Annotated in this window: 55 protein-coding genes (2 of these 55 only partly in view); 38 read left to right on the top strand and 17 right to left on the bottom strand. The window is 67.4% G+C overall.

The genetic code is table 11. From position 1 onward, the window contains the following. The 20 genes from G3T36_RS10145 to G3T36_RS10050 form a co-directional block, all read left to right on the top strand. Positions 1-387, top strand: partial view of a DUF4166 domain-containing protein gene (locus tag G3T36_RS10145; RefSeq protein ID WP_163289675.1) — the 3' portion only. It extends 267 nt beyond the left edge of the window; 387 of the gene's 654 nt are visible here — the last part of the coding sequence; its start codon lies beyond the left edge, outside the window; its stop codon occupies positions 385-387. Between the two features lie 3 nt (positions 388-390). Further along, positions 391-1374, top strand: a complete 984-nt coding sequence (locus G3T36_RS10140) for a DUF1731 domain-containing protein (RefSeq protein ID WP_163289674.1) — start codon at positions 391-393, stop codon at positions 1372-1374. A 109-nt stretch (positions 1375-1483) separates the two neighbouring features. After that, the gene (gene rpsA / locus G3T36_RS10135) at positions 1484-2938 is read left to right on the top strand and encodes a 30S ribosomal protein S1 (protein WP_163289673.1); all 1455 of its coding nucleotides are present in this window, start codon (positions 1484-1486) and stop codon (positions 2936-2938) included. Between the two features lie 85 nt (positions 2939-3023). Further along, positions 3024-3623 (top strand): dephospho-CoA kinase, encoded by a 600-nt coding sequence (gene coaE / locus G3T36_RS10130; protein ID WP_163289672.1) that lies wholly within the window; start codon positions 3024-3026, stop codon positions 3621-3623. Positions 3624-3702: 79 nt separating this feature from the next. Continuing rightward, positions 3703-5769 carry an excinuclease ABC subunit UvrB gene (uvrB, locus tag G3T36_RS10125; RefSeq protein WP_163289671.1) on the top strand — a complete coding sequence of 689 codons (2067 nt, stop codon included), beginning with the start codon at positions 3703-3705 and terminating at the stop codon, positions 5767-5769. An 88-nt stretch (positions 5770-5857) separates the two neighbouring features. Further along, a complete protein-coding gene (locus tag G3T36_RS10120) occupies positions 5858-6589 on the top strand; it encodes a DUF4129 domain-containing protein (protein ID WP_163289670.1) in 732 nt (243 codons plus the stop codon). Continuing rightward, positions 6586-7125 carry a hypothetical protein gene (locus G3T36_RS10115; RefSeq protein WP_163289669.1) on the top strand — a complete coding sequence of 180 codons (540 nt, stop codon included), beginning with the start codon at positions 6586-6588 and terminating at the stop codon, positions 7123-7125. The genes G3T36_RS10120 and G3T36_RS10115 overlap by 4 nt, the downstream gene beginning before the upstream one ends. Beyond that, entirely contained in the window at positions 7122-8141 is a 1020-nt protein-coding gene (locus G3T36_RS10110) for an AAA family ATPase (RefSeq protein ID WP_163289668.1), read from the top strand. The genes G3T36_RS10115 and G3T36_RS10110 overlap by 4 nt, the downstream gene beginning before the upstream one ends. An 89-nt stretch (positions 8142-8230) precedes the next feature. Further along, positions 8231-9499 (top strand): DUF58 domain-containing protein, encoded by a 1269-nt coding sequence (locus G3T36_RS10105; protein WP_240148428.1) that lies wholly within the window; start codon positions 8231-8233, stop codon positions 9497-9499. Continuing rightward, entirely contained in the window at positions 9496-10062 is a 567-nt protein-coding gene (locus G3T36_RS10100) for a hypothetical protein (RefSeq protein WP_163289666.1), read from the top strand. Before G3T36_RS10105 ends, G3T36_RS10100 begins: the two co-directional genes overlap by 4 nt. Before the next feature lie 198 nt (positions 10063-10260). Next, positions 10261-13146, top strand: a complete 2886-nt coding sequence (uvrA, locus tag G3T36_RS10095) for an excinuclease ABC subunit UvrA (protein WP_163289665.1) — start codon at positions 10261-10263, stop codon at positions 13144-13146. A 9-nt stretch (positions 13147-13155) separates the two neighbouring features. Further along, on the top strand, positions 13156-15165 hold the full coding sequence (gene uvrC, locus G3T36_RS10090) for an excinuclease ABC subunit UvrC (RefSeq protein WP_163289664.1): 2010 nt from the start codon (positions 13156-13158) through the stop codon (positions 15163-15165). Positions 15166-15202: 37 nt separating this feature from the next. Beyond that, entirely contained in the window at positions 15203-16078 is an 876-nt protein-coding gene (gene rapZ / locus G3T36_RS10085) for an RNase adapter RapZ (RefSeq protein WP_163289663.1), read from the top strand. A gap of 85 nt (positions 16079-16163) precedes the next feature. Beyond that, positions 16164-17144, top strand: a complete 981-nt coding sequence (gene whiA / locus G3T36_RS10080) for a DNA-binding protein WhiA (protein ID WP_163289662.1) — start codon at positions 16164-16166, stop codon at positions 17142-17144. A gap of 136 nt (positions 17145-17280) precedes the next feature. After that, positions 17281-17907, top strand: coding sequence for a superoxide dismutase (locus tag G3T36_RS10075; protein ID WP_163289661.1), 627 nt, complete (start codon positions 17281-17283; stop codon positions 17905-17907). 101 nt (positions 17908-18008) lie between these two features. Continuing rightward, the gene (gene gap, locus G3T36_RS10070) at positions 18009-19016 is read left to right on the top strand and encodes a type I glyceraldehyde-3-phosphate dehydrogenase (RefSeq protein ID WP_163289660.1); all 1008 of its coding nucleotides are present in this window, start codon (positions 18009-18011) and stop codon (positions 19014-19016) included. A gap of 15 nt (positions 19017-19031) precedes the next feature. Next, positions 19032-20249 (top strand): phosphoglycerate kinase, encoded by a 1218-nt coding sequence (locus G3T36_RS10065; RefSeq protein ID WP_163289659.1) that lies wholly within the window; start codon positions 19032-19034, stop codon positions 20247-20249. Further along, positions 20237-21040 (top strand): triose-phosphate isomerase, encoded by an 804-nt coding sequence (gene tpiA, locus G3T36_RS10060; protein ID WP_163289658.1) that lies wholly within the window; start codon positions 20237-20239, stop codon positions 21038-21040. The genes G3T36_RS10065 and tpiA overlap by 13 nt, the downstream gene beginning before the upstream one ends. A gap of 68 nt (positions 21041-21108) precedes the next feature. Further along, positions 21109-21360 carry a preprotein translocase subunit SecG gene (gene secG, locus G3T36_RS10055; RefSeq protein WP_163289657.1) on the top strand — a complete coding sequence of 84 codons (252 nt, stop codon included), beginning with the start codon at positions 21109-21111 and terminating at the stop codon, positions 21358-21360. Positions 21361-21396: 36 nt separating this feature from the next. Further along, positions 21397-21765, top strand: coding sequence for an RNA polymerase-binding protein RbpA (locus G3T36_RS10050; protein ID WP_163289656.1), 369 nt, complete (start codon positions 21397-21399; stop codon positions 21763-21765). A 152-nt stretch (positions 21766-21917) separates the two neighbouring features. Here the strand turns inward: G3T36_RS10050 and pgl are convergent, their stop codons facing one another. Genes pgl through tkt form a run of 6 tightly spaced genes read right to left on the bottom strand, consistent with a single transcriptional unit; the run spans position 21918 to position 30073 of the window. Beyond that, a complete protein-coding gene (gene pgl / locus G3T36_RS10045) occupies positions 21918-22688 on the bottom strand; it encodes a 6-phosphogluconolactonase (protein WP_163289655.1) in 771 nt (256 codons plus the stop codon). Further along, positions 22685-23656 carry a glucose-6-phosphate dehydrogenase assembly protein OpcA gene (locus G3T36_RS10040; protein ID WP_163289654.1) on the bottom strand — a complete coding sequence of 324 codons (972 nt, stop codon included), beginning with the start codon at positions 23654-23656 and terminating at the stop codon, positions 22685-22687. Before G3T36_RS10040 ends, pgl begins: the two co-directional genes overlap by 4 nt. Continuing rightward, positions 23653-25194 carry a glucose-6-phosphate dehydrogenase gene (gene zwf, locus G3T36_RS10035; protein ID WP_163289653.1) on the bottom strand — a complete coding sequence of 514 codons (1542 nt, stop codon included), beginning with the start codon at positions 25192-25194 and terminating at the stop codon, positions 23653-23655. The genes G3T36_RS10040 and zwf overlap by 4 nt, the downstream gene beginning before the upstream one ends. Positions 25195-25220: 26 nt before the next feature. Next, on the bottom strand, positions 25221-26831 hold the full coding sequence (locus G3T36_RS10030; RefSeq protein WP_163289652.1) for a glucose-6-phosphate isomerase: 1611 nt from the start codon (positions 26829-26831) through the stop codon (positions 25221-25223). Next, complete coding sequence (tal, locus tag G3T36_RS10025) at positions 26828-27940, bottom strand: transaldolase (RefSeq protein ID WP_163289651.1); 1113 nt, start codon at positions 27938-27940, stop codon at positions 26828-26830. Before tal ends, G3T36_RS10030 begins: the two co-directional genes overlap by 4 nt. Positions 27941-27979: 39 nt before the next feature. Next, positions 27980-30073 carry a transketolase gene (gene tkt / locus G3T36_RS10020; protein ID WP_163289650.1) on the bottom strand — a complete coding sequence of 698 codons (2094 nt, stop codon included), beginning with the start codon at positions 30071-30073 and terminating at the stop codon, positions 27980-27982. Positions 30074-30350: 277 nt separating this feature from the next. On the opposite strand from tkt, the gene G3T36_RS10015 reads away from it, so the two are divergent. From G3T36_RS10015 to G3T36_RS09975, 9 genes are all read left to right on the top strand, one after another. Continuing rightward, positions 30351-31271: a heme o synthase gene (locus G3T36_RS10015; protein ID WP_163289649.1), complete on the top strand. Its 921-nt coding sequence runs from the start codon at positions 30351-30353 to the stop codon at positions 31269-31271. A 4-nt stretch (positions 31272-31275) separates the two neighbouring features. Then, positions 31276-31827, top strand: coding sequence for a GNAT family N-acetyltransferase (locus G3T36_RS10010; protein WP_163289648.1), 552 nt, complete (start codon positions 31276-31278; stop codon positions 31825-31827). Between the two features lie 49 nt (positions 31828-31876). Beyond that, positions 31877-32836, top strand: coding sequence for a COX15/CtaA family protein (locus tag G3T36_RS10005; protein WP_163289647.1), 960 nt, complete (start codon positions 31877-31879; stop codon positions 32834-32836). Between the two features lie 213 nt (positions 32837-33049). Then, complete coding sequence (sufB, locus tag G3T36_RS10000) at positions 33050-34468, top strand: Fe-S cluster assembly protein SufB (protein ID WP_163289646.1); 1419 nt, start codon at positions 33050-33052, stop codon at positions 34466-34468. 46 nt (positions 34469-34514) lie between these two features. Then, the gene (gene sufD / locus G3T36_RS09995; RefSeq protein ID WP_420811047.1) at positions 34515-35759 is read left to right on the top strand and encodes a Fe-S cluster assembly protein SufD; all 1245 of its coding nucleotides are present in this window, start codon (positions 34515-34517) and stop codon (positions 35757-35759) included. After that, positions 35760-36083, top strand: a complete 324-nt coding sequence (locus G3T36_RS09990) for a Rieske 2Fe-2S domain-containing protein (protein ID WP_163289644.1) — start codon at positions 35760-35762, stop codon at positions 36081-36083. Between the two features lie 6 nt (positions 36084-36089). Beyond that, entirely contained in the window at positions 36090-36887 is a 798-nt protein-coding gene (sufC, locus tag G3T36_RS09985) for a Fe-S cluster assembly ATPase SufC (RefSeq protein WP_163289643.1), read from the top strand. 9 nt (positions 36888-36896) lie between these two features. Then, a complete protein-coding gene (locus G3T36_RS09980) occupies positions 36897-37226 on the top strand; it encodes a metal-sulfur cluster assembly factor (RefSeq protein WP_163289642.1) in 330 nt (109 codons plus the stop codon). Positions 37227-37311: 85 nt separating this feature from the next. Beyond that, the gene (locus G3T36_RS09975; RefSeq protein ID WP_163290283.1) at positions 37312-38910 is read left to right on the top strand and encodes an ATP-binding cassette domain-containing protein; all 1599 of its coding nucleotides are present in this window, start codon (positions 37312-37314) and stop codon (positions 38908-38910) included. A gap of 9 nt (positions 38911-38919) precedes the next feature. Here the strand turns inward: G3T36_RS09975 and G3T36_RS09970 are convergent, their stop codons facing one another. The 3 genes from G3T36_RS09970 to G3T36_RS09960 are packed head-to-tail and all read right to left on the bottom strand — an operon-like array spanning position 38920 to position 40390. Continuing rightward, entirely contained in the window at positions 38920-39768 is an 849-nt protein-coding gene (locus tag G3T36_RS09970; protein WP_163289641.1) for an SURF1 family cytochrome oxidase biogenesis protein, read from the bottom strand. Then, entirely contained in the window at positions 39765-40010 is a 246-nt protein-coding gene (locus tag G3T36_RS09965) for a hypothetical protein (protein WP_163289640.1), read from the bottom strand. The genes G3T36_RS09970 and G3T36_RS09965 overlap by 4 nt, the downstream gene beginning before the upstream one ends. Beyond that, positions 40007-40390, bottom strand: a complete 384-nt coding sequence (locus G3T36_RS09960; RefSeq protein WP_163289639.1) for a DUF3099 domain-containing protein — start codon at positions 40388-40390, stop codon at positions 40007-40009. Before G3T36_RS09960 ends, G3T36_RS09965 begins: the two co-directional genes overlap by 4 nt. Positions 40391-40513: 123 nt before the next feature. Between G3T36_RS09960 and G3T36_RS09955 the strand changes: the two genes are divergently transcribed. Beyond that, positions 40514-41224 carry a beta-ketoacyl-ACP reductase gene (locus tag G3T36_RS09955; RefSeq protein WP_163289638.1) on the top strand — a complete coding sequence of 237 codons (711 nt, stop codon included), beginning with the start codon at positions 40514-40516 and terminating at the stop codon, positions 41222-41224. Between the two features lie 72 nt (positions 41225-41296). On the opposite strand, the gene serB is transcribed toward G3T36_RS09955, so the two are convergent. Both serB and G3T36_RS09945 read right to left on the bottom strand, forming a co-directional pair. Continuing rightward, on the bottom strand, positions 41297-42022 hold the full coding sequence (gene serB, locus G3T36_RS09950) for a phosphoserine phosphatase SerB (RefSeq protein ID WP_163289637.1): 726 nt from the start codon (positions 42020-42022) through the stop codon (positions 41297-41299). Further along, entirely contained in the window at positions 42019-43260 is a 1242-nt protein-coding gene (locus G3T36_RS09945) for a glucose-1-phosphate adenylyltransferase (RefSeq protein WP_163289636.1), read from the bottom strand. The genes serB and G3T36_RS09945 overlap by 4 nt, the downstream gene beginning before the upstream one ends. Positions 43261-43306: 46 nt before the next feature. On the opposite strand from G3T36_RS09945, the gene glgA reads away from it, so the two are divergent. From glgA to G3T36_RS09930, 3 genes are all read left to right on the top strand, one after another. Further along, positions 43307-44491 (top strand): glycogen synthase, encoded by a 1185-nt coding sequence (gene glgA, locus G3T36_RS09940; RefSeq protein WP_163289635.1) that lies wholly within the window; start codon positions 43307-43309, stop codon positions 44489-44491. Between the two features lie 22 nt (positions 44492-44513). After that, positions 44514-45311, top strand: a complete 798-nt coding sequence (locus tag G3T36_RS09935) for an ABC transporter ATP-binding protein (RefSeq protein WP_163289634.1) — start codon at positions 44514-44516, stop codon at positions 45309-45311. Between the two features lie 115 nt (positions 45312-45426). Then, a complete protein-coding gene (locus G3T36_RS09930) occupies positions 45427-45678 on the top strand; it encodes a type B 50S ribosomal protein L31 (protein ID WP_163289633.1) in 252 nt (83 codons plus the stop codon). Positions 45679-45757: 79 nt separating this feature from the next. On the opposite strand, the gene G3T36_RS09925 is transcribed toward G3T36_RS09930, so the two are convergent. Together G3T36_RS09925 and treS are read right to left on the bottom strand one after the other, a co-directional pair. Continuing rightward, positions 45758-46444, bottom strand: a complete 687-nt coding sequence (locus G3T36_RS09925; protein WP_163289632.1) for an exonuclease domain-containing protein — start codon at positions 46442-46444, stop codon at positions 45758-45760. Between the two features lie 64 nt (positions 46445-46508). Next, positions 46509-48218 (bottom strand): maltose alpha-D-glucosyltransferase, encoded by a 1710-nt coding sequence (gene treS, locus G3T36_RS09920; RefSeq protein ID WP_163289631.1) that lies wholly within the window; start codon positions 48216-48218, stop codon positions 46509-46511. A 147-nt stretch (positions 48219-48365) separates the two neighbouring features. Here treS and G3T36_RS09915 point away from each other — a divergent pair, with 147 nt between their 5' ends. Together G3T36_RS09915 and G3T36_RS09910 are read left to right on the top strand one after the other, a co-directional pair. Next, the gene (locus G3T36_RS09915) at positions 48366-49295 is read left to right on the top strand and encodes an alpha/beta fold hydrolase (RefSeq protein ID WP_163289630.1); all 930 of its coding nucleotides are present in this window, start codon (positions 48366-48368) and stop codon (positions 49293-49295) included. Then, complete coding sequence (locus G3T36_RS09910) at positions 49292-50386, top strand: glycosyltransferase family 4 protein (RefSeq protein WP_163289629.1); 1095 nt, start codon at positions 49292-49294, stop codon at positions 50384-50386. Before G3T36_RS09915 ends, G3T36_RS09910 begins: the two co-directional genes overlap by 4 nt. Before the next feature lie 45 nt (positions 50387-50431). Here the strand turns inward: G3T36_RS09910 and G3T36_RS09905 are convergent, their stop codons facing one another. Both G3T36_RS09905 and G3T36_RS09900 read right to left on the bottom strand, forming a co-directional pair. Then, the gene (locus G3T36_RS09905; protein ID WP_163289628.1) at positions 50432-51031 is read right to left on the bottom strand and encodes a histidine phosphatase family protein; all 600 of its coding nucleotides are present in this window, start codon (positions 51029-51031) and stop codon (positions 50432-50434) included. 55 nt (positions 51032-51086) lie between these two features. Then, positions 51087-51935 (bottom strand): Sir2 family NAD-dependent protein deacetylase, encoded by an 849-nt coding sequence (locus tag G3T36_RS09900; protein ID WP_163289627.1) that lies wholly within the window; start codon positions 51933-51935, stop codon positions 51087-51089. Between the two features lie 145 nt (positions 51936-52080). Between G3T36_RS09900 and G3T36_RS09895 the strand changes: the two genes are divergently transcribed. Both G3T36_RS09895 and G3T36_RS09890 read left to right on the top strand, forming a co-directional pair. Continuing rightward, positions 52081-52887, top strand: a complete 807-nt coding sequence (locus G3T36_RS09895) for a TrmH family RNA methyltransferase (protein ID WP_163289626.1) — start codon at positions 52081-52083, stop codon at positions 52885-52887. Positions 52888-52980: 93 nt separating this feature from the next. Continuing rightward, positions 52981-54237: a D-alanyl-D-alanine carboxypeptidase family protein gene (locus G3T36_RS09890; protein WP_338031538.1), complete on the top strand. Its 1257-nt coding sequence runs from the start codon at positions 52981-52983 to the stop codon at positions 54235-54237. 45 nt (positions 54238-54282) lie between these two features. Here G3T36_RS09890 and G3T36_RS09885 read toward each other — a convergent pair whose 3' ends face one another. Both G3T36_RS09885 and G3T36_RS09880 read right to left on the bottom strand, forming a co-directional pair. Further along, positions 54283-55080: an SGNH/GDSL hydrolase family protein gene (locus G3T36_RS09885; protein ID WP_163289625.1), complete on the bottom strand. Its 798-nt coding sequence runs from the start codon at positions 55078-55080 to the stop codon at positions 54283-54285. A 68-nt stretch (positions 55081-55148) separates the two neighbouring features. Further along, a complete protein-coding gene (locus G3T36_RS09880) occupies positions 55149-56855 on the bottom strand; it encodes a SulP family inorganic anion transporter (protein WP_338031537.1) in 1707 nt (568 codons plus the stop codon). 109 nt (positions 56856-56964) lie between these two features. On the opposite strand from G3T36_RS09880, the gene G3T36_RS09875 reads away from it, so the two are divergent. Continuing rightward, positions 56965-57671: the 5' portion of a mechanosensitive ion channel family protein gene (locus tag G3T36_RS09875; protein ID WP_163289624.1), read on the top strand. Its footprint extends 112 nt past the window's final position; the window shows 707 of its 819 coding nt (coding positions 1-707); the start codon lies at positions 56965-56967; the stop codon falls past the right edge of the window.

Below are 57671 nucleotides of genomic sequence, written 5' to 3'. Positions count from 1 at the left end.
GCAGGCCCAGCGATCAACGCCGACCGCTTCTTCGCCCTCACCGGGGGCGGCCGGCACATGCGCGACCGTATTGCTGCTGACGGTTCCGGGCTGCACGATCGCCTGGGCTTTCCGGCACGACTCGACACGAGGCTCGAGGCGTCCGTCGTCGGGGGCGCATTGCGGCTCCGGTCGACGCGGGTGACGTTCCTCGCCGGCGCCCTCCGCCTCACGTTCCCACGCCGCCTCGCACCGGTCGTCGAACTGACCGAGAGCTTCGACGACACACTCGGCGCCCAGCGGGTCACCCTCACCGTCAGGGCGCCGCTCCTCGGTACGATCTACCAGTACGCCGGAGCCTTCGACTATGAGATCCGGCCGGGGGAGCCTGCGGGCGAAGGGAAGTGACGCGTGGCCGAACGCATCGTCATCGCCGGTGCATCCGGTTTCATCGGCCGGTATCTGGCGGATGCGTTCCGCGCCGACGGTGCGGACGTCGCCCTGATCGGCCGCGCAGGCCCTGACGCCTCCTGGGGGAACACGGGAGCGATCACCGACCTCCTCGAGGGTGCCGACCTGTTGGTGAACCTCGCCGGAAAGAGCGTCAACTGCCGGTACGGCCCGGCGAACCGCGCAGAGATCCTGCGGTCGCGCGTGGCGACCACACGCGAGCTGGCGGATGCGGTGGCCGGGTGCGAGAATCCGCCCGCCCTCTGGGTGAACGCCTCGACCGCCACGATCTACCGCCACGCGGAGGACCGCCCGATGACAGAGTCGACCGGTGAGTTCGGCACCGGCTTCTCGGTGGGCATCGCGACCGAGTGGGAGCGCACATTCTTCGCCGCCGACCTGCCGGCGACGCGCCGGGTCGCGCTTCGGATGGCGATCGTGCTGGGCGACGGCAGCGCCCTCCTTCCGCTCATCCGGCTCGCGCGGTTCGGTCTGGGCGGCCCGCAGCTCGACGGGCGCTGGTTCTCCACCCGTGCACGCCGTGACGCGGGCACCTTCCACGAGTTCCGCGCCCGGGGCGGTCGCCAGAGGTTCAGCTGGATCCACATCCGCGACGTGTACGGCATCATCCGTTTCCTGCAGGCGCGCACAGGCCTCGACGGCGTCGTGAATGCTGCGTCACCGCATCCGACGGACAACCGGACCTTCATGGCCACGCTGCGCCGCGTGCTGGGAATTCGGGTGGGCCTTCCGGCGTTCAGGTGGATGCTGGAGCTCGGCTCCGCCGCGATCCGCACGGAGACCGAACTGGTGCTGAAGAGCCGCTGGGTGGTCCCCGAACGGTTGACGGATGCGGGCTACGAATTCGCGTTCCCCGACCTCGAGCCCGCGCTGCGGGACATCGTCGGGGCGCGCAGCTTGCCGGAGACCGTCGCCGCCAGCTAAGCTAGACCGTCACCTTTGTGACGTCCTATCCGCCTGCCTTTCGCGGAAATCAAATACTGCAGTACCCCGCGAACGGCCTGAACTATGTCCATACTGGAGCACTTACTACATGACAATCGCAACGACCGACAAGGCGCCGAAGCAGGTCGCCGTCAATGACATCGGATCTGCTGAAGACTTTCTCGCCGCGGTCGAAAAGACGCTGAAGTTCTTCAACGACGGAGACCTCATCGAGGGTACCGTCGTCAAGATCGACCGCGACGAGGTTCTCCTCGACGTCGGCTACAAGACCGAGGGTGTCATCCCCTCCCGCGAACTTTCCATCAAGCACGACGTGGACCCGAGCGAGGTCGTCCAGGTCGGCGACACCGTCGAGGCACTCGTTCTCCAGAAGGAGGACAAGGAAGGCCGCCTCATCCTGTCGAAGAAGCGCGCTCAGTACGAGCGTGCGTGGGGCGACGTCGAGAAGATCAAGGATGCCGACGGAGTCGTCACCGGAACGGTCATCGAGGTCGTCAAGGGCGGTCTCATCGTCGACATCGGCCTCCGCGGCTTCCTCCCGGCTTCGCTCATCGAGCTCCGCCGCGTGCGCGACCTCACGCCGTACCTCGGCCAGGAGATCGAGGCGAAGATCCTCGAGCTCGACAAGAACCGCAACAACGTGGTCCTGTCGCGCCGCGCGCTGCTCGAGCAGACGCAGTCCGAGAGCCGCACGACGTTCCTCAACAACCTCCAGAAGGGCCAGGTCCGCAAGGGCGTCGTCTCGTCGATCGTCAACTTCGGTGCGTTCGTCGACCTCGGCGGCGTCGACGGTCTCGTGCACGTCTCGGAGCTGTCGTGGAAGCACATCGAGCACGCCTCCGAGGTCGTCGAGGTGGGCCAGGAAGTCACCGTCGAGATCCTCGAGGTCGACCTGGACCGCGAGCGCGTCTCGCTGTCGCTCAAGGCGACCCAGGAGGACCCGTGGCAGGTCTTCGCCCGCACCCACGCCATCGGCCAGGTCGCACCGGGCAAGGTCACGAAGCTCGTTCCGTTCGGCGCGTTCGTGCGCGTCGCAGACGGCATCGAGGGCCTCGTCCACATCTCGGAGCTGTCTGGCAAGCACGTCGAGCTCGCCGAGCAGGTCGTGTCGGTCGGCGACGAGGTCTTCGTCAAGGTCATCGACATCGACCTGGAGCGTCGCCGCATCTCGCTTTCGCTGAAGCAGGCGAACGAGGGCGTCGACCCCGAGGGCACCGAGTTCGACCCGGCGCTGTACGGCATGCTCACGGAGTACGACGAGCAGGGCAACTACAAGTACCCGGAGGGCTTCGACCCCGAGACGAACGAGTGGCGCGAAGGCTTCGAGGCCCAGCGCGAGAAGTGGGAGCAGGAGTACGCTGCAGCCCAGGCTCGCTGGGAGGCCCACAAGAAGCAGGTCGCCAAGGGTCTCGAAGAGGCCGCTGCCGAAGGCACTGCCGCGTCGGGTGGTTCGACGTTCACGAGCGAGCCCGCTTCGGCCGGCACCCTCGCCGACGACGAGTCGCTTGCGGCTCTGCGTGAGAAGCTCTCGAGCAACTCCTAAGCAGTCGATCACCGGAACGGCCGGGTCCTTCGGGGCCCGGCCGTTCCGGCATTAAGCGGCAGGCGGGTGGCCCTAGCATGGAGGGGTGCAGCTGATTGGTCTCACGGGCGGGATCGCGTCCGGCAAGTCGACGGTGGCCAGGCGCCTTGCGGAACGCGGAGCAGTGGCGGTGGATGCGGACCAGATCGCGCGCGAGGTGGTCGAACCGGGCACCCCGGCGCTTGCGGAGATCGCACAGACCTTCGGCGATGGTGTTCTGAACGCAGACGGCAGCCTCAATCGAGCCGCGCTTGGCGCGATCGTGTTCAGCGACGAGTCGTCCCGTCTCCGGCTCAACGCGATCACGCATCCGGCCGTTCTCCGACGGTCGACCGAGCGTTTCGAGGAGGCACGGCGTGCGAATCCGGACGCCGTGATCGTCTACGACGTGCCGCTGCTCGTCGAGACCGCCAACGCCTATCCGTTCGATCTCATCGTCGTAGCGCACGCGGACGCCGAGACGCGCATCCGGCGTCTCGTCGAGCTGCGCGGGATGGCGGCGGACGAGGCGACGCGGCGCATCCGTTCGCAGGCGTCCGACGAGGAGCGGCTCGCCGTGGCCGACGTCGTCATCGACACGGACGGAAGTCTGGAGCACACGCTCGAGCAGGCGGATGCGCTCTGGGAGCGGCTGACCACCGCCTGACCCGGCGGCACCGGTAACCCTCTTTCGCCGAGAGCGCACACCTGACCCGATGTCGGCGGCGTTCCTTAGACTTGGGGCTATGGAAACGACTCGCGCTGTCCGCCCGTTCGAGGTCATCAGCGAGTACAAGCCGAGCGGTGATCAGCCGCAGGCCATCGCCGAACTCACCGCCAGAATCAACGCCGGCGAGACCGATGTGGTGCTGCTCGGCGCCACGGGCACCGGCAAGTCCGCGACGACGGCCTGGCTCATCGAGGCCGTACAGCGGCCGACGCTCGTCCTCGCGCACAACAAGACCCTCGCCGCCCAGCTCGCCACGGAATTCCGCGAGCTGCTCCCGAACAATGCGATCGAGTACTTCGTCTCGTATTACGACTACTACCAGCCCGAGGCGTACGTACCGCAGACCGACACGTTCATCGAGAAGGACTCGTCGATCAACGCGGAGGTCGAGCGACTGCGACACTCGACGACCAACTCGCTCCTCAGCCGGCGCGATGTCGTCGTCGTCTCGACGGTCTCGTGCATCTACGGTCTCGGCGCGGCCGAAGAGTACCTCGGCGCGATGGCGGCCCTGCAGGTCGGCGACAACGTCGGGCGTGACGCGCTCATCCGCAAGTTCGTCGGCATGCAGTACGAGCGCAACGACGTCGACTTCTCGCGCGGCAAGTTCCGCGTGCGCGGCGACACGATCGAGATCATCCCGGTCTACGAGGAGCACGCCGTGCGCATCGAGCTGTTCGGCGACGAGATCGAGGCGCTCTACGCCCTGCATCCGCTGACCGGCGAGATCATCAACCGCATGGATGCGGTGTCGGTCTTCCCGGCGACCCACTATGCCGCCAGCCCCGCGACCATGCAGCGGGCGATCGGCACCATCCAGACCGAACTCCACGATCGGCTCGTCGAGCTGGAGCGCGAGGGCAAACTGCTCGAGGCGCAGCGGCTGAGGATGCGCACGAGCTTCGACATCGAGATGATGGAGCAGATCGGCTTCTGCTCGGGCATCGAGAACTATTCGCGGCACATCGACGGCCGGCAGCCCGGCGAGGCGCCGAACTGCCTGCTCGACTACTTCCCCGACGACTTCCTCGTCGTGATCGACGAGTCCCACGTGACGGTTCCGCAGATCGGGGCGATGTACGAAGGGGACTCGTCGCGCAAGCGCACGCTCGTCGAGCACGGATTCCGCCTGCCGAGCGCTCTGGACAACCGACCACTCAAGTGGAACGAGTTCAAGGAGCGCGTCGGCCAGACGGTCTACCTCTCTGCCACGCCGGGCCGGTACGAGATGGGCATCGCCGACGGTGTGGTCGAGCAGATCATCCGGCCGACGGGCCTGATCGACCCTGAGATCGTCGTCAAGCCGACCAAGGGGCAGATCGACGACCTGCTCGAGGAGATCCGCGTGAGGGCGGAACGGGACGAGCGCGTGCTCGTGACCACGCTGACCAAGAAGATGGCGGAAGAGCTCACCGACTTCCTCGCCGAGGCGGGCGTGCGGGTTCGCTACCTGCACTCCGACGTGGACACGCTGCGGCGCGTCGAGCTCCTGACCGAGTTGCGCGCCGGCGTCTACGACGTTCTCGTGGGCATCAACCTGCTCCGAGAAGGCCTGGACCTGCCTGAGGTCTCGCTCGTCGCGATCCTCGACGCAGACAAGGAGGGCTTCCTGCGGTCGTCCACGTCGCTCATCCAGACGATCGGCCGCGCGGCGCGCAACGTGTCCGGTCAGGTGCACATGTACGCCGACGTGCTCACGGATTCGATGAAGCAGGCCATCGAGGAGACGACGCGTCGCCGTGAGAAGCAGGTCGAATACAACACGGTCAATGGCATCGACCCCACGCCCCTCCGCAAGCGCATCGCCGATATCACCGACATTCTGGCGCGCGAAGAGGCTGACACCGCGGCAATCCTGGCCGGACGCGAACAGCGCCGGAAGAGCCCCGTCCCCAACCTGCGGCGCGAAGGCATCGCCGCAGCCGGTGCCAACGAGCTGGAGTCGCTGATCGCCGACCTCAACGAGCAGATGCTCCAGGCGGCCGGCGAACTGAAGTTCGAACTCGCGGCGAGGCTGCGAGACGAACTCTCCGACCTCAAGCACGATCTCCGCCAGATGGAGAAAGCCGGACATCTGGGCTGATTCAGGCACCGGCGGTACGGTGAACGAGTGAGCGTCGCCGTCGCGTCGGCGAGCACGACCGGCAATCGAGGCGGGTGAGGCGAGGCGGATGAAGCAGCGGACCGTCCTCGTCGTGTGCGTGGTGCTCGGGATCACGCTCCTGGCAGGCATCCTTCTCCAGGGGCCGGCCACGTTCTCGGGCATCCGGTGGGTTCCGGACTGGACGCAGCCGACGGTGTCACCGCATCCTGAACCGGCCCCCACTGCCGAATCGGGTACGCGCAGTTCGCATCCTGGGCTGCCGTTCGTCATCGACGGCACGCCTCTGCTATGGATTGCCATCGCCGCCTTGATCGTCCTCGCCGGGCTCCTGCTCGGAAGAATGCTCCGGAGGCGGCAGGCGTCCGGCCGGCCGCTCGACAGCGCCCGACTGCTCGACGCGGGCCCCGCAAGCGAACCGGAACCGCCATCCGCTCCCGACGCCCCCGCTCTCCAGCGCGGATTCGACCGCGCGCTGACGACGCTCTCGGAGGATCGTCTGCCCCGCGATGCGATCGAGCGGGCCTGGCTCGGCCTGCAGGAGGCCGCCGAAGAGTCCGGGGTCCAGCGACGTGCGGCGGAGACGCCGGCGGAGTTCACGCAGCGCGTGCTGGCCCGGGTGCACGCAGACGACGATGCCGCACGCACGCTGCTCGACCTCTACCTGCGGGTCCGGTTCGGGGACACACCCGTGACCGAACTCGACGTGTCCGTCGCCCGCCGCTCGCTCGAGCGGCTCGCAGCGTCATGGGAAGGCGTGCCCGGCGCGACCCGACCGCTCGGGGAGGGGAGTGCATCATGACCGAACAGTCGCCCCGCCGCCTGCTCCTCCGGCCTCCGCTCCGCGGACGGCTGATCGTCTGCGTCCTGCTCGGCGGGGGTACAGGGCTCGTCGCCTGGTATTTCGGAATGGATGTCGCGCACGCTGTTGCGCTCGGGCTGGTCGTCGCGGTGGTTGCAGGCGTACTCGGCGCCGTCCCCGAGCATCGCCCGGCCGACTGGATGCGCGAGCGGACTCCCATCGAGAGCGGCATCCGGCGTGACGTGAACCACTTGTCCTGGTCGCTCCACTCGCGGTCAGGAGCGGTAGCGGCATCCGCCTTCCGGCGCGTGCGCGACCTGGCGAGGAGTATTCTCGCCCGGCACGAACTCGACCTCGAGGAGCCCGCCGACGCAGCCGCGATCGAACACCTCCTGGGCAGCGAAGCCTGGAACACGATCCGCCCCGGTGAGCGGCCCCTGCCCCAGCTCACGGCAGTCGAGGCGACACTCGACGCTCTGCGCGGCCTCGACGTCCGCACCCCTGAGACCGCAAGCCGTACCGAGGAGCCCCGATGATCGTCGACCCCGCAACGACCGACCGGCCGCGCCCCCTGCCCGTGCGGGAGGTGGCGACACTGGCCGAGGCGATCCTCGACCGGGTGTCGACGGTGGTCGTCGGCATGCGAGAGCCGCTCGAACTGGCCCTGGCGACCATCCTCGCCGGCGGCCACGTCCTCTTCGAGGACGTCCCGGGCCTCGGGAAGACGCTCGCGGCCCGGAGCCTGGCGACCGCGATCGGACTCGAGTTCCGTCGGCTGCAGTGCACGCCGGATCTCCTGCCGGCCGACATCACCGGGTCATTCGTGTATGCGCCGGCCGAAGCCGATTTCGTGTTCCGACCCGGACCGGTGTTCACCGGTCTCTTCCTCGCCGACGAGATCAACCGCACCTCGCCGAAGACGCAGTCGGCGCTGCTCGAGGCGATGGCCGAAGGGCAGGTGACCGTGGAGGGCCGGAGCTTTCCGCTGCCCGTACCCTTCCACGTGATCGCCACCTCGAACCCGATCGAGTACGAAGGGACCTACGCACTGCCTGAGGCCCAGCTCGACCGGTTCATGGTGCGCCTCGCTGTCGGCTATCCCGATACGGCGGGCGAGAGCCGGGTGCTGCTCGCGCGCATCGCGCGGCACCAGGAGCGCGCGGTGATCGAGCCCGTCGTCACCGCGGAGACGCTGCGCGCGATGCAGACCGGTGTCGAACATGTGGACGTCGATCCGGATATCGCCGCCTACTGCGTCGCCCTCGCGGCCGCGACGCGACATCATCGGTCCGTGCAGGTGGGCGCATCCCCGCGCGGCTCGCAGAGCCTTCTCCTGGTGGCCCGCGCGAAGGCCGTGATGGCTGGGCGCGACTTCGTCATCCCCGACGACGTGAAGGCCGTCGCCGTCCCCGTGCTCGCCCACCGCCTCTCGCTGACCGTCCAGGCCTGGACCGGAGGAGTACAGCCCACCCAGATCGTGACCGAGCTCGTCAACACGGTCGCGGGGCCGCCGGTCGTCGGAACCAGGGCCCCGGGGCGGACCGCGAGCTGACCATGGACGAGACCGGCGCCGCGCGGACTCCCGAGCAGGGACCTGCGCCACCTGCACCCCCCACGAGCGTGTCCAGCCACGGATGGTCGATGAGCGCGGCGGTGTCCGGCGGCATCGTCGTCGCCCTGATCTGCCTCGGGATGGCCCTGGCCGTCGCGAACGTCGAACTCGCCCTGGTCGGCCTTCCGCTCGCCGTTGCGGCAGCGCTCGCCTGGGACAGGCGACCGCCGTCCCGGACACCATCGAGGTTCACCTCCGCGACGAAGCGCGGCCGCGAACGCACGTCCCTCGACTACACGATCGGGATCACGGCGGGAAACGGCCTGGACGCCGTACATGTGCGGCTGAGAACCCTCGGTGCGCGCGAGCGGGACTACCTCGTCGCGCCGGCGACGGCCGCCGCGCTCCGGGGCACCATCCCGGTCCTGCACTCCGGTCCGCAGCGGTTCGTGGAGACGCGGTACCGGCTGATCGGAGCGGATGCGGCCTTCCTGTCGGACCCGACGCTGCCGCTCTTCACCGAACGGGTCGTCGAACCGCCGTACACGGCGCCGCGGAGTCTTCCGCTGCCTGAGCGGCTGACCGGACTGACCGGACCTCATGATTCGTCCCGTCCGGGCGCGGGCGGCGAATTCCGCGACATCGACCGTTTCACGAGTGGCGACCGCCTGCGGCGCATCGACTGGCGGGCTACGGCGCGGCGTGCGCAGGCGCCGGGGGAGCTGTACGTGCGTCGCACGACGGCGACCTCGGATGCGGCCATCCTGATCGTCCTCGACAGCAGGGACGACGTGACCGACGGAGTGTCGGAATGGAGCAGCGGCGCACCGCGCAACAGGGGGGTCAGCTCCCTGGATCTCGCCCGTGAGGGGGCGAGCTCTCTTGCCGCCGGCTACATCCGGTCGGGCGACCGCGTCGGCTTCCACGACCTCGCGACCCAGACCCGCGCGCTCCGGCCCGGAGGAGGAGCGCGGCACCTCTACCGGCTCCTGGACGCCATCGCGCGCACGCGTCCGTCGGGCTACGCATCTGACCGGGTGCGCGCGCCGCAGGTCGTCCCCGGTGCGGAGATCATCGTCTTCTCGACGTTCCTCGATGACGAGGCCGCGCATCTCGCACTGCTCTGGCGGGCATCCGGGCACCGCGTCATCGGTGTCGACGCGCTTCCGAACCCGGTGACCACCGGACTGGTCAGACGCGAACTCGTCGCCTTCCGGATCGTGACGATGGAGCGCGACGAGCGGCTTCATCGTCTGCGAGCGGCGGGGATCGACGTGGTCCGCTGGGAGCGCTCCGCCGACCATCCGGATCGCGAAGCGGTGCTGCGGATCCTGAGCCGGCCGCGAGGTGTCCGATGACCTCGGAACCGACCACGCTCGAACCGGGTGCGGCCCACCTTGCAACCGGAGCCCCGGTCATCGGCGCGCACCTCCCCGGCTGGGCGCTGCGGGCCGTCTTCCTCCTCGTGGCGGTGAGCCTGGGGGTCGCCGAGGGGACGTCGGCGTTCTGGAGCGGTGTCGTCATCCTGCTCGCCGCCGCAGCCGTCGCCGTGCCGCGCTGGATGACGGCCTGGGTGATGCTCGTGGTGCTCGCCGGAACCGTGCTCACGCGCCAGCCCGAGCCGCTCGACTGGCACCCGTACGTCCTGGTGGCGGGCGTGCACGCAGAGCACGTGCTCGCCTCGTGGATGCTCGTGGCGCCACCGCTGTCGAGGGTCCAGTTCCGTGCACTCGCGCCGTCCGCCGTCCGCTATGCCGCGATCCAGGTGCCCACTCAGCTGCTCATCGCGGCGACACTCTGGCTGGCCTCCGCGACAGCGCCGAGCGCTGCGCTCCCGGCCATCGCTGTCGTCGCGGCGGGCGCACTCGCGGCGCTGGCGTTCATCCTCCTCGGACCGCTTCTGCGGGAGCGGCGACCCTGATCGCTCCGATGTCGGAGGGGTGGCTTAGACTCGCCGCGTAGGGGCGCACAGCGCGACAGGGGAGCGCTACAATCGAAGATATGTTCGACTGCGGTGTACTCGGACAACCGGGGTGGGGGCGCACCGCGCGGTCGGGGCGACTGTCGCCGAGAGCGAACGTGGATCGCCACGTCGCACGAATAGCGGAGAATTGATCGAGTGAGTATCAACCAGGTGACCGGATCGCACCTCAGTGTGCGGGGTGCACGAGTGCACAACCTGCACAATGTCGACCTCGAGATCCCGAGGGATTCGCTCGTCGTCTTCACCGGGTTGTCCGGCTCAGGCAAGTCGTCACTGGCCTTCGACACGATCTTCGCCGAGGGCCAGCGACGCTATGTCGAGTCGCTGTCGGCCTATGCGCGTCAGTTCCTCGGGCAGGTCGATCGGCCCGATGTCGACTTCATCGAGGGGCTCAGCCCCGCGGTCTCCATCGACCAGAAGTCCACCAACCGCAACCCGCGGTCGACGGTCGGAACGATCACCGAGATCTACGACTACATGAGGCTGCTGTGGGCGCGCATCGGCGTCCCGCACTGTCCCGTGTGCGGTGAGCCGATCCAGCGGCAGACCGTGCAGCAGATCGCCGACCAGCTCATGGAGCTCGAACCCGGTACGCGGTACCAGATCCTCAGCCCCGTCGTCTCGCAGAAGAAGGGCGAGTTCGTCGACCTGTTCAAAGAGCTGGCCGCCGGCGGCTATTCACGTGCACTGGTCGACGGCGAGCAGATCCAGCTGAGCGATCCGCCCACTCTGAAGAAGCAGTACAAGCACGACATCTCGGTCGTCGTCGACCGACTTGTCGCCGGCCCCGACATCCTCAGCCGGCTGACGGACTCGCTCGAGACGGCACTCCGGCTCACCGACGGGCTCGTCCAGGTCAACTTCGTCGACCTCGAAGGGCCTGGGGCGTGGCGATCGTTCAGCGAGAAGCTGTCGTGCCCGAACGGGCACCCCATCCAGCTCACCGAGATCGAACCACGTACGTTCTCGTTCAACGCTCCGTTCGGTGCATGCCCCGAGTGCTCCGGACTCGGAACCCGCATGTCCGTCGACGAGGCCCTGCTCCTGGCCGACGACGACCTGAGCATCTCCGAGGGCGTCATCGTCCCGTGGACCACGCAGGGCAAAGGGCTCTTCAACTACTACGAGAAACTGCTCGACGGTCTGGCCCGTGACCTCGGGTTCTCCCTCACAACGCCGTGGCGCGACCTGAGCGAAGAGGTCCGCAACGCTGTCATGCGCGGAGACAACTTCGAGGTCAAAGTCCGGTGGAAGAACCGGTACGGCCGCGAGATGAGCTACACCTCGGGTTTCGAGGGCGTCGTCCCCTACATCGAACGGCAGTACATCCAGGCCGACACCGACACGCAGCGCGCACGGTGGGCGGAGTACCTGCGCGAGGTGCCGTGCCCGGTATGCGACGGCAAGCGGCTCAAGCCGGAGGTCCTGGCCGTCCTCATCCACGGAGCGAGCATCGCGGACGCGTCCGAGCTGAGCCTCACCGACGCTCGCGCGTTCATGGACAAGCTGCACCTCACCGATCGGGAGACCAAGATCGCAGCCCAGGTGCTGCGCGAGATCCAGGTCCGGCTCGACTTCCTCATCCAGGTGGGCCTCAACTACCTGAACCTGTCGCGGGCGGCGGCGACGCTCTCGGGCGGCGAGGCGCAGCGCATCCGCCTCGCGACGCAGATCGGGTCGGGCCTCACCGGTGTGCTCTACGTGCTCGACGAGCCGAGCATCGGCCTGCACCAGCGGGACAACCGCCGACTCATCGAGACTCTGGTGGCACTCCGCGACCTCGGCAACACGCTGATCGTCGTCGAGCACGACGAGGACACCATCCGCACGGCGGACTGGATCGTCGACATCGGGCCGGGCGCCGGCGTCAACGGCGGCCATGTGGTCCACTCCGGGTCGTACGACGAACTCCTCGCGAACACGCGATCGCTGACCGGCGACTACCTGGCCGGTCGTCGGGAGATCGAGACACCGGCGATCCGTCGCCCCGTCGACCCCGACCGAATGATCACCGTCGTCGGCGCCGAGGCGAACAACCTCAAGAAGGTCACGGTCGAGTTCCCGCTCGGCACCTTCATCGCGGTCACCGGCGTGAGCGGGTCGGGCAAGTCATCGCTCGTGAACGACATCCTGTATCGCGTGCTCGCCAACCGGCTCAACGGCGCCCGCAAGCTGCCGGGCAGACACGGCAAGGTCACCGGGCTCGACAATCTCGACAAAGTCATCCACGTCGACCAGGCGCCGATCGGGCGCACGCCGCGCTCGAACCCCGCCACGTACACCGGAGTGTTCGACCGCATCCGCACTCTCTTCTCCGAGACGCTGGAGGCGAAGGCCCGGGGCTACCTTCCCGGCCGGTTCTCGTTCAACGTCAAGGGCGGCCGCTGCGAGGCGTGCTCAGGCGACGGGACGATCAAGATCGAGATGAACTTCCTGCCCGACGTGTACGTCGCGTGCGAGGTCTGCGGGGGAGCGCGCTACAACCGCGACACCCTGTCGGTGCACTACAAGGGCAAGAACATCGCCGAGGTCCTCGACATGCCGATCACCGAGGCCGCGGAGTTCTTCCGTCCGATCTCGGCGATCCACCGCTACCTGCAGACGCTCGTCGATGTCGGGCTGGGCTACGTGCGGCTCGGTCAGAGCGCGACGACACTCTCCGGAGGCGAGGCGCAGCGCGTGAAGCTGGCGACCGAGCTGCAGCGCCGGTCGAACGGCCGAAGCGTGTATGTGCTCGACGAGCCGACGACGGGCCTCCACTTCGAAGACGTGCGCAAGCTCCTGCTCGTGCTCAACGGACTGCTCGACAAGGGAAACACCGTGATCGTGATCGAGCACAACCTCGACGTGATCAAGTCCGCCGACTGGGTCATCGACCTGGGGCCGGAGGGCGGTGCGGGAGGCGGTCGGGTCATCGCGACGGGAACACCGGAACAGGTCGCCGAGACGCCGGGCAGCCACACGGGTGTCTTCCTCAAAGAGATCCTCCCGGCGAGCGAGCGCGCCAAAGGCGCCGCGTAGGCTACCGCCGTGGCCGATACCGTCAGCTACCGGCCCAAGGCCGGGGAGATACCGACGCAGCCGGGCGTCTACCGGTTCCGGGATGCGAACCGCCGGGTGCTCTACGTCGGAAAAGCGAAGAACCTGCGCGCTCGCCTGAGCAACTATTTCGCCCCCCTTCACAACCTGCACGATCGCACGCGGAAGATGGTCACGTCGGCATCGTCGGTCGAGTGGACGGTCGTCGCGACCGAGTTCGAGGCGCTCCAGCTCGAGTACACCTGGATCAAAGAGTTCAACCCGCCGTTCAACGTGCAGTTCCGCGACGACAAGACCTACCCGTACCTCGCCGTCACACTCGGTGAAGACGTACCGCGGGTCACCGTCACACGCAACCGCAACATCAAGGATGCCCGCTACTTCGGCCCGTACACGAAGGTCTGGGCGATCCGCGACACGGTCGACCTGATGCTCAAAGCCTTCCCGATGAGGAGCTGCTCGGACGGCGTCTACCGCCGTGCGGAGATCACGGGGCGCCCCTGCCTGCTCGGCGACATCGGCAAGTGCGCCGCACCGTGCGTGGGCCGGGTGACCAAGGACGAGCATCGCGAGATCGCGGAGGACTTCGTCTCGTTCATGGCCGGCAACGACACCCGGTACATCCGCGACCTCACGCACCGGATGAAGGCGGCTGCGAGCACCCAGGACTACGAATCCGCTGCACGGCACCGGGACGCCATCCAGGCACTGGAAGCGGCGATGTCGAAGAGCGCCATCGTGCTGCCCGAGAACGTCGACGCCGACATCTTCGGCATCGCCCACGACGAGCTCGCAGCAGCCGTGCAGCAGTTCATCGTCCGCGGCGGCCGCATCCGAGGTGTGCGCAGCTGGGTGGTCGACAAAGAACTGGATGTGGATCTCGGCGAGCTCGTCGAGATCGTGCTCCAGAACGCCTACGAAGGCGACTCGACACCGCCGCGCGAGATCCTCGTTCCCGAACTCCCGGAGGACGCGGCCGAGCTCGAACTCTGGCTGACCGCCCGGCGGCAGGAGAACGGCGACCCTGCGTCGTCGCGCGGTCCGCTCACGGGACGGGTCGGCATCCGGGTCGCCCAGCGCGGCGACAAGGCCGCCCTTGCGCACACGGTCGAGATGAACGCGAAGAACGCGCTCATCCTGTACAAGACACGGCGCAGTTCGGATTTCGTCGCACGTTCGAAGGCGCTGGGCGACATCCGGGATGCGCTCGGCATGGACGAAGCGCCGCTCCGGATGGAGTGTTACGACGTCTCCCACCTCAGCGGCACGAACATCGTCGCCTCGATGGTCGTGTTCGAGGACGGGCTGCCGCGCAAAGACCAGTACCGCCGGTTCAGCATCCCCGAGTCGACCGATGACACCGAGTCGATCTACCAGGTCATCACCCGGCGCCTCGCGTATCTCCGACCGGGCGGCGAGGACGACGCATCAGAAGGCGACGAACCGGTCCTCGACGAGCTCGACCCCAACGCACTCGGCGACACGGCGCCCGGCGATGAGGCCGTCGACCGCGACCCGCTCGAAGACGAGCTCGCTGCCGCGGCCGAGAAGCGTCGCGCCCGGTTCTCGTACCCGCCCAACCTGCTCATCGTCGACGGCGGGCAGCCCCAGGTCGCGGCGGCGGCCCGGGCTCTCGAAGAATCGGGAGTGCAGGGCATCCAGCTCGCCGGCATCGCCAAGCGTCTCGAGGAGATCTGGCTGCCGGACTCCGACTACCCGGTCATCCTCCCCAGGAACAGCGATGCACTGTTCCTGATCCAGCGCATCCGCGACGAAGCGCACCGCTTCGCGATCACGTACCAGCGTTCCCGGCGCAAGCGCGACATCGGCTCGGTGCTGGGCGAGATCCCCGGGCTCGGACCCTCGCGGGTCAAAGAACTCCTCAAGCATTTCGGCTCGGTCGCCCAACTGAAGAAGGCCTCGCCGGAGCAGATCGCAGAGGTGAAAGGCATCGGACCCTCCCTAGCTGGGGCCATCCATGATCGCCTCGGCACTCGATAGGCTGGAGCCACACCGACCGAGCGGAGGCGCGACGCCCATGACCACCGAGAACGAACAGCAGGAAGTGCTGATCGTCACAGGAATGTCTGGCGCCGGCCGATCAACGGTGGCGAACGCGCTCGAAGATCTCGACTGGTATGTCGTCGACAATCTGCCTCCGCAGATGCTCCGACCGCTCATCGAGCTGGCGAGCCGTGCAGGCTCCACCCTTCCGCGCATCGCCGCGGTGGTCGACGTCCGCGGCCGCAACTTCTTCGCCGACCTGCAGGACATGGTGCAGAGTCTCCGCGACGGAACCAAGGTGCGTGTGCTCTTCCTGGAGGCCACGGATGCGGCCCTCGTGAGGCGCTTCGAAGCCGTTCGGCGGCCGCATCCGCTGCAGGGCGGCGGGACGATCCTCGACGGCATCACCGCCGAGCGCACCCGCCTGCGTGAGATCCGCGAGTCGGCGGACATGATCGTCGACACCTCCGACCTGAACATCCATCAGCTCGCCACCAGCATCACCGAGACCTTCGCAGCGGAGGACACCGCCGGCGTCCAGGTGACCGTCATGAGCTTCGGCTTCAAGTACGGGCTCCCGGCCGACGCCGATCTGGTCTCCGATGCACGGTTCCTTCCGAACCCGTTCTGGATCCCTGCTCTCAGGCCGCTGACCGGGCAGGATGACGAGGTGCGCGACTACGTCCTCGGCCAGCCGGGTGCACGCGAATTCATCGATGCCTATGTGGCCGCGCTGACCCCCGTGCTCGCCGGCTACCAGCGTGAGAACAAACGGCACGCCACGATCGCGGTAGGCTGCACGGGGGGGAAGCACCGTTCCGTGGCGATCGCCGAAGAGCTGGTCACACGCCTGCAGACCCTCCCGGGGGTCGCCGTGAGTGCGAAACATCGTGACCTCGGCCGTGAATGAATCCGGCACGACAAGCTCGGTCTGACGACCGGAAGACAGACATACTCGCTCGCTCACGCGATCGACGCGAAAGATAGGACAACGATTGGCTCTCACCGCCGACGTCAAAGATGAACTCTCGAAGGTCGAGGTCAGCAAGACCACGGTCCGCGCGGCAGAACTGGCGACCATCCTCCGGTTCTCCGGTGGTCTGCACCTGATCTCCGGGCGCATCGCCGTGGAAAGCGAACTCGACACCCCCGAGCTCGCACGACGCGTGCGCAAAGACCTCGCCGAGCTCTACGGCGTCCGCAGCGAGGTCTCGGTCATCTCGGCGTCAGGGCTGCGCCGCACCAGCCAGTACCTCGTCCGCGTCCTCGACGGCGGCGAAACCCTTGCGCGCCAGACCGGACTCCTGGATGCGCGCCGCCGACCCATCCGCGGGCTGCCGAACCGGCTCACCACCGGGTCGCGCGAAGAGCTCGCCGCCGTCTGGCGTGGCGCGTTCCTCGCCCACGGCTCGCTCACCGATCCCGGTCGTTCGGCAGCGCTCGAAGTGACCTGCCCCGGAAACGAATCCGCGATGGCGCTCGTCGGCGCCGCGGGGCGCCTCGGGATCGCGGCGAAGGCCCGCGAGGTGCGTGGGGTTCATCGCGTCGTCATCCGCGACGGCGACGCGATCAGCGCCATGCTCGTGCACATGGGCGCCACCGGCACGGTGCAGAGCTGGGAGCAGCTCCGCCAGCGCCGCGAGGTGCGGGCGACCGCCAACCGCCTGGTGAACTTCGACGACGCCAACCTGCGGCGTTCGGCGCAGGCCGCTGTCGCCGCGTGCGCGCGCGTAGAACGAGCACTCGAGATCCTCGGCGACGACGTTCCCGACCACCTGCGCTACGCCGGCGAGCTCCGCCTCAATTTCCGCGACTCCAGCCTCGACGAGCTCGGCCACCACGCCGACCCGCCCATGACGAAGGATGCCGTCGCCGGCCGCATCCGCCGCCTGCTCGCGATGGCCGACAAGCGCGCTGTCGACCTGGGCATCCCGGGCACGGAGGCCAACCTCCCCGCCGATCTCGACGACGTCTGAGTCAGGCACGATCACCGGGGCTTCTCAAGGGTGAAAGGTGCGCGTTCAGCCACGGCTCCTCCTCACTAGACTGGAAAAGTCGCTCGAAAGCCGCCGCGAATGGATCGCGGTCGGCAACGATATGAGGAGATGAGTAATGGCTGACTACACGCTCGCAGACCTTCCGTACGACTATTCGGCACTTGAACCGAACATCAGCGGTCGGATCATGGAGCTGCACCACGACAAGCATCACAAGGCGTACGTCGACGGTGCCAATACCGCCCTCGCCAAGCTCGCCGAGGCACGCGACGCTGACGACCTCACCTACGTGAACAAACTCCAGAAGGACCTCGCGTTCAACCTGGCCGGTCACGTCAACCACACGGTGTTCTGGAACAACCTCTCACCGGACGGCGGCGACAAGCCGGGTGGCGAGCTGGGTGCCGCGATCGACGAGTTCTTCGGCTCCTACGACAAGTTCCGCGCGCATTTCACCGCCTCCGCGCTCGGGATCCAGGGGTCCGGCTGGTCGATCCTCGCCTGGGATTCCCTGGGCCAGAAGCTGATCATCGAGCAGCTCTACGACCACCAGGGCAACCTGGCGGCCGCGACCATCCCGCTGCTGCTCCTCGACATGTGGGAGCACGCCTTCTACCTCGACTACGTCAACGTCAAGGCCGACTACGTCAAGGCTTTCTGGAACATCACCAACTGGGCGGATGTGGACCTGCGCTTCCGGGCAGCACGCGAAAAGACGTCAGGGCTGCTGCTACTGTCGTAGCGGGAAGGGTGTCCCGGGTGGCCACCGCCCGGGACGCCGCCGTCCGCATTTCAACCCCCATATCCGCGCCGCTCGGCGCTCGTGAGTAACAGGAGACATTTGTGTCCGTAAAGATCGGAATCAACGGGTTCGGTCGCATTGGTCGTAACTTCTTCCGCGCCGCGCTGGCCAAGGGCAGCGACCTCGAGATCGTCGCGGTCAACGACCTCACCGACAACAAGGCCCTGGCGCACCTTCTGAAGTACGACTCGATCACCGGCCGTCTCGACGCGACCGTCGAGCTCGAGGGCGACAAGATCGTCGTCAACGGCAAGCCGATCATCGTTCTCGAAGAGCGCGACCCCGCCAACCTCCCGTGGGCCGAGCTGGGCGTCGACATCGTCATCGAGTCGACCGGCCGCTTCACGAAGTCCGAGGATGCCCGCAAGCACATCGCAGGCGGAGCCAAGAAGGTCATCGTCTCCGCACCGGCCACCGGCGACGACGTCGCCACCATCGTCCTCGGCGTCAACGAGGAGACCTACGACAGCGCGGTCAACGACATCATCTCGAACGCCTCGTGCACCACGAACTGCCTCGCACCGCTCGCCAAGGTGATGCTCGACAACTTCGGCATCGAGCGCGGCCTCATGACCACGGTCCACGCCTACACGGCCGACCAGAACCTGCAGGACGGCCCGCACAGCGACCTCCGCCGTGCCCGCGCCGCAGCAGCGAACATCATCCCGACCTCGACGGGCGCCGCGAAGGCCCTCGGCCTGGTCATCCCGGCTCTCGTCGGCAAGCTCGACGGCTACGCCCTGCGCGTTCCCGTGATCACCGGTTCCATCACCGACCTCACGGTCGAGGTGTCGCGCCCGGTCACCGTCGCCGAGATCAACGCGGCGTACAAGGCTGCTTCGGAGGGCCCGCTCAAGGGAATCCTGAAGTACACAGAGGACCCGATCGTGTCGACCGACATCGTCAGCGACCCGCACTCGTCGATCTTCGACGCAGGTCTGACCAAGGTCATCGGCACGCAGGTCAAGGTGGCATCCTGGTACGACAACGAGTGGGGTTACTCGAACCGCCTGGTCGACCTCACCGAGTACGTCGCAGAGCGCCTCTAACGCAAGGGAACCGACGTGACGCTTCGCACATTGGATTCACTCGGTTCGCTCGCCGGCAAGCGCGTCATCGTCCGCTGTGATCTGAACGTTCCCCTCAAGGACGGCCAGGTCACGGACGACGGCCGTGTGCGAGCGTCGATTCCCACGCTGAACGCCCTGATCAACCAGGGCGCCAAGGTCGTCGTGATCTCTCACCTCGGCCGCCCGGAGGGTGCACCGGATTCCCGGTACAGCCTCGCCCCCGTCGCTCAGCGTCTCTGCGAGCTTCTGGGCAAGCCCGTGACATTCGCGCGCGACACGGTCGGCGGCGGGGCACAAGCGGCCGTGAACGGCCTGGAGGACGGCGACGTCGCCCTCCTCGAGAACCTCCGGTTCAATCCGGGGGAGGCGAGCAAAGACGATGCCGAGCGCGAAGCGTTCGCCTCGCGCCTGGCCGAGTTCGGCGATGCGTTCGTGAGCGACGGCTTCGGAGTCGTCCACCGCAAGCAGGCGAGCGTGTACGAGCTGGCGAAGCTCCTCCCGAGCGCGGCGGGTCAGCTGATCGCCACCGAGCTCGATGTGCTCGACCGCCTCACGGAGAGCCCTGAGCGGCCGTACGTCGTCGTGCTGGGCGGTTCGAAGGTCTCCGACAAGCTCGGCGTGATCGGCCACCTGCTTCCACGTGTGAACTCGCTGCTCATCGGTGGAGGGATGCTGTTCACCTTCCTCGCAGCGCAGGGCCACAAGGTCGGCTCCAGCCTTCTCGAGGCCGACCAGCTCGAGACGGTCAGGGGCTACCTCGAGCAGGCGGAGCAGCTGGGGGTCGCGATCGTGCTCCCGCGTGACGTCGTCGTCGCTTCGGCGTTCAGCGCCGACGCCGACCATGTCGTTCGCCCGATCGACGCCATCGAGGACACCGAGTGGGGCCATGCCGGACTCGGTCTCGACATCGGCCCGGAGACCTCCGAGCTCTTCGCGGAGTACATCCGCGCCGGCCGCACCGTCTTCTGGAACGGACCGATGGGCGTCTTCGAGCTCGCACCGTTCGCGGCGGGCACGAAGGCGATCGCCCAGGCGCTCACCGAGGTTGGCGGGCTCAGTGTGGTGGGCGGCGGCGACTCAGCGGCCGCCGTGCGCGCACTCGGTTTCAGCGATGACCAGTTCGGTCACATTTCTACCGGTGGTGGGGCGAGCCTCGAATTCCTCGAGGGCAAGCACCTGCCCGGCCTGGAGGTCCTCGGATGGCAGCAGTGAGCTCGTCGGTGCGGCGCACGCCGCTGATCGCCGGCAACTGGAAGATGAATCTCGATCACCTTCAGGCGATCGCGTTCGTGCAGAAGCTCGCGTGGACGCTGAAGGACGCCGGTCACGACTTCAACACCGTGGAGGTCGCGGTCTTCCCGCCCTTCACCGACCTGCGCAGCGTGCAGACGCTCGTCTCGGCGGACAAGCTTCCTCTCGCGTTCGGTGCGCAGGACGTCTCCGAGCACGAGTCGGGCGCGTACACCGGCGAGATCTCCGCGGTCTTCCTGTCGAAGCTGGAGTGCCGTTACGTCATCATCGGGCACTCGGAACGCCGCACCCTGCACGCGGAGACGGACGAACAGGTCGCCGCGAAGGTTGCAGCCGCCCTGGCGCAGAACCTGTCGCCGATCATCTGTGTCGGCGAGACGGCCGAAGACCTCGAGCAGCACGGGCCAAGCGCGATTCCGGTCACACAGCTCCGCGCGGCCCTGGCGCACGTGTCCACGGCCGCAGACATCGTGGTGGCGTACGAGCCCGTCTGGGCCATCGGATCGGGTCAGGCGGCGACGCCGGAGCAGGCGGAGCAGGTCGCCGCGGCGCTCCGCGCCGTGCTCGTGGATGTGCTCGGTGAAGACGTCGCCGCCAAGACGCGCATCCTCTACGGAGGCTCGGTCAAGTCCGGCAACATCGCCAGCTTCATGCGCGAACCCAACGTCGACGGGGCCCTGGTGGGCGGCGCAAGCCTCGACGTCGACGAGTTCGCGGCCATCGTGCGATATCAGAAGCACGTCGGCCTGTGACGGCTGCGGTTATACTGGTCTGTGGTCTTCCCGGGCGCTGAGCCCGGTCGTTCCCCGAAAGGTTTCTCGTGCAAATTCTCCAGGTCGTCCTGCAGGTGCTTCTGGGCATCACCAGCCTCCTGCTGACCCTGCTCATCCTTCTGCACAAAGGTCGTGGGGGCGGCCTGTCGGACATGTTCGGGGGTGGCGTCACGTCCAACCTCGGAGCATCCGGAGTTGCCGAACGCAACCTCAATCGCATTACGGTGATCCTGGGCTTGATCTGGATCACCTGCATCGTCGTACTCGGACTGATCACCAAGTTCGATACTGGCGCCTGACCACAGCACATCGGCCTTCGGGCCAGAGGAGGAACAATGGCATCCGGTGGAAGCGCAATTCGGGGCTCGCGCGTCGGCGCCGGTCCGATGGGGGAGCAGGACCGCGGCTACCACGCAGAGCGTATCTCCGTGTCGTACTGGGACGCCCTCGGCAACGAGACGGTGCGGCATTTCGCCGCGAACCTGCCTGAGGACGAGATTCCTGAGATCATCGACTCGCCGTCGTCGGGCCTGCCTGCCGGCCGCGACAAGGACAACCCGCCGTCGGTCGCCAAGCTCGAGCCGTACAAGACGCACCTCGCCTATGTGAAGGAGCGTCGCACCGAGGACGAGGCTGAGCAGCTCCTCGAGGACGCCCTGACGCAGCTTCGTGCGCGCCGCGGCAAGCTCAGCGCAACCAACTAGGTCTCACGAGAAAGCCCCCGCCGGACACATCCGGGCGGGGGCTTTCTGTGTTCTTGGACTCCGTCCAAAAACATCTGGGGCAGCATGCGTAGGGCGCTCGCGCGCGGCCGCAGCATGCCACGGCGTGCCGGGCAGGGGACCGGCGCGCTAAATCAATAGGACGGCGCGATGAGGTTCGCCGGCACCTGGGCGGCCGCGTCCTGGTCGACGAAGAACACGGTGCGCTTGCGGCCTTTGGCGCCGGCCACCGGTACTTCCGTGTAGCTCGCACCCGCAAGCGCGAGGCCGAGCGCGGACGCTTTGTCGTCGCCTGCGAGCACCAGCCAGATGCGATCCGACGAGTTCAGCACCGGACGCGTGAGGCTGAGCCTCTCGGGCGGCGGTTTGGGGGAGTCGCGCACGGCGACGACTGTCGCGTCGGTTTCGCGGATGCCCGCACGGTCGGGGAAGAGCGAGGCGATGTGACCGTCAGGCCCGACGCCGAGGAACGTGATGTCGAAGCGCGGGTATCGTGCACCGTCGGCCGCGTATGCCGCGAGCTCGTCGGCGTAGGCCACCGCGGCGGCATCCAGGTCGTCGAGTTCGTCGGACGCAGCGAACGGGTGCACGTTCCCTGGCGGTACCGCGATGTTGTCGAGCAGAGCCTGCCGCGCCGCCAGTTCGTTGCGGTCGGCGTCGCCTTTCGGCACCCAGCGCTCGTCGCCCCACCAGAAGTGGACTTTCGACCAGTCGACGCTGTCGCGGGCGGGCGAGTCATTGACGGCCTGGAGCACGCCGATCCCGACCGTTCCCCCCGTCAGGACGATGTTGGCACCCCCGAGGTCGTCGATGATGTCGACCGTCTTCGTGAGGAAACGCGCGGCGACCGAACCGGTGAGGGCCTGTTTGTCGGGGTGGACCAGCACACGTCGTTCGTTCGTCATCGCTTCGCGCCCACTCCTTCGTCGGCGGCCTCAAGCTCTTCGAGGCCCTTGGTGATCACCTCGCCGTACAGATCGTCGGGGTCCAGCCTACGCAGTTCCTCGGCCAGGCAGTCGCGCAGGTTGCGGCGTGGCAGCGAAAGATCGTGGGTGGGCTGACCGGGCTCCGAGAGGCGGGCCACGTCGGGGATCTCACGTTCGAGTTCGATGACTCCGGAGGCGCGACCGAGGCGCACACCGTGGATGCCGCTCGATCCGGTCGCGCGCGATGTGAGGTCGTGCTGCACCGGCACCTGCAGTTGAAGGCAGAGCCATGCAGCGAGCAGCACGGTCGAGGGGGAGTCGGCCGCGCCCGCGACCTCGACGCTCTCGACGGCCTCGTACGGCGGCTGGTCGAGCACCGCGGCGAGCTGTGCCCGCCAGAGCGTCAGGCGCGTCCAGGCGAAGTCCGTGTCGCCCGGCTTATACGTTCTGGAGAGGTGACGGAGTGCTTCGTGCGGGTCGGGCTGTGCCGACGCGTCGGTGATGCGCCGGGTCGCGATGCGGCCGAGCGGTGATGCGGAGGCCACTTCCGGTGCGGCTCCGGGCCACCAGGCCACCACAGGAGCGTCCGGCAGGAGCAGCCCGGTGACCAGGCCCTCCTCGTCGCTGGCGGTCTCTCCGTAGGCGCGCAGCACGATGACCTCGCTCGCGCCTGCGTCGCCGCCGACCCGGATCTGTGCGTCGAGCCGGCCTTCCGACAGGGTCGGCGCCCCATGGTTGGGGTCTTCCGTCGAGACGACGATGACACGCATCGGATGCTCGCGCGAGGCGTCGTTCGCCGCCTCGATCGCTTCCTCCTCCTGACCCAGATGGGTTGCGATCACGAGAGTGAGGACGCGGCCGAGGGCGACCGCGCCGCCCTCTTCGCGAATCTTGACGAGCGCTTTCGAGACCTTGCTCGTCGTGGTTGCGGGGAGATCGACGATCATGGGCGCCTCCAGGTTCGGCCGTCGCGAGCGAGCAGCTCGTCGGCGGAGCTCGGGCCCCACGTTCCGGGGCGGTACTGTTCGGGCTGGCCCAGTGTCGCCCAGTACTCTTCGATCGGGTCGAGGATCTTCCAGGAGAGTTCGACCTCTTCGTGACGCGGGAAGAGGGGCGGGTCGCCCAGGAGCACATCGAGGATGAGCCGCTCGTATGCTTCCGGGCTCGCCTCGGTGAACGCGTGACCGTAACCGAAGTCCATGCTGACGTCACGCACCTGCATCCCGGCGCCGGGAACCTTGGATCCGAAGCGGATCGTCACGCCTTCGTCGGGCTGGACCCGGATGACGAGCGCGTTCTGTCCGAGCGCGGTGGTCTGGCTCTCGGCGAACAACTGCTGCGGCGCCCGCTTGAAGACGACGGCGATCTCGGTCACCCGCCGGCCCAGGCGCTTGCCCGCCCGGAGATAGAACGGAACCCCGGCCCAGCGCCGGGTTCCGATGCCGAGCTTCATCGCCGCGTAGGTCTCGGTGGTCGAGTGCGGGTTCATGCCGTCTTCTTCGAGGAAGCCGACGACCTTCTCCCCGCCCTGCCAACCGCCCGAGTACTGTCCGCGGGCGGTGGCCGTGCTCAGGTCGTCCGGCAGCCGCACGGCTGCCAGGATCTTCTCCTTCTCGGCGCGGAGGTCGGCCGCGTCGAAGGAGATGGGCTCCTCCATCGCGGTCAGCGCCAGGAGCTGGAGGAGGTGGTTCTGGATGACGTCTCGCGCGGCGCCGATCCCGTCGTAGTATCCGGCGCGGCCGCCCACGCCGATGTCCTCGGCCATCGTGATCTGCACGTGGTCGACGTAGTTCGCGTTCCAGATCGGCTCGTACAACTCATTGGCGAAGCGCAGGGCCAGGATGTTCTGGACGGTCTCTTTGCCGAGGTAGTGGTCGATGCGGAAGACCGAGTCGGGAGGGAAGACGGACTCCACCACCTTGTTCAGCTCGCGGGCCGACTTGAGGTCGCTTCCGAACGGTTTCTCGATCACGACGCGCCGCCAGTGCCCCGGCTCCTGCTTCGCCAGTCCGGACCTGCTGAGCTGCTCCGTGACGAGGGGGAACGCTTTCGGCGGGATCGACAGGTAGAACGCGTGGTTGCCCATCGTGCCGCGTTCGACGTCGAGCTTCTCGACCGTCTCCCGGAGCCGCTCGAACGACGCCTCGTCGTCGAACTCGCCGGACACGAAGCGGATGCCCTGCGCGAGCTGCTGCCAGACGTCGTCCTGGAACGGTGTCCGCGAGTACTGCTTGACCGCGTCGTAGACGACCTTCTCGAAGTCCTGGTCCTCCCAGTCGCGGCGGGCGAAGCCGACGAGGGAGAATCCGGGCGGGAGGAGACCGCGGTTGGCGAGGTCGTAGACCGCCGGCATCAGCTTCTTGCGGGAGAGGTCACCCGTCACACCGAAGATGATGAGGCTGCTCGGGCCGGCGATGCGATTGAGTCGCTTGTCGTACGGCACGCGCAGCGGGTTGAACTCCGGGGTGATCTCCACCGGGGACATTGAACTCCTTGATTCGGTTGATGCGCCTAGTTGACCGCGTCGAAGAGAGGCACGAGGTTCGCCTCCGGGTCGGTGAGGTTGAGGGTGAGGACCGGGCGTCCGTGGTCGGCGAGCACGCTCGCGTCGCCGTTCGCCTGCGCCTGGATCAGCTGCCCGAAGGTGAACGGCCGGTCCGGGATGGCGAGGTCTTCCGGCGCGTTCTCCGTGATCTGCAGGAAGACGCCGACGGCCGGTCCACCCTTGTGGAACTGTCCGGTCGAATGGAGGAACCGCGGCCCCCAGCCGAAGGTGACCGGCCTGCCCGCCTTGCCGGCGAGAAGGTCGCGGAGGCCGGCGAGCTGGGGCAGCGCGATGCGGTCGACGTAGGCCTGGATGGAGACGTAGCCGTCGGGTCCGAGCTGCGCGAGCAGTGCATCCACGGCTCCCGACAGCGTTCCGGCTCCCGCGACGACGGCGGCGGTGCCACGCACCTCGATACCGTCGGCGACGAAGGCCGGAGCGGTCGCCTCGGGCCGGTTGTCGAGCAGGCCACGCGTTGCGATCTTCGCCGACTCGACGTCGGGCTGGTCGAACGGATTGATGCCGAGGAGCCGGCCGATGATCGCGGTCGCATACTCCCACACGAGGAACTGGGCGCCCAGGCTTCCCGAGACGAGGATCTCGCCGTGGTGCCGGTCGGCCGGGAACAGGTGGCGTGCGTCGGCGTTGTCGACGAGCCGGACCACCTGGAGGTCGGGGAGATTCGCCGACAGCTCCGGCGCGAGCTTGTCGAGGACGACCGGAAGGATGCCCGTGCCCTGCTTGCCCGTGGACTCGGCGATCAACTGCTCCGCCCAGTCCGGCAGTCCGACGATGTGGGTGCCGTCGGAGACGAGCGCGAGCTTGTCCTTGAGCGGGTTGCCGCCGGCGATCGCCGCGGCGAGGATCAGCCCCGGGTTCGTCGGATCGTCGATCGCCAGTTCGAGCGAGATCGTCTCGGCCTCTTCGAGCAGCTCCTCGATGTCGACGCCCGCGAGGCCCGACGGAACCAGCCCGAAAGCGGTGAGCGCCGAGTAGCGGCCGCCGACGTTCGGGTCGGCATTGAAGACCCGGTAGCCCGCCTCGCGCGCCGAGGCGTCGAGCGGCGAGCCCGGATCGGTCACCACGATGATCCGCTCGCGCGGGTCGATGCCCGCATCACGGAACGCCTTCTCGAAGACGCGACGCTGGCTGTCGGTCTCGAGCGTGGAGCCCGACTTGCTCGACACGACGAGAGCCGTCGACTCGAGCCGGTCGCCGAGGGCGGCGAGCACCTGGCCGGGAGCGGTCGAGTCGAGGATGGTCAGCTCGACGGCTGCCGTCTGGGCGATGACCTCGGGAGCGAGCGACGACCCGCCCATCCCGCCGAGCACGATGCGGTCGACGCCCTTGGCACGGAGTTCGTCGCGCAGCGCGACGATCTCGGGCACCAGCGGGCGCGAGATGGCGACCGACTCGGTCCAGCCGAGGCGCTTGGACGCCTCGGCCTCCGCATCCGGACCCCACAGCGCCGCATCCTGGGCGGTGATGCCGGAAGCGACGAGGTCGGCCACGAGCTGGGGGAGAGCGGCCTTGACGGCCTGCTCAGCTGCTCCCGAGACGTGGACCTTGAAGCTCATTTCGCTGCCTCGAGCGCGGCGCTGACGGTGTCGAGGAGTTCGTTCCAGGAGACGATGAACTTGTCGACGCCTTCGCGTTCGAGCAGTTCGGTGACCTCGTCGTACGAGATGCCGAGCGCGTCGATCGCCGCCAGCACGTCGGCGGCTGCCGCATACGAGCCTGTCACCGTGTCACCGGTGATGACCCCGTGGTCGAAGGTCGCGTCGAGGGTCTTCTCCGGCATCGTGTTGACGACGCCGGGCGCGACCAGCTGCGTCACGTAGAGCGTGTCAGGAAGGCTCGGGTCCTTGACCCCGGTCGAGGCCCACAGCGGGCGCTGCAGGTTCGCACCGGCGGCCAGCAGCGCCTTGGCACGGTCGGTGGCGAAGGCCTCCTCGAACGCCTGGTACGCGAGCTGCGCGTTGGCCACGCCGGCTTTGCTCTTGAGTGCGAGCGCCTCGTCCGTGCCGATGGCCACCAGGCGCTTGTCGATCTCGGTGTCGACGCGCGACACGAAGAACGAAGCGACCGACTGGATGCCCGACAGGTCGATCCCCGCAGCGGCGGCCTTCTCGAGTCCGGTCAGGTACGCGTCGATGACCTGGCGGTAGCGCTCGAGGCTGAAGATCAGCGTGACATTGACGCTGATACCCGCGGCGATGGTCTCCGTGATGGCTTCGAGGCCTTCGACCGTCGCCGGGATCTTGATGAGGACGTTGGGCTTGTCGACCTTGGCTGCCAGCTTCTTCGCCTCGGCGACCGTCCCGGCGGCGTCGTGTGCGAGCCCAGGCTCGACCTCGATCGACACCCGGCCGTCGAGGCCGTGCGTGGCCTCGAAGGTCGCGTGGAAGATGTCACTCGCGTCGGCCACGTCGTTCGTCGTGATCTCGAAGACGGCGTCGACGACGTCTGCGCCGGCTTTCGCCAGTTCGCGCACCTGGTCGTCGTAGGCCGCGCCCTTGGACAGCGCGGTGGCGAAGATCGTGGGGTTCGTGGTGACGCCGACGACGTTCTTGTCGTCGATCAGCTTCTGCAGCCCGCCCGATCGGATGCGCTCACGGGAGAGGTCGTCGAGCCAGATGCTGACTCCGGCTTCGGAGAGCTGGGCGGTGGGTGTTGCGTCTGTCATGTCTTCTCTTCCCTTTGGCTTGACGTTCCTGGCTCGGTCTCAGAGGGACGCGAGCGATTCCTTTGCTGCCGCGACGGCATGCTCGGTCGTCATGCCGAACTCGCGGAACAGGGTCTTGTAGTCGGCGGATGCACCGAAGTGCTCGATCGACACGCTGCGGCCGTGGTCGCCGACGTACTTGCGCCAGGTGAGGTCGAGGCCCGCTTCGATCGAGACACGCGCCTTCACCGCTGCCGGGAGCACGGATGCGCGGTACTCGTCGCTCTGCTCCTCGAACCATTCGAGGCAGGGCGCGGAGACCACACGTGCGTTGATGCCGTCTGCGCGCAGCTTCTCACGCGCATCCACCGCGATCTGCACCTCGGAACCGGTGGCGATGAAGATCACGTCCGGCGTTCCGCCCGGCGCTTCTGCCAGCACGTACGCGCCCTTGGCGACGTTCTCGGCCGAGGCGAAGGTGTCGCCGGCCGCGTCGCCGTCGCCGCGGGCGAACACCGGGATGTTCTGGCGGGTCAGCGCGATGCCCGCCGGGCCCTTGCGGCGCTCGAGGATGGTCTTCCAGGCCCAGGCGACCTCGTTCGCGTCGCCCGGGCGCACGACGTCGAGGTGGGGGATCGCGCGGAGCGTCGAGAGCTGCTCGATCGGCTGGTGGGTCGGCCCGTCTTCGCCGAGTGCCACCGAGTCGTGCGTCCAGACGAAGATCGACGGGACCCGCATGAGCGCGGACAGGCGGACCGCCGGGCGCATGTAGTCGCTGAAGATGAGGAACGTGCCGCCGAAAGCACGCGTCGGGCCGTGCAGCACGATGCCGTTGATGATCGCAGCCATCGCGTGCTCGCGGATGCCGAAGTGGAGCACCCGTCCGTAGGGGTTGCCGGTCCACTCGTGCGTCGAGTGCTCGGAGGGCACGAACGACGCAGCGCCTTCGATGGTCGTGTTGTTCGACTCGGCGAGGTCGGCGGAGCCGCCCCACAGCTCGGGCATCAGCGGCGCGATCGCGTTGATGACCTTGCCGCTCGCTGCGCGGGTCGAGATGTCCTTGCCCGGCTCGAACGCAGGAAGGGCCGCGTCGACGCCCTCGGGCAGTTCACCCGTGAGGAGCCGCTCGAGCAGCTCTTTGCGCTCCGGGTTCGCCTCCGCCCAGGCTGTGAAGGCGACATCCCATTCGGCGTGCGCCGCGAGACCGCGGTCGATGGCCTTTCGCGTGTGCTCGATGACCTCGGCGGGGACGTCGAAGGTCTTGGCGGGGTCGAAGCCGAGAACCTCCTTGACGGCGGCCAGCTCGTCGGCGCCCAGCGCCGACCCGTGGATCTTGCCCGTGTTCTGCTTCTTCGGGCTCGGCCAGCCGATGATGGTCTTGAGGATGATCAGGGACGGCTTGTCCGTGACGCCCTGCGCCTTGACGATCGCATCGTGCAGCGCGACCACGTCTTCGCTGTAGACGCCGGACTTCTTCCAGTCGACGACCTGCACGTGCCAGTGGTACGCCTCATAACGCGCCTTGACATCCTCGGTGAAAGCGATGTTGGTGTCGTCCTCGATCGAGATCTGGTTGCTGTCATAAATCGCAATGAGGTTGCCGAGCTCCTGGTGGCCGGCGAGCGAGGACGCCTCGCTGCTCACGCCCTCCTGGAGGTCGCCGTCGCCGGCGATCACATAGACGAAGTGGTCGAACGGGCTCGTGCCCGGCTCGGCGTCGGGGTCGAAGAGTCCGCGCTCGAAGCGGCTTGCGTAGGCGAAGCCCACGGCAGACGAGATGCCCTGGCCGAGGGGGCCGGTCGTGATCTCCACACCGTCGGTGTGCCCGTACTCCGGGTGGCCGGGCGTAAGCGAACCCCACGTGCGCAGCGCCTCGAGATCGGTCAGCTTCAGGCCGTCGCCGGCGAAGTAGAGCTGGATGTACTGGGTCAGCGAGCTGTGGCCGGCAGAGAGGATGAACCGGTCGCGCCCCAGCCAGTGGTGGTCCTGCGGGTCGCGCCTCATCACCTTCTGGAAGAGCAGGTACGCGGCAGGGGCGAGGCTCATGGCAGTTCCGGGATGCCCGTTGCCGACTTTCTCAACCGCGTCCGCTGCAAGAACCCGAGCGGTGTCTACTGCCTTGTTGTCAATGGGATCCCATTGCAGAGCTGCCACGTGAAACTGACCCTTCGTAGAGAGGGTGACGGGCCGTCATGTCCCGCACCGGTTGAGGTAGTGCGCGCCGTGGACGTCATCGGCACCTCACGCAGAAACCGTGGACGACCTACAAACAGGCCGGGGGTGAGAGCGCTTCGGTTGGCGAGCATCTTCAAGTATAGGTAACACGCAGGAAACGTGGCGTCTTCCGGGTTCGCCCGCGCCACCCGCAGGGGCGTGCCCTCCGTCGGCCATGCCCTAGAATCGTGTGGGGGATTCGACCGTTAGAGGAGCAATGGACGTCGCTGTAGAGAGCCGAGTGGAACCGGGTCGAATCGGCGCACGGCGCAAGTTCCGGGCCTACCTGGCGCTGACCAAGCCCCGCGTCGTCGAGCTTCTGCTGGTCGTCACCGTCCCGACCATGATCCTCGCGCAGAACGGCATCCCGAACCTTCTTCTGGTGCTTGCGACTGTCGTCGGCGGGGCGATGAGCGCGGGATCCGCAGGGGCCTTCAACTGCTACTTCGACCGCGATATCGACCGCGTGATGAACCGCACCAAGAACCGGCCGCTCGTCACCGGCGAGCTCTCCGATCGCGAGGCGCTCCTCTTCGCATGGGGCCTGGGGATCGCATCCATCCTCGTGCTCGGCTTCTTCGCCAACTGGCTGGCCGCGGCGCTGTCGCTCGTCGCGATCCTGCTCTACGTGGTCTTCTACACGCTCATCCTGAAGCGCCGCACGCCGCAGAACATCGTCTGGGGCGGAATCGCCGGCTGCATGCCGGTGCTGATCGGGTGGGCCGCCGTGACCGGATCGCTCGCCTGGGCACCATTCATCCTCTTCTTCATCATCTTCCTCTGGACGCCGCCGCACTACTGGCCGCTGTCGATGAAGTACCGCGACGACTACAAGTCGGCCGGAGTGCCGATGCTCGCAGTCGTCCGCGGCCGGGCCGTCGTCGGACTCCAGGTGATCCTGTACGCCTGGGCGACCGTCGCATGCTCGCTGCTGCTGGTCCCCGTCGCGCACATGGGCGTCCTCTACACCGCGGTCGCCCTCGGCGCCGGCGGCTGGTTCATCTACGAATCGCACCGGCTGTACAACCTGGCGATCCGCCACGAACACGTTTCGCCGATGCGGGTGTTCCACGGCTCGATCGCCTACCTGACGCTGCTGTTCCTGGCGATCGCCATCGATCCCCTTCTCCCGTTCTGAGTCGATGCTCCGAACACTCGTCACGGAGCGCCTCACCCTGGACGCGCCCGCCGACGCGGACATCGAGGCGGTCTTCGAGCTCTGCCAGGACCCGGAGATCCACCGCTGGGTGCCACTGCCGTGGCCCTACGGCCGGGACAACGCTGAGTTCTTCGTTCGCAGCTATGCGCCGCACGGACTCGCCAGCGGGGCATACGAGACCTGGGCCATCCGTACCGCCGCGGACACTCCACTGATCGGAGCGATCGAACTGCGTCGTGACGAGGCCGCAGGCAGCGCATCCTTCGGCTGCTGGCTGGGCGAGGCCTCGCGCGGTCACGGCTTCATGAAAGAGGCCGCCAGGGCGGTGATCGACTATGCGCTGGGTGCGGGAGGACCCGGATACACCCGGCTGCGCTGGGAAGGGCTGGTCGGCAACGACGCCAGCAGGAGGATCGCCGTGGCGCTCGGCTTCGTGATCGACGCTGATCCCACCCGCACGGTCGACTTCCGTGGCGAGCCGCGCCCGTCGTGGCTGGGCGTGCTCGACGCGCGGCCGCGCGACGACAGGGGCTGACCGGCGGCAGCACGGGATCCGGCCAGGAACGCTCCGGTTACGATGGAGTGTGCAAACCCCGCTCGCGTATCTGGCATCGCGTTACACCCTCGGTCCACGGTCGCTCCGGTGGGCGACGACGGCAGCGCTGATCGTCAGCATCTTCATCGTGTTCAGCGGGGGAGTCGTGCGAGTCACCGGCTCCGGGCTGGGCTGCCCGACCTGGCCGAGCTGTGAGGTGGGGTCGCTGACTCCGACTCCGGCTCTCGGCATCCACGCCATCATCGAGTTCACGAACCGCATGATGACCGGTGTCCTGTGTGTCGCCGTCGGGTGGGTCATCGTGGCCGCCCGGCTCCAGAAGCCGCGCAACCGCACCATGACCAGGCTCGCGTGGTCGCAGTTCTGGCTGGTGGTCGCGAACGCGATCGCCGGCGGAATCACCGTTCTCACGGCGCTCAACCCGTACATCGTCGCTTTCCATTTCGTCATGGCGATCGCGCTGCTGACCACGACGGCTCTCACGTGGCATCGCGCGCACCTCGGCGAGTCCGCGGCGGTGGCGATCCCACGCATCGCGCGCGTCCTCAGCTATACGCTCCTCGCCGTCACCCTCCTTCTCATCCTGGTCGGCACGCTCGTCTCCGGTTCGGGTCCTCACTCGGGCGATTCCGCCGCCGTGCCGCGCATGACCTTCGACTGGCTCGACGTCACGGTCGTCCACGCCGTCCTGGGCACCGCGACGCTGGGACTGGCGATCGCTCTGCTCGTCGTTCTGGCGCGCATCCCGGATGCGGTCCTCGCGCGCCGCCGCACCGTCACCTTCATCGTCGTCCTGCTTCTCCAGGCGGGCATCGGGGTCCTCCAGTCGCTGACGGGCCTGCCCGACGCACTGGTCGCCCTGCACCTGCTCGGCGCCGCTCTCGTGTGGGTCGGTGTGCTCCGCGTCGTCCTGGATGTGAATCCCGGACTGTTCCCGACGGTCTCGGTCATTCCCGCCGAACCGGCACGCTCACTGTCAATTCGTTGACACTTCAGCGTCCGCTGTGAGCCTGCCTGTAGAATGAAGTGTTCGTGACGCGCGCCCTCAGGCGCCGAGGCAGCGTCGCCCACGTGCTCGAACATATTAGGTACGCACACCAGCCACTCGCACAATCCTGATCCGCGGACGTCGACGCATGTCGTCCAGCGGGGAATGAGCCGGAATGACAGCCGGTTACGTGTGGTAGGAAACGAGGTAGATATGTCAGACATCCTGATCGACCGTCCCGAACTCAACAGCCTGGGGCAGTACGAGTTCGGCTGGGCGGATTCGGACGTCGCGGGCGCGTCCGCACGTCGAGGGATCTCGCCGGAGGTGGTCGCCGACATCTCCCACCTCAAGAACGAGCCCGAGTGGATGCTGCAGCGCCGGCTCAAGGCCCTCCAGCTCTTCGAGCGCAAGCCGATGCCCACCTGGGGCGCCGACCTGTCGGAGATCGACTTCGACAACATCAAGTACTTCGTGCGGTCGACGGAGAAGCAGGCCCAGACCTGGGAAGACCTGCCCGACGACATCAAGAACACCTACGAGAAGCTCGGTATCCCCGAGGCGGAGCGGCAGCGGCTCGTCGCAGGCGTCGCGGCCCAGTACGAGTCCGAGGTCGTCTACCACCAGATCAACGCGGAGCTCGAAGCCCAGGGCGTGATCTTCATGGACACCGACACGGCCCTGCGCGAGCATCCCGAGTTCTTCGAAGAGTACTTCGGCACCGTCATCCCGAGCGGCGACAACAAGTTCGCAGCGCTGAACTCGGCCGTCTGGTCGGGCGGATCCTTCGTCTACGTGCCGCCCGGCGTCCACGTCGACATTCCGCTGCAGGCCTATTTCCGCATCAACACGGAGAACATGGGCCAGTTCGAGCGCACGCTGATCATCGCCGACGAGGACAGCTACGTCCACTACATCGAGGGATGCACGGCCCCGATCTACAAGTCGGACTCGCTGCACTCCGCGGTGGTGGAGATCATCGTCAAGAAGAACGCCCGCGTACGCTACACGACCATCCAGAACTGGTCCAACAACGTGTACAACCTCGTCACCAAGCGCGCCACGGCCGCCGAAGGCGCGACCATGGAGTGGATCGACGGCAACATCGGTTCCAAGGTCACGATGAAGTACCCGTCGATCTACCTGATGGGCGAGCACGCCAAGGGCGAGACCCTGTCTGTCGCCTTCGCCGGCCCCGGCCAGCATCAGGACGCCGGCGCGAAGATGATCCACATGGCGCCGTACACGCAGTCGTCGATCGTCTCGAAGTCGATCGCGCGTGGCGGGGGCCGCGCGGGCTACCGCGGAGAGGTGCGGGTCGACCAGAACGCCCACCACGCGTCGAACAACGTGCGGTGCGACGCTCTGCTCGTCGACACCATCTCGCGCTCGGACACCTACCCGTCGATCGACATCCGTGTCGACGACGTCCACCTCGGTCACGAGGCGACGGTGTCGCGCGTGAGCGAAGAGCAGCTCTTCTACCTGATGTCGCGCGGCATGCCGGAGGACGAAGCGATGGCGATGATCGTCCGTGGCTTCATCGAGCCGATCGCCCGTGAGCTCCCCATGGAATACGCACTCGAACTCAACAAGCTCATCGAGATGGGCATGGAAGGCTCCGTCGGATGACCATTCTTCTCATTCTTCGTCGAAAGGCACTGTCGGCCGCATGAGCATGGCAACAACACCGACCCCCACGACCACGGCCTCCGGCCCCACAGCTGAACAGCACGGAATCAAGAAACACTCCGACGGAGGATGGGGCGTCGTGCCCATCCAGACACGTTCTGAGCGGTTCCATTCGACGAACGTCGAGGACTTCCCGGCCATCACCGGCCGCGAGGCGACCTGGAAGTACACGCCTGTCGCGCGCATCACGGAACTGACGTCGAGCGAACTCGACGGCTCGCCGTACGACGTGACGACGACCGACACGGCCGGCGTGACGATCGAATGGGTCGGCCGCGATGACGCCCGCGTCGGAAAGGCGGGCGCCCCCGAGGAGCGCGCATCCGCGAACGCCTGGACGAGCTTCGAGAAGGCGCTCGTCGTCTCGGTCACGGGCGAGGACGACAAGGAATTCACGCTGACGCGCTCGGAGCTCGGCCAGGGCGCACGCGGCGCGCACACCATCATCGAGGCCGCGCCGTTCAGCCGCGCCACGGTCATCCTCCAGAACACCGGCGCAGCACACCTGACCGAGAACCTCGAGATCCTCGTCGGCGAGTCCGCAGCGCTGACCGTCGTCACCGTGCAGGAGTGGGACGACGACGCACTGCACGTCGCGACCCATTTCGCCTCGGTCGGGCGCGACGCATTCCTGAAGCACATCGCGATCACCCTCGGTGGCGGCCTCGTGCGGCTGAACCCCGCCGCGCACCTCGTGGGATCCGGTTCGGACACCGAACTGCTCGGCGCGTATTTCGCCGATGCCGGTCAGCACCTGGAGCAGCAGGTGTACGTCTTCCACGATGCGCCGCACACCCGCAGCCGGGTGACGTACAAGGGTGCCCTGCAGGGCGTCGGAGCACGCACGGTCTGGGTCGGCGACGTCCTGATCGGACCCAAGGCCGTGGGCACCGACACCTACGAGCAGAACCGCAACCTGGTGCTCACCGACGGCGCCCGTGCCGACTCCGTTCCGAACCTCGAGATCGAGACCGGGGACATCCTCGGCGCCGGCCACGCGAGCGCGACCGGGCGTTTCGATGACGAGCAGCTGTTCTACCTGCAGTCCCGCGGGATCACCGAAGACGAGGCGCGCCGCCTGGTCGTCCGCGGCTTCCTCGCGGAGATCGTGCAGAAGATCGGCTCGCCGGCCCTGCAGGAACGCCTCACGGATGCCATCGAAGCCGAGCTCACGGCCCTCGAGCCGTCGACATCAGCCGGTGCGGAGACCGCCGGCCCGAGGGAGAACTAGGTGGGCACGCGCGTCTGCTCGGTCGACGAGCTCGTGGAGAACCAGGCCGTCCGGGTCGTGCTCGACGGCATCCCGATCGCCGTCGTGAAGGACTCATCCGGCGCGGTACACGCCATCGGCGACACCTGCACGCACGGCGAGATCTCGCTCTCCGAAGGCTTCGTCGAAGACGAGACCCTCGAATGCTGGGCCCACGGCTCGCTGTTCTCGCTCGTCACGGGCAAACCCCTGAACCTGCCGGCCTACGAGCCGGTCCCCGTCTACCCGGTCGAGCTGATCGATGGAGACGTCTACATCGACCCGACCGCAACGAAAGAGATTTAGAAGCACATGTCAGTTCTTGAGATCCGCGACCTCCACGTCACCGTCGAGACCGAGCAGGGCACCAAGCCCATCCTGAACGGCGTCGACCTGACCATCCGCGAAGGAGAGATCCACGCGATCATGGGACCGAACGGCTCCGGGAAGTCGACTCTCGCCTACACGATCGCCGGCCACCCGAAGTACAAGGTGACGAGCGGCACGATCACCCTCGACGGTGAGGACGTCCTCGCGATGACCGTGGACGCCCGGGCACGTGCCGGCCTCTTCCTCGCGATGCAGTACCCGGTCGAGATCCCCGGCGTGACCAACCAGAACTTCCTGCGCACGGCCAAAACCGCGATCGAGGGCGAGGCGCCGGCCATCCGCGGCTGGGTGAAGGAAGTGCGCGAGACGATGACGAAGCTCCGCATGGACACGTCGTTCGCCGAGCGCAACGTCAACGAAGGATTCTCCGGTGGTGAGAAGAAGCGCAACGAGATCCTCCAGCTCGAGCTCCTGAAGCCCAAGATCGCCGTGCTCGACGAGACCGACTCCGGCCTCGACGTCGACGCGCTCAAGGTCGTCTCCGAGGGCGTCAACCGCGCGAAGGAGAACACGGGTCTCGGCATCATGCTGATCACCCACTACACGCGCATCCTCCGCTACATCAAGCCCGACTTCGTGCACGTGTTCGTCGCCGGCCGCGTCGCCGAGGAGGGTGGTCCCGAACTCGCCGACCGACTCGAGGACGAAGGCTACGACCGCTACACCGAGACCCCTGAGCCTGCTGTCGAAACCGACGTACCCGCTCCTGCAGAGGCGTAGGCTGCTGCCATGGTCGCAACACTGAGCCCGGCACTCTTCGACCAGGTCGAAGAGGCGCTGAAAGACGTGGTCGACCCCGAGCTCGGGGTCAACGTCGTCGACCTCGGCCTGATCTACGATCTCGGCTGGGACGACGAGAACAACGCCCTCATCATCTCGATGACGCTGACGAGCGCCGGATGCCCTCTCACCGACGTCCTCGAAGAGCAGACGGCCGAGGCGCTCGACGGAATCGTCGAAGCCTTCCGGATCAACTGGGTCTGGATGCCGCCGTGGGGTCCCGAGCGGATCACCGACGACGGGCGCGACATGATGCGCGCCATCGGCTTCGCCATCTGACCCGCCTCGCGCGACCCCGTGCGCGAGTTGACGAATACCCTTACCTCCGGTCATGGAGACATGACGACAGAATTGGATGACGCCTGTGCTCAGTGTGCACGACCTTGAGCTCAGAGTGGGAGCCCGACTTCTGATGGAAGGGGTCGACTTCCGTGTCGCCGACGGCGACAAGATCGGTCTCGTCGGGCGCAACGGCGCGGGCAAGACCACACTCACCAAAGTGCTGGCGGGGGAGTCCCTCCCGACCGGCGGCCGCGTCGAACGCAGCGAAGAGATCGGGTACCTCCCACAGGATCCCCGCTCCGGCAACCCGGAAGACCTGGCCCGAACGCGCATCCTCGACGCCCGCGGCCTCGGCAGCATCGTGCTCGGGATGCAGAAGTCGACCCACGACATGGCCAGCGACGACCCGGCGGTCAGCGCTGCAGCGATGAAGACGTACGGCCGGCTCGAAGAGCAGTTCCACATGCTCGGCGGCTACGCGGCCGAAGCCGAGGCCGCATCGATCGCCAGCAACCTGAACCTGCCCGACCGCATCCTCGACCAGCAGCTGAAGACGCTCTCGGGCGGCCAGCGGCGACGCATCGAGCTCGCGCGCATCCTGTTCTCGGATGCGCGCACGATGATCCTCGACGAGCCGACCAACCACCTCGACGCCGACTCCGTCGTCTGGCTGCGCGAGTTCCTGAAGAACTACTCGGGCGGCTTCATCGTGATCAGCCACGATGTCGAACTCGTGGGCGAGACCGTCAATCGCGTCTTCTACCTCGATGCCAACCGCCAGGTCATCGACATCTACAACATGGGCTGGAAGAACTACCAGCGCCAGCGCGCGGCCGACGAGGAACGCCGCAAGAAGGAGCGCGCCAACGCCGAGAAGAAGGCGGGGGCGCTGCAGCTGCAGGCCGCGAAGTTCGGTGCCAAGGCCACCAAGGCCGCCGCCGCCCACCAGATGGTCGCCCGTGCCGAGAAACTGCTCGCCGGGCTCGAGGACGTTCGCTCGGTCGACCGGGTCGCCAAGCTCCGCTTCCCGACGCCGGCGCCCTGCGGACGCACGCCGCTGCAGGCGAGCGACCTCTCGAAGAGCTACGGCTCACTGGAGATCTTCGCCGCCGTCGACCTCGCCATCGACCGGGGCTCCAAAGTCGTCGTACTCGGGCTCAACGGTGCAGGCAAGACGACACTGCTCCGGATGCTCGCGGGCGTCGACCTGCCGGACACCGGCCAGATCGAACCGGGTCACGGCCTCCGCATCGGGTATTACGCGCAGGAGCACGAGACCATCGATGTCAAGGCGTCCGTGCTGCAGAACATGATGTCGTCGTCACCGAGCCTGACCGAGACCGAGGCCAGGCGGGTGCTCGGCTCCTTCCTCTTCACGGGCGACGACTCGCACAAGCCGGCGGGTGTGCTCTCGGGTGGCGAGAAGACCCGGCTCGCACTTGCGATGATCGTCGTCTCCGGTGCGAACGTGCTCCTGCTCGACGAGCCCACGAACAACCTCGACCCGGCCAGCCGCGAGGAGATCCTGGACGCCCTGGCGCACTACGAAGGAGCGGTCGTGCTCGTGAGCCACGACGAGGGCGCGGTGGAGGCGCTGAACCCGGAGCGGGTGCTCATCATGCCCGACGGCGTCGAAGACCACTGGAACAAGGACTACCTCGACCTGATCTCGCTGGCCTAGCTCCAGCGCTTAGCTCCAGCGCTCCAGCAGGTCGTCCTCGACCTCGGCGTCGGTGCGGGCACGCTGCGACTTGCGGCGCTCGCGCTCGGCCGCGCGCGCCTGTTCGGCCGGGTCGTCCTCATTGAGCTTGCGATACTCCGTCCGCAGCGCGTAGCCGAGCCCGAAGAAGCCGATCAGGGCGAAGATGATCCACTGGATCATGTACGACCAGTGCAGACCCTCGTCCTGGGTTGGCGCGGCTGTCACGGTCGGTGTGGGGGCGGATGCGGGGCTCGGGTCCTGCGAGTCGAGCAGTCCGTATGCGGCCGTGTACACATCCCCTCCGATGCGCGTGCGGATGTCGGGGAGCTCGATCGTGGCCACCTGGTCGCCGATGCCGCTGCGACCGTCGAGTCGCGGCTCGCCGGGTTTCAGCCGGGCGATGACCGTGACCTGGCCGCCGGGTGCGGCCGGAACGGTGTCGGGCGCATCCGTGCGGTCGCCGGTGGGCACCCAGCCGCGGTCGACGATGAAGAGCGAGCCGTCGGCCAGCCGGAGAGGAGTGAGGACTTCGAAGCCCGGGGTGCTGTTCAGCGGGCGGTTGCGGACGAGGAGTTCATCATCCGTCACATACGTTCCCGTCACGGTCACCCGCTTCCACTCCTGGCTCCGCGAGAACGATGTCAGTGTCGGCAGCACCTGCTGGAGCGGGACCGGCTGCGAATTGAAGTTGGCGTCGAGCAGCGCGTTCGCCGCCGCCGCCTCCTTGCTACGCGCCAGCTGCCACGCGGACAGTCCGCCGCACGCGATGGCGAACACGATCGCGAACGCGATATAGCCCAGCCAGCGGCGGGAGAACGCGAAACGCCAGCCCTTCACGAGGCGGCCCCGCCGGCGACCTGGGGCGCCGGGTCAGCGCCGACCGCGACCACGCGGAGAGGGAAATCACGGGCGGCCAGGAACTCGCGCAGGAAGTCGACGTGCTCGTCGCACGCCAGCCAGACCTTCACGCGATCCTCCGAGTGGATCTTCGGGTTGCGCCACTCGATACGCCACACGGCCGTCTCGCGGCAGTTCGCGCGTGAGCACGTCAGCGCCTCCGGTTCACCGAACCCGATCACGTGCCATGCTCCCTCTGTTCGCCTTCTTCATCCTCGTCGTCCGGGTCGGCTGCGGCACTCCCGTCCGCGGGCTCGCCCGTGCGCGCATCCGATTCCGCATCCCCGCCCGGCGCGTGCGCGGGAGGGGTCATGGGAAGGATATTGCCCGGACGCTGAACGGTAGCTTGACGCGGATCCGATCCGACGTTCGCGATGACCACAGCGAAATAGGGGAGGAACACAGCGCCGATCGCCGGGATGATCGCCCAATAGCCGGGAACGAACAGGATCGCGATGATGCAGAGCACACGGATGCCCATCGCCACCGAATACTTGATCATGCGGCGGCGCCGCTCCTCGTCGGGAGAGAGCGGAAGGTTCGTTATCGACTGTTGCTTCATGTCCGTCACCGGTGCCGCGAATCGGGCCCGATCCGTCCCCTCAAGCCTACGTCCAACCCAGACCATAAACTGGTACGCGTTCGATGTCAGGCACACGGCCTGGACCCAGGAGAGGACCAACGGATGACAACCCCACGCACCGTGCTCGTGACCGGCGGAAACCGCGGAATCGGTTTCGCCATCGCCGAGGAGTTCCTCGCCCAGGGGCACCGTGTCGCCGTCACCGCACGTTCGGGCGAAGGCCCGGAGGGGAGTCTCACCGTTCGCGCAGATGTGACCGACACCGCTGCCGTCGACGCGGCGTTCGCCGAGGTCGAGGAGAAGCTCGGCCCGGTCGAGGTCGTCGTGGCCAACGCGGGGATCACCCGCGACACGCTTCTCATGCGCATGACCGAGGAGGACTTCGACGCGGTCGTCGACACGAACCTCGGAGGCTCCTTCCGTGTGATCAAGCGCGCGTCGAAGAACATGCTCAAGGCCCGCTACGGCCGCATCGTGCTGATCTCGAGCGTGGTCGGCCTGTACGGGTCGGCCGGCCAGGTCAACTACGCCGCCTCGAAGGCCGGGCTCGTCGGCATGGCGCGTTCCATCACCCGCGAACTGGGCGCCCGCGGCATCACGGCGAACGTCGTCGCCCCGGGGTTCATCGAGACGGACATGACCGCCGAGCTCCCCGAGACGCAGCAGGCCGAATACAAGCGCAACATCCCGGCAGGGCGATTCGCGACCCCGAACGAGGTCGCGAAAGTGGTGGCCTGGATCGCCGGCGACGACGCCGCCTACATCTCGGGAGCGGTCATCCCCGTCGACGGCGGTCTCGGGATGGGGCACTGACGCTGGAGCTGAATGGATTGCATCGCATTCCCGCGACGCCAGTCCGAGCAGCCACGCTGCCGAGGCTGACCCTTACCCGCGCAACCCCAACACCGCCAGCACCTGCGACAGGTCCTGGCGGTCGATGACGACATTCGCCTCGGCGCGGACGCGGGGCTTCGCGTTGAAGGCGACGGACAGGGCTGCTGCGGCCATCATCCGCAGATCGTTCGCGCCGTCTCCGACGGCGACCGTGCAGGCCACGGGGATGCCCGCATCGGCTGCCCACTCGCGCAGCGCGGCCGCTTTCGCCTCCGCATCCACGATCGCACCGACCAGCCCGCCCGTGAGCACGCCGTCCACCACCTCGAGCCGGTTGGCGCGCCAATGGTCCAGCGCCAGACGGTGACCGAGCCCGTCCAGCACCTCGTGGAAGCCGCCGGACACCACACCCACTCGTCCGCCCGCTGCGCGGACGCCTGCCACGAGCTCCGCAGCACCGTCGGTGACACGGACCCGTTCGCCGACATGCTCGAACACCTCGACCGGCAGACCCGCGAGAGTCCGCACCCGCTCGCGCAGGCTCTGCTCGAAGTCGAGCTCGCCACGCATCGCCCGGTCGGTGATCTCCGCGACCTCGGTGCGCGATCCCGCCTCCTCGGCGAGAAGCTCGATGACCTCATCGTGGATGAGCGTCGAATCCGCGTCGAGCACGACGAGGAATCGGGGCGAACCCGCGGTCTGTTCAGGTGGGGCGCTGGGCGCAGTTGAGGCGCTGACAGCGCTGCTGGCGCTGGGCGCGGCGGAACGCTGCGTCATGGAACGACGTGTACTCCCTTGCCGACGACGGTGATCCCGGACTCGGTCACGGTGAAACCCCTCGCACGATCACGCGCAGGGTCGGCTCCGACGGAAGCGCCGGCTGCCACGACCACGTCCTTGTCGAGGATAGCGCGGGTGACGAACGCGTTCGGCTCGATGACGGCCCGCTCGAAGACGACCGAGTCGACGACGTGCGCGCCCGACTCGATCTTCGCCCACGGCCCGAGCACGCTGCGTTCGAGGTGCGCGCCCGAGATCACACTCCCAAGCGAAACGATCGAGTCGATGGTGACCCCGAGCGACCCGCGCCCGTCGCGCACCAGCTTCGCCGGCGGCGAGTTGAGCTGCTGGCTGAAGATCGGCCACCAGCGGTTGTAGAGGTTGAAGACCGGCAAGGCGGAGATCAGGTCCTGGTGGGCCTCGAAGAACGACTCGATCGTCCCCACATCCCGCCAGTAGTAGCGGTCGCGGTCGGTCGAACCGGGGACGTCGTTGCGGTTGAAGTCGTACACGCCCGCCTCACCCCGGTTGACGAAGTCGGGAATGATGTCGCCACCCATGTCATGGTTCGAGTCGGGTCGGTCACCGTCACGGATCACGGCCTCGATCAGAGCATCCGCGTCGAAGACGTAGTTGCCCATGGAGGCGAGCACCTCGTTCGGCGAGTCGGGCAGCCCGACCGGGTCGGTCGGCTTCTCACGGAACGCAGCGATCCGGTCCGGATGCTGCGAGTCCACCTCGATCACCCCGAACTGGTCGGCGAGACCGATGGGCTGGCGGATCGCGGCCACGGTCGCCGGCGCCCCGGACTCGATGTGCGCGTCGATCATCTGGGCGAAGTCCATGCGGTACACGTGGTCGGCTCCGACCACCACGACGATGTCGGGCTTCTCGTCGCGCAGGAGGTTGAGACTCTGCAGGATGGCGTCGGCCGATCCGCTGAACCAGCGCTTGCCCAGCCGCTGCTGGGCGGGAACCGAAGCGATGTACGAGTTCAGCATGCCGTCGAGGCGCCAGGTCTGCGAGACGTGCCGGTCGAGACTGTGCGACTTGTACTGGGTCAGCACGACCACCTGGCGCAGGTTCGAGTTGATCAGGTTCGACAGGGCGAAGTCGATCAGGCGGTACTGGCCGGCGAACGGGACCGCTGGCTTGGCTCGATCTGCTGTGAGCGGCATCAGCCGCTTCCCTTCGCCACCTGCAAGGACGATGCCGAAGATCTTTGTGCCAGCCATGGCTCAAGAGTAGAGGCAACCCCTCGGCTGTACTAGCGTTCAGGTCATGCGAGTCGATCTGCTCACCCGTGAATATCCGCCGGAGATCTACGGGGGTGCTGGAGTGCACGTCGCCGAACTGGTGCGCGCGCTCCGGGTCGACACCGACGTGGTCGTCCGCTGCTTCGGCGCTCCCCGTGAGGAGCCCGACACGTACGCCTACGGCGTTCCAGCCGAGCTCAGCGAGGCCAACGGCGCCATCGCAACGCTCGGCGTCGATCTGCGGATGGCGCAGGATGCCGGGGGAGCCGACCTGGTGCACTCGCACACCTGGTACGCCAATGCGGCGGGCCAACTGGCCTCGTTGCTGCACGGCATCCCCCACGTGATCACCGCGCACAGCCTCGAGCCGTTGCGACCCTGGAAGGCCGAACAGCTCGGCGGTGGCTACCGCGTCTCCAGCTGGATCGAACGGTCCGCGTTCGAGTCGGCGGATGCGGTCATCGCGGTCAGCGAGGGGATGCGGCGTGACATGCTGCGCAGCTACCACGCACTCGACCCCGACAAAGTCAAAGTCGTCTACAACGGGATCGACCTCACGCGGTGGAAACCGCTCGAGGACGACGATCTCGCGCGGTCCCTCGGTGTCGACCCCGACCGGCCCGCCGTGGTCTTCGTCGGGCGGATCACCCGGCAGAAGGGGCTGCCGTACCTGCTCAGGGCCGCGCGCCTCCTGCCCGCGGAGGTACAGGTCGTGTTATGCGCCGGCGCGCCGGACACCGCAGAGATCATGGCCGAAGTCACCCGGGGCGTGGAGGCGCTCCAGGCCGAGCGGGAAGGGGTCGTGTGGATCGACCGCCTGCTCAGCCAGACGGAACTGCGCGCGGTGCTCACCGCATCCACCGTGTTCGTCTGCCCGTCCGTCTACGAACCGCTCGGCATCGTCAACCTCGAAGCGATGGCGTGCGGCCTGCCGGTCGTGGGGACAGCCACGGGCGGCATCCCCGAAGTCATCGTCGACGGCGTAACCGGGCGCCTCGTGCCCATCGACCAACTGCAGGACGGCACAGGAACACCCACCGACCCCGACTCCTTCGTCGCCGAGCTCGCGGCGGCACTCATCGAGGTCGTCCACGACCGCGACCGGGCAGCTCTCATGGGAAGCGCGGGCCGACTGCGCGCCGAAACCGCGTTCAGCTGGACCTCCATCGCCGAGCAGACACGAGAGATCTACCGGTCGCTGCTCGCCTGAAATCGCCCGGTAGGCTAGAACCATGGCCAGCGTTCTCAAGCTCACAGATGTGTCCATCGTCCGCGACGAGAATACGATTCTCGACAGTGTGAACTGGACCGTCGAGCCGGACGAACGGTGGGTGATCCTCGGCCCCAACGGTGCGGGCAAGACGACGCTGCTGCAGATCGCGGCAGCCGCCATCCACCCGACGAGCGGCACGGCCGACGTGCTGGGGGAGCAGCTCGGCAAGAGCGACCTGGCCGAACTGCGTCCGCGACTCGGGTTCGCCTCGAGCGCCATGGCACGTCGCATTCCGCGCAACGAGAAGGTGCTCGACGTCGTGATGACAGCAGCGTATGCCGTCACCGGCCGCTGGAACGAAGAGTACGAAGAGATCGACGAGCGTCGCGCCCACCGCGTGCTCAACGAATGGAACCTCGATCACCTTTCGGAGCGGGCATTCGGAACGCTCAGCGACGGCGAGCAGAAGAGAGTCCAGATCGCCCGTGCCGTCATGACGGACCCTGAGATCCTTCTCCTCGACGAACCGGCCGCGAGCCTCGACCTCGGCGGCCGCGAAGAGCTCCTCGAGCTGCTCGGCGGCTTCGCGAGCGACCCGCGATCGCCTGCCATCGTCATGGTCACGCACCACGTCGAAGAGATCCCACTCGGGTTCCGCAACGCACTGCTGCTCCGGAAGGGCGGAGTCGTCGCTCAAGGCGTCATCGACACCGTCATCACCTCGGAGAAACTCAGCGACACCTTCGGTCGTGGCATCGACCTGACCGAGTCCGACGGCCGCTACAGCGCGCGGGCATCCGTCGCGGCAGAGTCCTGAACCATCTGCTAAACTCGATAGCTGGCCCACGAGCCATCATGCTTCTCGCCCCGCGCGACACACGTGCAGCGCAGCGGGCAAGACACCCTAATCACTAAGCAACAAGGAAGCCCTGATGAAGACCGACATTCACCCCGCGTACGCTCCGGTGGTTTTCCGCGACCTGGCCTCGGGTGCGACGTTCCTCACCCGTTCCACGGTGACGAGCGACAAGACGATCGAGTGGGAAGACGGCAACACCTACCCGGTGATCGACGTCGAGATCTCCTCCGAATCGCACCCCTTCTACACCGGCAAGCAGCGCATCCTCGACTCGGCCGGCCGTGTCGAGAAGTTCAACTCGCGCTACAAGGGCTTCGGCAAGTAACCAGCTTTCATCGATAAGGCGACCGGCTCCGGCCGGTCGCCTTTTCGTCGCGCGGCGCGCTGGAGCTGAAATACCCCCGTCAGCGGACCGGCCAAGCACCCGAGGTTGTGAACAGCGGGTTGTGCTCGCGTCGCATGTAGGCCTGGAAGTCTTCGGCCTGCTCGAGGCTCCACTGCACCTGGCGGCGGTGCAACTCGGCCGCCTCGAGGGCCAGCTCCTCGGCATGGGCCCGGGCGATCGCCTGAGCGACCCGGCCCGCGGCGATCGCATCGGCGCCTGCGTCGTGCGCGTCGGTGAGGTCGACGCCGTAGAACAGAGCGGTCAGCTCGAGGGTGCGCTTGCCTTTGCGGTATTTGTCGACCGCCCTGTCGATCACGAGCGGATCGATGACGGGACCGGGCGCTGACAGCGGCACGATGCCGTACCGCAGCGCTTCGCGGTTCAGGAGCGTGAAGTCGTAGGGGGCGTTGTACGCGACGACCGGAGTTCCGCGTTCGAAGACCGCGCGGAGTGCCGACACGATCTGCGCGACGGCCTGGCCCGCGGGAAGGCCGCGCGCCCGGGCATGCTCCGTGCTGATGCCGTGGACAGCCGTCGCCTCGACCGGGATCTCGACTCCGGGATCGACGAGCCAGTCGTTGCGTTGGATGACGAGACCTTCGGCATTGAGCAGCCCGACATGGGCCGACACGATCCGGGACGTCTCGACGTCGATCCCCGTCGTCTCGAGATCGAATACGCCCAGTTCCTCGTGCCAGTTGCTCATGGTCCAAGGCTAGGTGAGACCACCGTCAGTCCCGTGCGGACACACGCACGACGCTGTCGAAAGGTCAGCGCTGGGCGGGCTCGATGTGCAGCCAGTAGAAGTTCTGCGTGCCGAGCGTCAGGCTGAAGCGACCGTCGTCGGCCACCGTCGGGAACTCGCCTCCGCCGAACAGGTCGAAGAGACGCGACCCTGCGAACTCCGGCGCCTCCAGCGACACGGCCACGGGGTTGTGCGCAAAGCTGAACACGCACAGCACGTCCTCCGGCAGGTCACCGAAATGCGTGCCGCTGCCGGCATACGACCGGACGAACGCGAGCACCGACTCGTGGTCGGTCTGCAGCACCCGGATCGACCCCAGCCCGAAGACCGGATGCGCCTTGCGCACGTGGATGACGTTACGGATCCAGTGCAGCAGCGAACGCGACTGCGCGAGCTGGGCTTCCACATTGATCTGGTTGTAGTGGTAGACCAGCGACTGCACGACGGGGAGGAACAGCTTGCCGGGATCGGCGGTCGAGAACCCGGCATTGCGGTCGGGCGTCCACTGCATCGGCGTACGCGAGCTGTCGCGGTCGGGCAACCAGATGTTGTCGCCCATCCCGATCTCGTCGCCGTAATAGAGGAACGGGCTCCCCGGGAGCGAGAACAGCAGAGCGTGCGCAAGCTCCAGCTCGGCGCGCGAGTTGTCGAGCAGGGGAGCCAGGCGGCGACGGATGCCGATGTTGGCGCGCATCCGCGGGTCGTAGGCGTACCAGCCGTACATCGCCTGCCTGTACTCCTCGCTGACCATCTCGAGCGTCAGCTCGTCGTGGTTGCGGAGGAACACACCCCAGCCCGCCGACTCCGGGATGTCCGTCGTCTCGGACAGCACCCGCACGAGCTCTCCTGCCTGCTGCGAACGCAACGAGTAGAAGATGCGGGGCATCACGGGGAAGTCGAACGCCATGTGGCATTCGGGCTCCTCTTCCGTGCCGAAGAACGCAGCGACCTCACGAGGCCACTGGTTGGCCTCTGCAACCATGACGCGGCCCGGGTATTCGCGGTCGACCATCGCGCGGAGCCGTTTGATGAACTCGTGCGTCGGCGGCTCGCCTTCGCCGTTTCCTTCATCGGACTCGTAGAGGTATGGGATCGCATCCAGCCGGAAGCCGTCGACGCCCATGTCGAGCCAGTACCGCACGATGTCGAACATCGCCTCGTGCACAGCGGGGTTCTCGAAGTTGAGGTCCGGCTGGTGGGAGAAGAAGCGGTGGAAGTAGAACTGGCGCCGCTCGGAGTCGAAGGCCCAGTTGGAGTCCTCCGTGTCGATGAAGATGATTCGGATGTCCGGCCATTTGTCGTCGGTGTCGTTCCAGACGTAGAAGTCCCCGTACGGCCCCTCGGGGTCGGAACGCGACTGCTGGAACCACTCGTGCTGGTCAGACGTGTGGTTCATCGGAAGGTCGATGATCACGCGCATGTTGCGTTCGTGCGCCTTGGTGACCAGGTCTTTGAATTCGTCGATCGTCCCGAATTCGGGCAGGATCGTGCGGAAGTCCGACACGTCGTACCCGCCGTCGCGCAGCGGGGAGGTGAAGAACGGCGGAAGCCAGAGGGCATCGACGCCGAGCCATTGCAGATAGTCCAGCTTCGACGTGAGACCACCGAGATCACCCGACCCGTCACCGTTGCTGTCGACGAAGGAACGGATCATGACCTCGTAGAAGACCGATCGCCGATACCACTGGGGGTCGAGTGTGAGGCCTGGCAACGTGATCGGCGCGGTGAAGCTCACGTTTCTCCTTCCGGGTGCCGTGACGTTCTGCAAGCGATTACAACCGTTCGAGTCTAGGTCTTACTACGGGTGCCGTGTCTAGTACGCGCCTGTGGGAGGGCTCCGGATGTCCGGTGTGCGCGGCCTCGCTGCCTAAACTTGAGCCTGATGATCGCTTCTTCGCCTTACGACGACCGTCTCGGCCGCATCCCCGTGCGCGCCGGCGACGCTCACGTCCTCGGCAGTACCACCCGGTACTGGGACTACGGCGACCCGTCCGCCGCCACATCGATCGTGCTCGTGCACGGTTTTCGCGGCGACCATCATGGTCTCGAACCGGTAGTGGCGCACCTGGACGGATTCCGGCTGATCTCACCGGACCTTCCCGGTTTCGGCGAATCGGAGCCACTCCGTGACGCGCACCACGACATCGACGGGTACGCCGCCTGGCTGCGGGCCTTCGTCGCGTCACTCGACCTGACCGGTCGCGTCGTGATCCTCGGGCACTCGTTCGGGTCGATCATCGTCTCCGCGGCTCTCGCCGGCCGTGCTGTCGACCCGGCCGACGCCCTCCACCCAGCCGACGTCGTCCTCGTGAACCCGATCGCCGCTCCAGCGCTCACAGGCCCCCGCGGCGTCCTCACGCGTCTCGCCGTGTTCTACTACTGGCTGGCCTCGGTGCTCCCGGAGCGTCTCGGGTTCGCCCTGCTGCGCAACGGACTCATCGTCCGGGTGATGAGCGTGGCGATGGCGAAGACCGACGACAAGGCTCTCCGCCGCTGGATCCACGATCAGCACGACCGCTATTTCAGCGCGTTCTCCGACCGGCGGGTCGTGCTCGAAGCGTTCCGCGCATCCGTGGGCAACGACGTCAGCGAGTTCGCGCCGCGCATCCCGGAGCGCACACTGCTGATCGCGGCGGACAAAGACGACATCACACCTGTCGCAGCCCAGGAGCGGCTGGTGGCACTGTTCCCGGATGCGCGCCTGCACGTCATCGCCGACGTGGGCCACCTCATCCACTACGAGGTCCCGGCCGAAGCCGCCGAGCAGATCACGGCCTTCCTCGCACAGCCGACCGCGGACGGCTCGCGATGAAGATCGTCTTCGACTGCCGGTACACGCGCATCGGGCGTCACGACGGCATCAGCCGTTACACGGCCGGTCTCGTCACCGCGCTCGCCCAGCGCCATCCGGTCACCATGCTGATCAGCGATCACCGCCAGTTGGAGCTGCTCCCCGACCTGCCCTGGGAGCTCATCAGCGCGCCCACGAGCGTGCGGGAACCGTGGGTGGCTTACCAGGTGAACAAGCTCAAGCCCGATGTCGTCTTCACGCCCATGCAGACCATGGGCGGCTGGGGACGCGGCTACCGGCTGGTGCTCACCGTGCACGACCTCATCTACTACCGCAACCGCACCCCTCCGCGCGACCTGGCCTGGCCCATCCGCTTGCTGTGGCGCCTGTACCATCTGGCCTGGTGGCCGCAGCGGATGCTGCTGAACCGGGCGGATGCGGTGGTCACCGTCTCGCAGACCACCAAGAATCTGATCACCGAGCATCACCTGACCAGGCGGCCGATCTCGGTGGTCATGAACGCCGCGGACGCGCCAGGCGAACCGCATGCTGCGCCCACGGTGCGAACGGAACCCGTGTCGAAGTCGCTCGTGTACATGGGCTCGTTCATGCCGTACAAGAATGTGGACACGCTGGTCCGTGCCGCCGCTCAGCTTCCCGACTACGAGCTGCACCTGATGAGCCGTATCGACGAACGCGAACGGGAACGCCTGACCGCGATCGCACCGGGAGCCCGGATCGTCTTCCACGACGGCGCCAGCGATGAGGAGTACACGCAGGCGCTACGGGACGCGACGGCGCTCGTGACCGCATCCCTGGATGAGGGGTTCGGCATCCCGCTCGTGGAGTCGATGACGCTCGGAACGCCGGTCGTCGTCAGCGACATCCCCATCTTCCGCGAGATCGGAGGATACGCAGCCCTGTACTTCGACCCGACGTCCGTCGACGAGCTGGTCGCACGCATCCGCGAGCTGGAGGCACCTGGCGTGTGGGCGGGGCGGTCCTCGGTGTCTGAGCGTGAGGCGGGCCGCTTCACCTGGGACGCTTCGGCGGAGCACCTGATGACCGTGCTGACCGCCGCGGCCGCACGATCGAGGCGCCGGTTGCGCTGAACGACGCCTGGCTGTGCTGAACGCCGCCGGGGCTGAGCGCCGGAGCTAGAGGACCGACGCTGTGAACAGGTCGCGTTCCTCGAGCCCGACGTTGAACCGGTCGAGTTCGAGCTTGCCGTCGCGGTACACGAACGTGTGCACCGAACCGTTCGGGATGACTTCGCCCGGCCCGGGAAGAGCGTGGCCGGTGACGTGACGCACCAGGGACCCGATCACCCCGCCGTGACTGACGACGATGAGCGATTCGCCGTCGTGGTGCTCGGCGAGGTCGAGGAGCGCCGGAAGCGCGCGTTCGACCACGGCCTCCCGGGTTTCGCGGCCGGGGACCGGCGTCCCTTCCGGCCACCGGGCCAGGATCTCCGCGCCGGTCAGTCCCTCGGCTTCGCCGTATCGGCGCTCGGCGATCCCGTCGACCGGCGTGGGTTCGCCGAGGTCGACATGCCCGGCGATAATGCTCGCGGTCTCTGCCGCGCGACTCAGGGGACTCGTGTAGATCGCATCCCAGTCGCCCGCGGCGAGCGCCCGGCCTGTCGCATCCGCCTGCGCCCGCCCGGTGGAGTTCAACGGCACGTCGGTCGAACCCTGGATGCGCCGGGCGAGATTCCAGTCGGTCTGACCGTGGCGCACGAGAGACAGTCTGGTCACGCGATCCCTTTCCGGGGACGGCCGGCCAGACAGCGCCGCCTTTGCCGGGGTGCGATCAGGCGGTGAGCCGGGCGGAGAGCTCCACGAGCGTCTCCGTCGTCCCTGCGTCCAGCTTAACCGTCGCGCGCGTGTCGCCTTTGGTGACTCCGCGGTTCACGATGATGATCGGGATGCGCCGACGTCTGGCCTGTTCGAGGAGCCGGATACCCGAATTGACCACGAGGGACGAACCGGCGATGAGGAGTGCGTCGGAACGCTGGACGAGCGCGCTCGCTTCGCGATACTTCTCCGCCGGGATGAACTCGCCGAAGAACACGACGTCGGGCTTCAGGCGGCCGCCGCAGACCGTGCAATCCGGGACGACGAACGCCTCGATGTCGGTCACGATCGCGTCCCCGTCCGGTGCGATCTCCACCGCATCCGGCTGGTCGAGCCAGGGATTCGCCTCCTCGATCCGCGCCGAGATGGCCTCGCGTGCGAAGATCTGGCCGCAGTTGAGGCAGAGCACGCGGTCCATCGCGCCGTGCAGGTCGACGACCTTGCGGGAACCTGCGCGCGTATGGAGTCCGTCGACGTTCTGCGTGATGACCCCGGTCAGCGCACCCCCCGCCTCGAGGAGCGCAAGGGCGCGATGTCCGGCGTTCGGTTCGGCGGCCCTGAAACGTCGGTACCCCAGGTGGCTTCCCGCCCAGTAGCGCTTGCGATGCGCGTCGCTGCCGAGGAACTGCTGGAACGTCATCGGCGACCGTTTCGGTGCGCCCTCTCCGCGGTAGTCGGGGATGCCCGAGTCGGTGCTGACGCCTGCGCCGGTGAGGACAGCGAAACGGCGCGTCGCCAGAAGTTCGGCTGCGCGGTCGAGGTCGCCCTCGACCGGAGCGGCCGGCTCGGTCACCAGCGCAGTCATCCCCACCTCCGGATCCGGATGCACGGACGCACGAAAGCGCACCGTCCATCCTGAGTGTAAACACCCCAGTTTTCCGGTTTGTTTCCGGCAACTGGCAATGTAGGAGCGCGACGGACACCAGAAGCGACAGGACGGCGGCACCGACATGCTCATCAGGCGCATCAGCGATCTCAGCGACCCGGCGCTCGACGACTACTCGCGGCTGACCGATGTGGCACTCCGACGCGTGAGCGAGCCTGCCGGCGGCCTGTACATCGCCGAGTCGACGAAAGTGATCACCCGTGCCATCGCCGCCGGCCATCGTCCCCGCTCCGTGCTGTTGCAGGAGCAGTGGCTGCCCGACGTCGAGCCGCTCCTCGCGGCCTTCCCTGAGGTCCCGGTCTTCGTCGGCGACAGCCCGTTGCTCGAACGGCTCACCGGCTATCACCTGCACCGCGGCGCCCTGGCCGCGATGCACCGCCCGGCGCTTCCCGACCCGCGCGACCTGCTCGCGCCGGCCACCCGGGTGGTCGTGCTCGAAGACATCGTGGATCACACCAATGTCGGGGCCATCTTCCGGAGCGTCGCCGGTCTTGGCGCGGATGCCGTACTCGTCACGCCCCGCTGCGCCGACCCGCTGTACCGGCGGAGTGTGCGGGTGAGCATGGGGACCGTGCTGCAGGTGCCGTGGACTCGTCTGCCCGAATGGGATGAGGCGGCGCCGATACTGCACGACGCCGGATTCACCATCGCTGCTCTCGCACTCGCCGACGACGCCGTCAGCCTCGACGTGTTCGCCGCCGATCCACCCGGCCGGGTCGCGCTCGTTCTCGGCTCGGAGGGCGACGGGCTCAGCCGGCACGCACTCGGTGCGGCAGACACCGTGGTAACCATCCCGATGCGTCACGGCGTGGACTCGCTGAACCTCGCATCCGCCAGCGCCGTCGCGCTCTGGGCACTCCGCGACCGCTGAGCGCGGCGGCCCCGAGGCCAGGTTCGGGCGGGGTCTGCGACGCTCGGGGCCCTTTCAGGGCTTCCACTGGATGCTCGCATTATGATCTAACGCGTGCCAGACCAGCCCCGCCGTGCGACACGTGAGACGACGAAGCGTCGAACGTACCGCAGGCGGCGCATCGTGGTGTTCGGCATTCTCGGCCTGTTCCTGGTCAGCGCGATGTACGTGACGGGGTCGCTCGTCGCTCCGATGCCTGCGACCGCCGCCGTCACCGAGCACGAGACGGCGATCGCCCAGCCGGCCGCCCAGCTGTCCTGGCCGGGATTCGGCGCAAGTGCGATCACTGCGCTCGACTATCCGGGAGTGTCCGAGTTCCACGGGACCAACGCGAGCCTTCCGATCGCCAGTATGACGAAGACGATCACCGCGCTCGTGGTGCTCGCGAAGAAGCCGCTCAAAGCGGGTGACGACGGTCCGAGCATCCGATTCACCGCCGCTGACGTCGCGGTGTGGAACCAGGTCATCGCCGATGGCGGGTCGTGGGCACCGGTCGTGGCCGGCACGTCGATGACGGAGAAGCAGGCGCTCACCGCGATGCTGCTCCCGTCGGCCAACAACTACGCGATCTCCCTGGCGAACTGGGCCTTCGGAAGCGTGGGCGCCTACCTCAAGGCCGCGAAAGCCTGGCTGTCGTCGCACAACCTCAGCGGCACCCATGTCGTCGACGCGAGCGGGCTCGACCCGGGCAGCCGCAGCACCACCAAAGACCTGATCGCCATCGGGAAGCTCGTGCTCGCTGACCCCGTGCTCCCGTCGATCGTCGCGACGAAAGAGGCCACCCTCCCGGGCGCCGGCCTGCAGCAGAACACCAACGTGCTCCTCGGTGTCGACGGCATCGACGGGATCAAGACCGGCAACACCGACCAGGCGGGCAACTGCCTGCTGTTCTCGGCGGATGTCGCGGTCGGCTCCAGCACGGTGCGCGTGCTCGGCGTAGTCGTCGGCGCGCCCACCCACGACGCGCTCTGGGCGGCGGTGAAGACCCTGCTGGTCAGCATGCAGAACGGCTTCCATGAAGTCGACGTGGCCACCGACGGACAGGTTTTCGGAACCTATACGACAGTGTGGGGTGCGAAATCGAAGCTCGTCGCGACGTCGACCAAGATGTTCCTGGTCTGGTCGGACACACCGGTGAGCGTGTCGATCCAGACCCGGCCCGTGCAGACCGGCAACGCGGGCGAAGTCGTCGGCGAGGTCTCGTTCACGCTCAACGGCAAGACCGAGACGGCGCAGCTCGCACTCCAGTCGAAGCTTCCCGATCCGGGATTCTGGTGGCGTCTGGGGCACCCGGGCGGTCTGGGGGCCTGAGGTACCCGGGCTCGACCGAGGCCCGGTAAGACCAGGCACGCCGACTCAGTCCCCGGGGTAGCCGGGGTAGGTGAACGGCGCCGCCTCGGGCCGCTTGGGCAGGATGTGGTCGCCCGACGACTGGTGGCGGATGCGGCGGACCACCCACGGCACCAGGTATTCGCGCGCCCACGAGAGGTCCTCCGCGCGTGCCTTCCGCCAGGTCCGCTCCGGTAGCGGTTCCGGCTGAAGCGGTTGCAGGTCGTTCTCGACGTTCAGCGCAGCGAGCACCATGCGAGCGACGGTGTGGTGGCCGAGCGGGGCGAGGTGCAGGCGGTCGGGCGCCCACATCCGCGCATCCTGGATCTCGGTCAGCGACCACTGGTCTGCGACGATGCAGTCGTAGCGTGCCGCGACAGCGCGCACGTTCTCGTTGTAGATCGCGACCTTTCCCCGGATACCGCGGAAGACGGACGAGAAGCCGACGTCGACGCCGGTGAACACCACCACGGTCGCCCCATCGGACCTGAGCCGGGCGACCGCGGCGTCGAAGAGCGCGGCGATATGGTCCGGGTCGGTGCCGGGACGGATGACGTCGTTTCCGCCCGCCGAGATCGTCACCAGGTCGGGGCGCAAGGCGAGCGCCGGCTCCACCTGTTCGTCGAGGATCTGCTTGATGAGCTTTCCTCGCACCGCCAGGTTCGCATAGGCGAAATCGTCGGTCTGGCTACTGAGGACCTCCGCGACCCGGTCCGCCCAGCCGCGGTGGCCTCCGGGGCTTCGCGGCTCCGGGTCTCCGATACCTTCGGTGAACGAGTCGCCGATCGCGACATAACGGGACCAGGGATGCTGCACGTCGGCCATGCATCCATTCTGCACGCCTTCACACCACGTATACGTTCGCGGCCAGCACGCTCGGGCCGGCCTTAGCGTCAGGGCTGCGCGCCGCCGCCCTGTGCTGCATCGGCGGCACTGAGCCGCGCGATCGCGTCGCGAGTCGTGCCGTAGATCGTCGATCCGGCGTCGAGCCCGAACTCGGAGAGGACCCGGGCGAGGTCGGGTCGCACCCGGCAGTATCCGAAGGAGAGACCACGCTCGAGCACCCACTGTTTCGTCGCGGCGACGGCGTCCGCGCCGGTGACGTCGATATCGCCGATCGCCTCGCAGTCGATCACCACGTGGCGGACCTCGGCCGGCGCCGCGGCCAGCACCGCTCCCTCGACGGCATCCTTGAACGCGGACGCGTTCGCGAAGAACACGCGCGCGGCGAAGCGGATCACGAGGATCCCGGGGGCGGTCACCTCTCCTCTCTCCTGGACCGGGAGAATCGACCCCTGGGGGACACCCTGGGCGTTCAGCACATCGACGGCGGGGTCGGCCGCCGATTTCGCCAGGTTGACGAGGGCGAGGACGAAGGCGATCAGGATGCCCTGGATCGGGCCGAGCAGCAGCGAGGTGAGAAAGCAGACGGCCGCTACGGCGAACTCGAACTTGCGCAGCCGCCAGAGAGCTGCGAACTCGCCGAAACCGAGCAAGGGGACGACGGCGACCGTGATGATCGCACCGATCACGGGGGAGGGGATGTGCTCGAGCAGGCCCGTGCCGAAGATGACGAGCAGCAGGGTGATCACCGCTGTCACGAGGGCCGGCACCTGGGTGCGGGAGCCGGCCTGGTCCATCGCCGCCGTACGCGAGGTGGACGACCCCATCGTGAAGGCGCCTGACGCACCGGCGGCGACGTTGGCCGCGCCGAATGCGAACAGGTCCCTGTTGAGATTCACCGGGTAGTCGCGTTTGGCGCCGTACGCGCGAGAGACCAGAAGCCCCTCGCCCATCGCGACGACGGTCAGCGCTGCCGCACTCGGTATGAGAGCGAGCCACATGCTCCAGTCGATGATCGGCCAGGTGAGCTTCGGCGGCCCCGCCTGGATCGTTCCGAGGACCGCGACCCCCTGGTTCTCGAGTCCGGCTGACACATCCAGGATGGTCCACAGCACCAGCACGACAAGTGCCCAGGGCACACGCGCGAGCCACCGCCGGCCGAGGAGGATGATCGCGATCGATGATACGGAGATCAGCACCGACCAGGGGTTCACCGTCGGCAGCCCGGTGAACAACTCGCCCAGTTTGACGAGGAACTCCTCGCCGGAATGGATCTTCACGCCGAGCATCTTCGCGACCTGGTCGAGCAGGATGTCGAGGGCCAGACCTCCGACGAAGCCCGTCAGGATGGGCTTCGAAAGGAAGTTCGCGAGAAACCCGAGCTTGAAGAACGCACAGGCGAAGAACATGACGCCGCCGATGATCGCCTGCGCGAGGGCGAGGGTCGCGTAGTCCTTCCCTCCGGCCACGGCGAGCCCGCCCAACGATGATGCGACCAGCGCCGACGCAGCAGCGTCGGGAGAGGCGACCAGCTGCCTCGACGAGACGAGGAGCGCCCAGATCGCGGCGGGGACGATCAGGGCGTAGAGCCCGGCCGTCGCGGGGAGCCCGGCGATCTGCGAGTAGCCGATGTTGACCGGCACGGCGATCGCGAGAAGCGTGACACCGGCGAGAAGCTCCCGACCGACGTTGTGCATCGTGAGCCCCGGCAGGAGCAGTCGCGGCCTGGCCTCCGGGTTGAGAACGTCTTCGCTCACGATTCGACCTTTCGACCGCACGCCCGTCGAGTGCGAGCATAGCCGTCGCCCCGAATCGCGACCAGCGCGCCGACCACAGTCGGCGCGCACCTGCTGCTTTACTGCCGTCATGGACAAGATCGCGGCCTTCTTCGAAAGCGCGAACCTCTCCGGCTGGGACATCCTCCTCGCGGTCCTCGCGCTCATCGCCGGGTTCGTGTTCGGATCCCTCGCCAAGAGAGCCGTACTCGCCGTCGGACGCCGATGGCCCAGGGTGAGCAGCGCCCTCGTCGCACTGCTCGCCCGCATCGTGAAATACCTCATCGTGCTGCTCGGCGTGGGCGTCGCGCTGGCGTTCCTGGGTGCGAACCTGCAGCCGCTCATCGTCAGCGTCATCATCATCGGGCTGATCGCGGCCCTCGCACTGCGCGACATCGCCGCCAACTGGGGAGCTGCGATCGTGCTGCAGTCCCGGCGCCCGATCGATGTCGGCCAGTGGGTGGAGATCCAGGGCTACGTCGGCTCTGTGCAGGACCTCACCGCGCGCTCGGTGATCGTCCACACCATCGACGGCCGCAGTGTGCACATCCCGAACTCCCTCGTCGTCGACAATCCGCTGGTGAACCTCAGCGAGCGCGGGGCCCTGCGCACGAGCATCCAGGTGCGGATGCTGACGACCGAGCGTTTCGCGACGCTGTCGGCCCTCGTCGCGGAGGCCGCCGCATCCGCCGACGGACTGGGTGACCAGCCCGTGCAGGTGCGGGCGACACAGTCGGGAAGCGACCGGATGACGTTCGGCGTCGACTTCTGGCATGACCCTTCGGCGTGGGAGGCCGT

This window comes from Leifsonia tongyongensis (genome assembly GCF_010686705.1).
Classification (GTDB): Bacteria; Actinomycetota; Actinomycetes; order Actinomycetales; family Microbacteriaceae; genus Diaminobutyricibacter; species Diaminobutyricibacter tongyongensis.
This window is presented reverse-complemented; position numbering and strand designations above follow the sequence as displayed.

Bases quoted from the DNA above. Each gene is read 5' to 3' on its own strand.
- G3T36_RS09935 (WP_163289634.1), top strand. From the start codon at position 44,514: ATGGCCAGCGTTCTCAAGCTCACAGATGTGTCCATCGTCCGCGACGAG.
- G3T36_RS09960 (WP_163289639.1), bottom strand. From the start codon at position 40,390: ATGAAGCAACAGTCGATAACGAACCTTCCGCTCTCTCCCGACGAGGAG.
- G3T36_RS09955 (WP_163289638.1), top strand. From the start codon at position 40,514: ATGACAACCCCACGCACCGTGCTCGTGACCGGCGGAAACCGCGGAATC.
- G3T36_RS10015 (WP_163289649.1), top strand. From the start codon at position 30,351: ATGGACGTCGCTGTAGAGAGCCGAGTGGAACCGGGTCGAATCGGCGCA.
- sufC (WP_163289643.1), top strand. From the start codon at position 36,090: ATGTCAGTTCTTGAGATCCGCGACCTCCACGTCACCGTCGAGACCGAG.
- G3T36_RS10075 (WP_163289661.1), top strand. From the start codon at position 17,281: ATGGCTGACTACACGCTCGCAGACCTTCCGTACGACTATTCGGCACTT.
- uvrB (WP_163289671.1), top strand. From the start codon at position 3,703: ATGGAAACGACTCGCGCTGTCCGCCCGTTCGAGGTCATCAGCGAGTAC.
- G3T36_RS09910 (WP_163289629.1), top strand. From the start codon at position 49,292: ATGAAGATCGTCTTCGACTGCCGGTACACGCGCATCGGGCGTCACGAC.
- G3T36_RS09925 (WP_163289632.1), bottom strand. From the start codon at position 46,444: ATGAGCAACTGGCACGAGGAACTGGGCGTATTCGATCTCGAGACGACG.
- G3T36_RS09945 (WP_163289636.1), bottom strand. From the start codon at position 43,260: ATGGCTGGCACAAAGATCTTCGGCATCGTCCTTGCAGGTGGCGAAGGG.
- G3T36_RS10010 (WP_163289648.1), top strand. From the start codon at position 31,276: ATGCTCCGAACACTCGTCACGGAGCGCCTCACCCTGGACGCGCCCGCC.
- G3T36_RS09930 (WP_163289633.1), top strand. From the start codon at position 45,427: ATGAAGACCGACATTCACCCCGCGTACGCTCCGGTGGTTTTCCGCGAC.
- pgl (WP_163289655.1), bottom strand. From the start codon at position 22,688: ATGACGAACGAACGACGTGTGCTGGTCCACCCCGACAAACAGGCCCTC.
- G3T36_RS10120 (WP_163289670.1), top strand. From the start codon at position 5,858: ATGAAGCAGCGGACCGTCCTCGTCGTGTGCGTGGTGCTCGGGATCACG.
- rapZ (WP_163289663.1), top strand. From the start codon at position 15,203: ATGACCACCGAGAACGAACAGCAGGAAGTGCTGATCGTCACAGGAATG.
- G3T36_RS09885 (WP_163289625.1), bottom strand. From the start codon at position 55,080: ATGGCCGACGTGCAGCATCCCTGGTCCCGTTATGTCGCGATCGGCGAC.
- G3T36_RS10040 (WP_163289654.1), bottom strand. From the start codon at position 23,656: ATGATCGTCGATCTCCCCGCAACCACGACGAGCAAGGTCTCGAAAGCG.
- zwf (WP_163289653.1), bottom strand. From the start codon at position 25,194: ATGTCCCCGGTGGAGATCACCCCGGAGTTCAACCCGCTGCGCGTGCCG.
- tal (WP_163289651.1), bottom strand. From the start codon at position 27,940: ATGACAGACGCAACACCCACCGCCCAGCTCTCCGAAGCCGGAGTCAGC.
- G3T36_RS09980 (WP_163289642.1), top strand. From the start codon at position 36,897: ATGGTCGCAACACTGAGCCCGGCACTCTTCGACCAGGTCGAAGAGGCG.
- G3T36_RS09895 (WP_163289626.1), top strand. From the start codon at position 52,081: ATGCTCATCAGGCGCATCAGCGATCTCAGCGACCCGGCGCTCGACGAC.
- G3T36_RS10115 (WP_163289669.1), top strand. From the start codon at position 6,586: ATGACCGAACAGTCGCCCCGCCGCCTGCTCCTCCGGCCTCCGCTCCGC.
- G3T36_RS09915 (WP_163289630.1), top strand. From the start codon at position 48,366: ATGATCGCTTCTTCGCCTTACGACGACCGTCTCGGCCGCATCCCCGTG.
- glgA (WP_163289635.1), top strand. From the start codon at position 43,307: ATGCGAGTCGATCTGCTCACCCGTGAATATCCGCCGGAGATCTACGGG.
- G3T36_RS10030 (WP_163289652.1), bottom strand. From the start codon at position 26,831: ATGAGCTTCAAGGTCCACGTCTCGGGAGCAGCTGAGCAGGCCGTCAAG.
- serB (WP_163289637.1), bottom strand. From the start codon at position 42,022: ATGACGCAGCGTTCCGCCGCGCCCAGCGCCAGCAGCGCTGTCAGCGCC.
- G3T36_RS10050 (WP_163289656.1), top strand. From the start codon at position 21,397: ATGGCATCCGGTGGAAGCGCAATTCGGGGCTCGCGCGTCGGCGCCGGT.
- tpiA (WP_163289658.1), top strand. From the start codon at position 20,237: ATGGCAGCAGTGAGCTCGTCGGTGCGGCGCACGCCGCTGATCGCCGGC.
- sufB (WP_163289646.1), top strand. From the start codon at position 33,050: ATGTCAGACATCCTGATCGACCGTCCCGAACTCAACAGCCTGGGGCAG.
- G3T36_RS10105 (WP_240148428.1), top strand. From the start codon at position 8,231: ATGAGCGCGGCGGTGTCCGGCGGCATCGTCGTCGCCCTGATCTGCCTC.
- G3T36_RS10110 (WP_163289668.1), top strand. From the start codon at position 7,122: ATGATCGTCGACCCCGCAACGACCGACCGGCCGCGCCCCCTGCCCGTG.
- sufD (WP_420811047.1), top strand. From the start codon at position 34,515: ATGGCAACAACACCGACCCCCACGACCACGGCCTCCGGCCCCACAGCT.
- G3T36_RS10100 (WP_163289666.1), top strand. From the start codon at position 9,496: ATGACCTCGGAACCGACCACGCTCGAACCGGGTGCGGCCCACCTTGCA.
- G3T36_RS09900 (WP_163289627.1), bottom strand. From the start codon at position 51,935: ATGACTGCGCTGGTGACCGAGCCGGCCGCTCCGGTCGAGGGCGACCTC.
- rpsA (WP_163289673.1), top strand. From the start codon at position 1,484: ATGACAATCGCAACGACCGACAAGGCGCCGAAGCAGGTCGCCGTCAAT.